This is a genomic window from Rhodococcus sp. UFZ-B548 (genome assembly GCF_903819475.1).
Lineage (GTDB): Bacteria > Actinomycetota > Actinomycetes > Mycobacteriales > Mycobacteriaceae > Rhodococcus_F > Rhodococcus_F erythropolis.
The window spans coordinates 1-57,671 of sequence record NZ_CAIJDS010000033.1 but is presented as its reverse complement, the minus strand read 5'-3'; the positions used below and the strand labels follow the sequence as shown (position 1 = coordinate 57,671).

At 62.6% G+C, this 57,671-nt stretch carries 38 protein-coding genes (1 of these 38 running past the window's edge); 28 read left to right on the top strand and 10 right to left on the bottom strand.

The genetic code is table 11. The annotated features are described in order from the left end of the window. Positions 1-6,836, top strand: the final stretch of a protein-coding gene (locus H7C86_RS24180) for a non-ribosomal peptide synthetase (RefSeq protein ID WP_182262364.1). It extends 9,319 nt beyond the left edge of the window; 6,836 of the gene's 16,155 nt are visible here — the last part of the coding sequence; its start codon lies beyond the left edge, outside the window; its stop codon occupies positions 6,834-6,836. A 389-nt stretch (positions 6,837-7,225) separates the two neighbouring features. On the opposite strand, the gene H7C86_RS24175 is transcribed toward H7C86_RS24180, so the two are convergent. Continuing rightward, on the bottom strand, positions 7,226-7,795 hold the full coding sequence (locus tag H7C86_RS24175; protein WP_021344503.1) for a DUF5655 domain-containing protein: 570 nt from the start codon (positions 7,793-7,795) through the stop codon (positions 7,226-7,228). A 41-nt stretch (positions 7,796-7,836) separates the two neighbouring features. Next, positions 7,837-8,490, bottom strand: coding sequence for a GNAT family N-acetyltransferase (locus tag H7C86_RS24170; RefSeq protein ID WP_021333672.1), 654 nt, complete (start codon positions 8,488-8,490; stop codon positions 7,837-7,839). A 123-nt stretch (positions 8,491-8,613) separates the two neighbouring features. Here H7C86_RS24170 and H7C86_RS24165 point away from each other — a divergent pair, with 123 nt between their 5' ends. The 5 genes from H7C86_RS24165 (at position 8,614) to H7C86_RS24145 (ending at position 15,133) form a co-directional block, all read left to right on the top strand. Further along, positions 8,614-10,011: an MFS transporter gene (locus H7C86_RS24165; protein WP_182262363.1), complete on the top strand. Its 1,398-nt coding sequence runs from the start codon at positions 8,614-8,616 to the stop codon at positions 10,009-10,011. After that, the gene (locus H7C86_RS24160; protein ID WP_182262362.1) at positions 10,008-11,576 is read left to right on the top strand and encodes an aminotransferase class V-fold PLP-dependent enzyme; all 1,569 of its coding nucleotides are present in this window, start codon (positions 10,008-10,010) and stop codon (positions 11,574-11,576) included. Before H7C86_RS24165 ends, H7C86_RS24160 begins: the two co-directional genes overlap by 4 nt. A 145-nt stretch (positions 11,577-11,721) precedes the next feature. Beyond that, on the top strand, positions 11,722-13,053 hold the full coding sequence (locus tag H7C86_RS24155) for a cyclopropane-fatty-acyl-phospholipid synthase family protein (RefSeq protein ID WP_182262361.1): 1,332 nt from the start codon (positions 11,722-11,724) through the stop codon (positions 13,051-13,053). A gap of 20 nt (positions 13,054-13,073) precedes the next feature. Beyond that, positions 13,074-14,393, top strand: a complete 1,320-nt coding sequence (locus tag H7C86_RS24150) for a lipase family protein (protein WP_182262360.1) — start codon at positions 13,074-13,076, stop codon at positions 14,391-14,393. 68 nt (positions 14,394-14,461) lie between these two features. Further along, entirely contained in the window at positions 14,462-15,133 is a 672-nt protein-coding gene (locus H7C86_RS24145; RefSeq protein ID WP_182262359.1) for a DUF1345 domain-containing protein, read from the top strand. A gap of 21 nt (positions 15,134-15,154) precedes the next feature. On the opposite strand, the gene H7C86_RS24140 is transcribed toward H7C86_RS24145, so the two are convergent. Continuing rightward, positions 15,155-15,784: a LysE family transporter gene (locus tag H7C86_RS24140; protein ID WP_020908008.1), complete on the bottom strand. Its 630-nt coding sequence runs from the start codon at positions 15,782-15,784 to the stop codon at positions 15,155-15,157. A 110-nt stretch (positions 15,785-15,894) separates the two neighbouring features. Here H7C86_RS24140 and H7C86_RS24135 point away from each other — a divergent pair, with 110 nt between their 5' ends. Further along, the gene (locus tag H7C86_RS24135) at positions 15,895-16,551 is read left to right on the top strand and encodes a nitroreductase family protein (RefSeq protein WP_003942413.1); all 657 of its coding nucleotides are present in this window, start codon (positions 15,895-15,897) and stop codon (positions 16,549-16,551) included. Beyond that, complete coding sequence (locus H7C86_RS24130) at positions 16,545-17,168, top strand: dihydrofolate reductase family protein (protein ID WP_182262358.1); 624 nt, start codon at positions 16,545-16,547, stop codon at positions 17,166-17,168. Before H7C86_RS24135 ends, H7C86_RS24130 begins: the two co-directional genes overlap by 7 nt. Here H7C86_RS24130 and H7C86_RS24125 read toward each other — a convergent pair. Beyond that, entirely contained in the window at positions 17,165-17,968 is an 804-nt protein-coding gene (locus tag H7C86_RS24125) for a sulfite exporter TauE/SafE family protein (RefSeq protein ID WP_259349288.1), read from the bottom strand. The genes H7C86_RS24130 and H7C86_RS24125 overlap by 4 nt on opposite strands. 92 nt (positions 17,969-18,060) lie before the next feature. On the opposite strand from H7C86_RS24125, the gene H7C86_RS24120 reads away from it, so the two are divergent. Then, positions 18,061-18,864 (top strand): helix-turn-helix domain-containing protein, encoded by an 804-nt coding sequence (locus H7C86_RS24120; protein WP_133727455.1) that lies wholly within the window; start codon positions 18,061-18,063, stop codon positions 18,862-18,864. Here H7C86_RS24120 and H7C86_RS24115 read toward each other — a convergent pair. The 3 genes from H7C86_RS24115 to H7C86_RS24105 form a co-directional block, all read right to left on the bottom strand. Further along, positions 18,842-19,291, bottom strand: a complete 450-nt coding sequence (locus tag H7C86_RS24115) for a hypothetical protein (protein ID WP_003942394.1) — start codon at positions 19,289-19,291, stop codon at positions 18,842-18,844. The genes H7C86_RS24120 and H7C86_RS24115 overlap by 23 nt on opposite strands. A gap of 46 nt (positions 19,292-19,337) precedes the next feature. Next, positions 19,338-20,591 carry a glycoside hydrolase family 1 protein gene (locus H7C86_RS24110; RefSeq protein WP_182262372.1) on the bottom strand — a complete coding sequence of 418 codons (1,254 nt, stop codon included), beginning with the start codon at positions 20,589-20,591 and terminating at the stop codon, positions 19,338-19,340. A 140-nt stretch (positions 20,592-20,731) separates the two neighbouring features. After that, positions 20,732-24,001: an arabinosyltransferase domain-containing protein gene (locus H7C86_RS24105; protein WP_372461232.1), complete on the bottom strand. Its 3,270-nt coding sequence runs from the start codon at positions 23,999-24,001 to the stop codon at positions 20,732-20,734. Between the two features lie 55 nt (positions 24,002-24,056). Here H7C86_RS24105 and H7C86_RS24100 point away from each other — a divergent pair, with 55 nt between their 5' ends. From H7C86_RS24100 to hisF, 11 genes are all read left to right on the top strand, one after another. Next, on the top strand, positions 24,057-24,602 hold the full coding sequence (locus H7C86_RS24100; RefSeq protein WP_019748778.1) for a hypothetical protein: 546 nt from the start codon (positions 24,057-24,059) through the stop codon (positions 24,600-24,602). 152 nt (positions 24,603-24,754) lie between these two features. Further along, entirely contained in the window at positions 24,755-26,077 is a 1,323-nt protein-coding gene (hisD, locus tag H7C86_RS24095) for a histidinol dehydrogenase (protein ID WP_020908000.1), read from the top strand. Continuing rightward, the gene (locus H7C86_RS24090) at positions 26,074-27,216 is read left to right on the top strand and encodes a histidinol-phosphate transaminase (RefSeq protein WP_021333660.1); all 1,143 of its coding nucleotides are present in this window, start codon (positions 26,074-26,076) and stop codon (positions 27,214-27,216) included. Before hisD ends, H7C86_RS24090 begins: the two co-directional genes overlap by 4 nt. Beyond that, the gene (gene hisB / locus H7C86_RS24085) at positions 27,213-27,827 is read left to right on the top strand and encodes an imidazoleglycerol-phosphate dehydratase HisB (protein ID WP_003942383.1); all 615 of its coding nucleotides are present in this window, start codon (positions 27,213-27,215) and stop codon (positions 27,825-27,827) included. The genes H7C86_RS24090 and hisB overlap by 4 nt, the downstream gene beginning before the upstream one ends. Next, complete coding sequence (locus H7C86_RS24080) at positions 27,824-27,973, top strand: hypothetical protein (protein ID WP_007732248.1); 150 nt, start codon at positions 27,824-27,826, stop codon at positions 27,971-27,973. The genes hisB and H7C86_RS24080 overlap by 4 nt, the downstream gene beginning before the upstream one ends. Positions 27,974-28,041: 68 nt before the next feature. Next, positions 28,042-29,163 carry an MFS transporter gene (locus H7C86_RS24075; RefSeq protein WP_024487482.1) on the top strand — a complete coding sequence of 374 codons (1,122 nt, stop codon included), beginning with the start codon at positions 28,042-28,044 and terminating at the stop codon, positions 29,161-29,163. A gap of 9 nt (positions 29,164-29,172) precedes the next feature. Then, positions 29,173-29,808: an imidazole glycerol phosphate synthase subunit HisH gene (gene hisH / locus H7C86_RS24070; RefSeq protein ID WP_003942389.1), complete on the top strand. Its 636-nt coding sequence runs from the start codon at positions 29,173-29,175 to the stop codon at positions 29,806-29,808. After that, positions 29,805-30,056 carry a hypothetical protein gene (locus tag H7C86_RS24065; protein WP_042952048.1) on the top strand — a complete coding sequence of 84 codons (252 nt, stop codon included), beginning with the start codon at positions 29,805-29,807 and terminating at the stop codon, positions 30,054-30,056. The genes hisH and H7C86_RS24065 overlap by 4 nt, the downstream gene beginning before the upstream one ends. A 19-nt stretch (positions 30,057-30,075) precedes the next feature. Further along, positions 30,076-30,810, top strand: a complete 735-nt coding sequence (priA, locus tag H7C86_RS24060) for a bifunctional 1-(5-phosphoribosyl)-5-((5-phosphoribosylamino)methylideneamino)imidazole-4-carboxamide isomerase/phosphoribosylanthranilate isomerase PriA (RefSeq protein WP_003942371.1) — start codon at positions 30,076-30,078, stop codon at positions 30,808-30,810. Between the two features lie 9 nt (positions 30,811-30,819). Beyond that, positions 30,820-31,653 carry an inositol monophosphatase family protein gene (locus H7C86_RS24055; RefSeq protein WP_021333657.1) on the top strand — a complete coding sequence of 278 codons (834 nt, stop codon included), beginning with the start codon at positions 30,820-30,822 and terminating at the stop codon, positions 31,651-31,653. Continuing rightward, positions 31,650-32,423, top strand: coding sequence for an imidazole glycerol phosphate synthase subunit HisF (hisF, locus tag H7C86_RS24050; RefSeq protein WP_003942380.1), 774 nt, complete (start codon positions 31,650-31,652; stop codon positions 32,421-32,423). The genes H7C86_RS24055 and hisF overlap by 4 nt, the downstream gene beginning before the upstream one ends. Here hisF and H7C86_RS24045 read toward each other — a convergent pair. Next, positions 32,420-33,037, bottom strand: a complete 618-nt coding sequence (locus H7C86_RS24045; protein ID WP_029255504.1) for a TetR/AcrR family transcriptional regulator — start codon at positions 33,035-33,037, stop codon at positions 32,420-32,422. The two genes, hisF and H7C86_RS24045, sit on opposite strands and share 4 nt — an antisense overlap. Positions 33,038-33,155: 118 nt before the next feature. Here H7C86_RS24045 and H7C86_RS24040 point away from each other — a divergent pair, with 118 nt between their 5' ends. Further along, positions 33,156-34,637 (top strand): NAD(P)/FAD-dependent oxidoreductase, encoded by a 1,482-nt coding sequence (locus tag H7C86_RS24040; protein WP_182262357.1) that lies wholly within the window; start codon positions 33,156-33,158, stop codon positions 34,635-34,637. 21 nt (positions 34,638-34,658) lie between these two features. On the opposite strand, the gene H7C86_RS24035 is transcribed toward H7C86_RS24040, so the two are convergent. Next, the gene (locus H7C86_RS24035) at positions 34,659-35,180 is read right to left on the bottom strand and encodes a universal stress protein (RefSeq protein ID WP_020969784.1); all 522 of its coding nucleotides are present in this window, start codon (positions 35,178-35,180) and stop codon (positions 34,659-34,661) included. Positions 35,181-35,281: 101 nt separating this feature from the next. Between H7C86_RS24035 and hisI the strand changes: the two genes are divergently transcribed. The 4 genes from hisI to H7C86_RS24015 all read left to right on the top strand — a co-directional run bounded on the left by hisI (position 35,282) and on the right by H7C86_RS24015 (position 37,040). Continuing rightward, positions 35,282-35,629 (top strand): phosphoribosyl-AMP cyclohydrolase, encoded by a 348-nt coding sequence (hisI, locus tag H7C86_RS24030; protein WP_003942390.1) that lies wholly within the window; start codon positions 35,282-35,284, stop codon positions 35,627-35,629. Positions 35,630-35,635: 6 nt separating this feature from the next. After that, positions 35,636-35,929 carry a DUF1905 domain-containing protein gene (locus tag H7C86_RS24025; protein ID WP_019748768.1) on the top strand — a complete coding sequence of 98 codons (294 nt, stop codon included), beginning with the start codon at positions 35,636-35,638 and terminating at the stop codon, positions 35,927-35,929. A 24-nt stretch (positions 35,930-35,953) separates the two neighbouring features. Beyond that, positions 35,954-36,580, top strand: coding sequence for an SRPBCC family protein (locus H7C86_RS24020; protein WP_019748767.1), 627 nt, complete (start codon positions 35,954-35,956; stop codon positions 36,578-36,580). Between the two features lie 73 nt (positions 36,581-36,653). After that, positions 36,654-37,040 (top strand): DUF2784 domain-containing protein, encoded by a 387-nt coding sequence (locus H7C86_RS24015; protein ID WP_020907994.1) that lies wholly within the window; start codon positions 36,654-36,656, stop codon positions 37,038-37,040. A 60-nt stretch (positions 37,041-37,100) separates the two neighbouring features. On the opposite strand, the gene H7C86_RS24010 is transcribed toward H7C86_RS24015, so the two are convergent. Beyond that, entirely contained in the window at positions 37,101-37,526 is a 426-nt protein-coding gene (locus H7C86_RS24010) for a nitroreductase/quinone reductase family protein (RefSeq protein ID WP_182262356.1), read from the bottom strand. A gap of 109 nt (positions 37,527-37,635) precedes the next feature. Here H7C86_RS24010 and H7C86_RS24005 point away from each other — a divergent pair, with 109 nt between their 5' ends. The 3 genes from H7C86_RS24005 to H7C86_RS23995 all read left to right on the top strand — a co-directional run. Next, a complete protein-coding gene (locus tag H7C86_RS24005; RefSeq protein WP_020907992.1) occupies positions 37,636-38,058 on the top strand; it encodes a metalloregulator ArsR/SmtB family transcription factor in 423 nt (140 codons plus the stop codon). Further along, positions 38,055-39,092, top strand: a complete 1,038-nt coding sequence (locus H7C86_RS24000; protein WP_182262355.1) for a cation diffusion facilitator family transporter — start codon at positions 38,055-38,057, stop codon at positions 39,090-39,092. Before H7C86_RS24005 ends, H7C86_RS24000 begins: the two co-directional genes overlap by 4 nt. A 209-nt stretch (positions 39,093-39,301) precedes the next feature. Then, positions 39,302-57,671, top strand: an 18,370-nt coding sequence (locus H7C86_RS23995) for a non-ribosomal peptide synthase/polyketide synthase (RefSeq protein ID WP_182262354.1), incomplete at its 3' end; no start/stop codon positions are given.

Sequence of the window (57,671 nt, the reverse complement as noted above, 5' to 3'; positions counted from 1 at the left end):
TCGAGCAGAGTGGCCCGGCGACCGATGTTGTCAGACTGGAACCGCGCCGCGACCCCACGCCCGCACCTCTGTCACGGAACCAGCGTGCGATGTGGGTACTGAACCAGCGGAACACGTCGAGCGGTGCGTACAACCTGCCGATCTGCATCGAGATCGACGGTGAACTCGACGTGCCCGCGCTGCGTCACGCAGCGACGGATCTTGTGGGCCGTCATGACGTCCTCAGAACCCGGTATCCGGGCACTCCACCGGTTCAGGTCGTGGATCCTCCGACCCCCCTGACAATGGAAACGCGACTGGTCGCCGACATCGAGGTCGAGGTGCTGCTGCGAGAGTTCGGCTCGCGCGGTTTCGATGTAGCGGAAGACCTGCCGGTGCGCTGGATGCTGCTCCAGGTGTCACCGGTCAGGCACGTTCTGGCAGTGAGCTTTCATCACATCGCAGTCGACGGGGTGTCGATGCGAACGGTGGTCGGCGACCTGCTGACCGCTTACGGCAAGCGACGAGCTGGACTGGATCCGCAATGGTCTCCGCTGCCGATCCAGTACGGGGATTTTGCCGCGTGGGAGGCAGCACGTGACGTTTCCCCTGTCGTCGAGGAGTTCTGGCGCCGAACGCTCGACGGCGTGACATCTGTGTCGCCGCTGACGGTGGATCATTCTGATGGCGGGCCGGATTCCGTAGCGCAGCGAGTGAACTTCGTGATTCCAGCCGTCATCACCTCGGCACTGCAGGCGCGAGCCGATCGATCGAAGGTCTCGCTGTTTGCGGTGGTTCATGCGGCGTTGTCCGTGGTGCTTGCCAAGCTGAGTGGAAATCCCGATGTCGTGATCGCGACAGCTGTCGACGGACGGCGTACGCCTGAGCTCGACGGCGTGGTCGGCATGTTCGTGGATACGGTGCCTCTTCGCCTTCGGATCGACGGGGACGTGCCGATCGACCTTCTGTTGGGTGCAGCTTTCGATGCTGATGTGGCAGCATTCGAAAACAGCTCTGTTCTTGCCGAATTGGTTGGTGAGCTGCTCGGCGGACGAACCCCCCAGATTGCGCTGGGTCTGCAGAACTTCGCGATCCCTGCCGTGGAGGTGGCTGGTCTCACTATCGAGGCTCGCGAAATCGAGACCGCGACTACGAAGTTCCCCATGCACGTCTCGCTCGCACCCGCTGTCGACGGATCGTTGACCGGAGCGCTCATCTATGCTGCGAGCGCGTTCGATCCTTCGAGCGCCGACGCGGTTGCTCGACAACTGTCGAGAGTGCTCACCTCGATGGCCGAGGATGTGCCAGTACTCGTTTCGGATCTCGCGGTGGGCGCGGCGCCCAGTTGGGCTGCTGTCGAGGTCGATTCGTCCCGGACGCTGACCCAGATCTTCGCTGCCACAGCGGCGCAATTCCCTGACAACATTGCTCTCGACGACGGACAGCGCACGGTGACGTATGCCGAACTCGACTCTGCCTCGGATGCCCAAGCCTGGGAACTGGTGGCTCGGGGCGCAGGACCGGGTGCCGTGTACGAGATTCCGGCGGTACGGACTATCGCGTACCTGGTCCGAATGTTGGCGATTTCGAAAACGGGCGCGGCATTCGTGCCGATCGACCCCGACCTGCCGCCGGCACGGCTGAAGCAACTGCGCACAGTGCTCTCCGACCGCAGCCCCGTTCCCGGTCGGCAGTATCCGGATTCAGTAGCGTACGTCGTTCACACGTCCGGGTCGACTGGTGAACCGAAAGGCGTTGCAGTCACCCACCGAGGACTGGGCCTTCTTACCGACGACGCAATCCGGAAGTACGGCGTGACTTCGGACTCGGTTGTGCTGCACGGTTACAAACCGACGTTCGATGCGGCGATTCTCGAGATGATGTTGGCGATCGGCGCCGGGGCTACCTTGGCGGTCGCTCCTCGGGAGGCTTTCGGCGGAAGGGCACTCGAAGAATTTGTCGCAGAACGCGGCGTCACTCACATGTTGTCCACTCCGGCCGTACTCGACACCATGGCTCCGGAGCGGTTCGACTCGTTGGAGGTGGTTGCGGTCGGTGGCGATGTGCTCTCACCTTCCACCGCGCGTGCGTGGAGTCGACGCGCGCGAATGCTCAATGCGTACGGACCGACGGAATGCACGGTGGTCACGACCGTCGCCGAGGTGGATCATCGGGTCACCATCGGAGTTCCGCTCGCCGGAATCGGTGCAGAGGTACTGGATACGCGACTGCGTCCGGTGCCGTGGGCCGGGATCGGTGAGTTGTACGTCAGCGGGCCCGGGCTTGCGATGGGCTATGCCGGAGATCCCGCCGGCACCGCCAGCTCGTTCGTCGCAGCACCAGGTGGACGCCGCCGTTATCGGACCGGTGATCTGGTTCACCGCCGCACCGATGACACGCTCGGATTCGTCGGACGCTCCGACCGTCAGATGAGCGTGCGAGGAATCCGCGTCGAGCCTGCCGAAATCGAATCAGCTCTGCGGCGGTGCACGGGCGTCGAGGCTGCGGCGGTTGTCCTCGTCGACGAGATCGCCGTTGCGTGCGCGGTTGGCGATGGTGTGGAGGCGGATCAGCTGACAATCGAGTTGGCCGCGATGTTGCCTGCGTATCTGATGCCCGGCCGCGTGATCGTATTGGAGTCGATCCCGCTCACGACGAATGGAAAACTGGACGCAGATGCGTTGCGGCGCCATGTGTTCGAGAGCCAGGCGCCCGATGCAGCAGTGACGGTTTCGGAGGAACTCGTCACCGCTGTCATGTCGGAACACGTGTCCGGAAGTTTCGGCGCTCTGCACGACCTGTTCGAATCAGGTGGTGATTCGTTGGCCGCGGCAGCGGTGGCAGGTCGACTCGCCTCGATCTTCGCGCGGGACGTGCCTGTTCGCGCCGTCTTCGACAATCCTTCGCCGCGAGCGATGTCTCAGTGGCTGTCGGCGAGCGCGTCCGATGGCAAGCGCCGCGAACTGACTCGACGTGATTCCGGTATGCCGGCGCCGCTGGCGCCCTCGCAACAACGACTTTGGCTGATCAATCAGCTTCAGCCGGAATCGACTGCGTACAACCTGACGTTTGCAGCGGTCCTGGCAGACGACATCGATCGTTCGGTTTTGAGCAGCGCCCTCGGTGACGTCGTCGATCACCATGCCGTGTTGCGAACTGTGTTTGTTCCGGGTGAGTTCGGTCCACAACAGGTTGAAATAGACTCTGTTGCATTTGATCTCACTGCGGTGTGGGTCGACGATATCCGTGCGAGCGCTTCGGCCTTCGCGACTGTGCCGTTCGATCTCGAACGAGATGTTCCGTTCCGTGTGCGTGTGTTCAGCGAAAAAGCTGGAGCCGATTCTGCAGGATTGACTGTCCTGGTACTCGTGGTTCACCACATCGCAATCGACGGTGCGTCGATGGGCCCGATCCTTGCCGATTTCGCGGCAGCGTTCGAGGCGAGGGCGCTCGGAAGGGAATGGGATTGCTCCGCTGAGGGGATCAGCTACGGCGACTACAGTCTCTGGGCGAGAGAGAGCTTGGGCGATCCGGAGGATCTTCTCAGCGTGGCGCATCGGCAACTCGACTACTGGTCGAACGCACTTGGTGGCGTCGAGGATGTGTTGGCTCTACCCGTCGACAACCCCCGGAGTCCGGTGTCTTCACGATCCGACGAGATGGTGACGGAAGTCCTCGATGGTGCCACCTATGACGCGTTGTCGGCGTTGGCTCGTTCGCATGGCGTCACGGTATTCATGGTTGTCCACAGCGTGATTGCCGTGCTGCTCGCTCGCGAGTGCGTCACGGACGACGTCGTGGTGGGAGCAGCTGTGAGTCTGCGGAACGATCCGGCGCTGCTGAGCGTGGCCGGCATGATGGTGGGTACTGTCGCATTGCGCACGAGGATCAACTCCTCCGACCGCTTCGCTGCTGTCCTGGACGAGGTTCGCCGTGTCGATCTGGAAGCTATGGCGAACGCGGACGTCTCGTTCGACGATGTAGTTGCGAAGGTCGATCCGCCGCGCAGGATGAACGAGCATCCCCTGTTCACGGTCATGCTGGCATATCGGCGAGCGCTCGACGTGCCGCAGATCGACGGCATCACCGTCTTCGACATCGACAAGGCAGGGTCGTCGACCGGTTACGACTTGACGTGGGACCTGGTCGACACCGGTGACAGTCTGACGATTCGATTGCTTTATGCCACAGACAGATTCCGCGCGTCGACGGCGGAACTGTTCATGCAGCGGGTGACACGTATCGCCGAAGCAGTGACAGGTGAACCCGAGATCGTGGTCGGGGAGATCGAATTGCTGTCCGGTCTCGAACGCTCGGCGCTGACGGCTGCGAATCCTCGACACGTCGAACCGCTGACGATTGCGGACATTTTCGAACGCACGCTGCGGCAGGCACCCGACGGCATCGCGCTGGAAGAGAACGGCAGGCGCTGGTCTTATCGCGACCTGCACGAGGAGTCGTCGCACTGGACTCGCGAGTTGGTGGTCCGAGGAATCGGACCCGATGACGTGGTGGCCGTTGCGCTCGGTCGCGGGCATCTGTGGATCGTTGCGCTGTGGGCGGTAGCGCGGGCAGGCGCAGCGTGGCTGTCGCTCGATCCGGCTCTGCCGACAGCGCGCCGGCAGACGATGGTCGAGGAGTGTGGTTCGGTTGTCGGTTTGACAGCGCGAGGTGCATCCGAGAGTTTGCCTGACTCCGTCGAGTGGGTGGCGATGGATGAATCCTGCACTGCTGGTGGGGCTGTCGAGGTATCGGCAACGCCGGCTCATCCCGACAACCTCGCCTACGTCATCTACACGTCGGGTTCCACGGGAAGACCCAAGGGTGTCGAGGTTTCACACCGCGGAATCATGAACGTCTACACCGCGCACGTCGAGATCGCCGAGCTCGATCGTGGCCCCCGAGTCCTGCAATTGGCGTCGTCGACCTTCGACGCGTCGGTGATCGAGATTCTTCTGGCGGCGGCAGGGTGTGGAACGTTGATTCTGGCTCCTGACTTCGTCTACGGGGGAGAGGAACTCACGAATCTGCTGGTCGCTGCCGACGTCACACATCTGATCGTGACGCCAACGGTCCTGGCCACAGTCGATCCGGATGCAGTGCAACCGTTGATCGTCGAATCGATGGGGGAGCCGCTCTCTGCCCGCCTTGCGTCGGCGTGGTCACCCCGACATCGCATCGTCAACGGATACGGACCGACCGAATCAACGATCGCGGCATCGATTTCCGCGCGGATCACTGACGGGGACGTCACCGTCGGCACCCCGGTACCTGGCACGACGGCGTTTGTTCTCGATCAGAGGCTCCGACCGGTTCCGGATGGCGTTGCGGGAGAACTATTCCTCGCCGGCGAGAATGTGGCACGGGGGTACGTCGCCTCTCCGGGTCTGACTTCCGAGCGTTTTGTCGCCAATCCTTATGCGGTGGGGACTCGGATGTATCGCACGGGTGACCTCGTGCGTCGTAGGCGTCACGACCGAGCGCTCGAGTACCTGGGGCGCAACGACGCACAGGTGAAGGTGCGGGGTGTCCGCGTGGAACCGGCGGAGGTCGACGTGGCTCTGTCAAGCCATGGAGCAGTGATCTTCTCGGTTACCGTCGTCTCTGACGACGGGCACGGATCCGCTGAACTCCGGTCGTACGTAACGCTGGCGGAAAACGGTTCGGTGACGGAATCGGAGCTTCGCGGGTTTGTCTCCGGCCTGCTGCCGAAGCACCTGCTGCCTTCTTCGGTGACGGTGATGGGAGTGGTCCCGTTGCTCGCTTCGGGGAAGATAGACGTAGCGGCACTTCCTGCTCCTTCGCCGCAGGTAGGGTCGAGTGTGGATCGACCCGTCTCGGATACCGAACGTCAAGTGGCACAGGCATTCGAGGGCGTGACCGGCGCGAAATCGGTGGGCCGCTACGACGACTTCTTCGAGCTCGGCGGGACATCCATGGGTGCAGTTCGAGTGGCTTCGCGCTTGCGTGAGACCCTGAACAGGGATTTCCCGGTTCAATGGATTTTCACCGATCGAACTGTGGCGGAGCTTGCCTCTCGGATGGATCTCGTTCAGGCCGACGTCGTGGAGGGTGATTCGTTCCATTCGGATCCGCTGGACACGATCGTCATGTTGGGCGGCAATCCTGATGACGTAAGGCCGCCGTTGTTCTGTGTGCATCCGGTCAGCGGAATTGCCTGGTGCTACGTCGGACTCGTCGGTCAGCTCGAAGGTCGACGGGTATACGGCATCCAGGCAACGGGTGCCGGTGAGCTACCCGGCACGGTGGCGGAGTTGGCGTCGGGGTATGTCGATGCCGTACGGAATGTGCAGCCGTCGGGTGAATACCATCTACTGGGTTGGTCGGCCGGTGGAACGATCGCGCTCGAGATGGCGAGCCAACTCGAAGAGACGGGCGATCTGGTCGGTTCGGTTGTCATGCTCGACGCGCTGTTGCCGGAGATGATGCCATCGGTACAAGCGGCTCCGAAACCTTCCGAACTGTTTGCGCAGATCGGACTAGCTGAGGTTGAAACTGAAACTGCAGCAATGACTTTCGTAGACGTTGCGGCAGAGATCCGAAGGCAGACCGGTTTGGATTTCCTTTCCGATACGGTTCTCGAATCCGTAGTGGGGCGGGTGGAAAAACTGTCGCGAATCGTTCGGGACCACACGCCGCGGCGCTATTTCGGGTCAGTGGAATTGTTTGTGGCGCAGCGTGATCTGCCTGAACATCGTCACCTGGTCGAAGAATGGTCCGAACTGGTGGGGCCGCTACGGGCATACCTGGTCGACTGCTCTCACTCGGAAATGTCGAGCACGGAGGCTTTGGCGAGTGTTGCGAAAGCCCTCGTCGACGGTGTCGAAAGCGTCTAATTCTCATCGAAGCAACTCAATCATATTGGGGTGCAGCAGATCTGCTAGGCCGGGACTTTGGTCCGGAATTGTCACCCCCGTGGTCCCCTTGCTTCAGTTCTGCAAGCAAAGTCTGTAGTCTTTCCCTTGTGGCAGTAAGCCATTCAGAAACTATCTCCGGAGGATCGTATGTTGGGTTCCCTTTTTTCCATCAGCTCTGAAATCGGTGTCCCGTCCGTTGATGCGCTCTTCGAGGCTGCTCGGACCATCATCGGCGCGATCTTCGGCCTGAGCTGACACGTCGCAGCGACCTTCCCCCGCGGTGAAGAAAGTCCCTGTTCTCCGATAAGGAGAACAGGGACTTTCGTGCAGCGTGCCGGTGAGTGGTTGCGTGGCGGCGAGTTAGTGTCCTACCGGCCGTTCTGTTGATACGCGATGGCTATCAGCGATCCGACTTCGTCGTTCACGTCCTCGGTGCTGGTGAGCCCGATCTTGTGAGTCGACTGCCCGGGAGCTTTGGCCGGCACCAGAAGTTCGGAACCGGGGGCCTCGACAAAACGTAGTCCGAGGTCGACTCGGGCTTTGGTGGCCGCTGCGATGGCAGCAAATTGGCGAGCGCGAACAAAGGGCGTGTATGTTCCGCGGCCTTCGACTCGAACATCGGTTCCGAGCTCTTCGATCAGACGTCGGGCTGCATCGAAGATGGGTCGCAGTGCTGCCTTCGGGCCGCTGTACTGCTGGTCGATGTATTGCTCGACGGTCGGCTCCACCCATCCGGACTGTTTGGCAGTCTCGAATGCAATTGCCCACTGCGAGTTCTGCGGTACACCGTGCTCTGCTTTCAGCCACTTGCGGACTTCGTTCTGATCGAGCGGGTCGACCCCCGACGTCCGTACAGCCTCAACCCATTCTTCGAGAGTGCGTCCGGTACGGTCGCGCATGGACGAGGTGACTGCGGCCATCATGTCGGAGGGTTCCATGCGTCTGTTCTACCGGCTGTCACGGTGCACGGGTAGCTCGCTCAGTCGATACCCAGCATCGCCCTGAGCGCGTCTGCGCCGGTCACTTCGACGGGGTACGGCGGTGCGACAAAATCTTCGCGCCTGAGGGTGAAGAGTCGACGCACGGTCATTCGGCCGTCGGCAGCCAACTCCTCTACTGTGCCGTCGGCGCGGTAGCCGACTTTGGTCGACACCGTGATCGAGGCGGGGTTGTCCGTGAACGCCGACGACACGACGCTTCGTGCGCCCAAAGAGTCGAATGCGAATGCGCAGATTGCCTGTCGGGCAAGAGTGCCGATGCCCCGGCCTTGGAACCCGCGCCCGATCCAGGAGCCGGTTTCACCGGTACGACTTTTGGGAAAATCCGTCGCGGCGAACGCCTGGCAGCCGACAATTTCTCCGTCGACGACAATGGCTGTTTCGAATTTCCAGTCGGCCGTGGTCATCGCTCCGCGGACCGACCAGTGGTATTGGATGAATCTTCGCGACACTTCGTCGGGAGTGCCCACCGTCCAGGGGACGAGAAACGGCATCTGTTCGGCAGGGTGAATGCCGGCTCGGACCAGCGCAGCGAGTTCGGGGAAATGGTCGTCGCGCACAGGGACCAAGGTGACGGGCCCACACGTGATCGTGACTCCGTACGGAGGCCAGATCTCTGTCAGTGGACCAACCATCGTCTTCAGGCTTTCGTTCGTGTACGAATCGGTTCACAGTCTGGCATGCCCGGCCCGTCCGAGTGAGCGACTTCTGGTCATCGAGATTCTTTTGCCCTCGCGGTACGGAGTCGTGACATTAGTGTGTGGACGGTGACTACAGACAAACCGGTACGTCTTCGTGAAGGTAGATCGCCTGACAGGCTTTCGCGCGGCGTGGTGGCCGGATACGCAGCGGGAAGTGTCGGCACGGGTGGATTCGGTGTGCTTCCAGGTCTGGTACTGGCGTACTACCTGACCGATACGCTCGGCGTGGCCGCGGCGCTCGCGTCGCTTGTGGTCATTGTCCCGAAAATCGCCGACGTTCTGATCGATCCGCTGATCGGGTCGATCAGCGATCGAAGCTCTCATCGAACTGGTACGCGAGTGCCACTCATGCTCGCAGGCGCTTTGGGACTGCCGTTGCTCTTCATTCTCACGTTCTCAGCCCCCGTGTCTGCGGGCCCCGGAGTCGGGGCGTTGTGGGTGCTCGTCTTCTTCCTGCTCGCGGCGAGTGCGTACAGCCTCTTTCAGGTTCCATATATCGCGTTGCCGACCGAGTTGACCGGCGATTACCACGAACGCACTCGTTTGGTATCGGTTCGAATTGCGGTGTTGGCCCTGACAATTCTGGTCATCGGCGCTGGTGGACCGGAACTTCGCGACGCTGCCGGGGGCGGAGCACGCGGTTATCTGGTCATGGCCATCGGGGTGTCGGCGCTGATGTGTGGGGCAATGATCTGGGCAGTTCGCGGAGCGGCGCGCCACACGGTGACTCACGCGGACGCGCCGGTCGGCTCGTTGCTCTCGCAGTACCGGGACGGGTTCGACGCGATACGACGTACCCGCGCGTTCCGATTGCTGGTCATCGTCTTCGTGCTCCAAGCACTTGCCACCGCTGTGATGTTGGCGGGTGCGCAATATCTGGCGACCTATGTGATGGGCAGCGAAGGCGCGCTCACCGGTCTGTTCGTTGCACTCGTCGGACCAGCTCTCGTCGTCATGCCGCTGTGGTACCGGTTCTCGCATCGGTACGGAAAGCTTCGCGGCTACGTCGTGTCCTCGGTTCTGTTTGTCGTCGCGACGGCGTTGTTGACCCTTGCGGCTGTCAACGCCGGTTCGTGGATCTACGGTGCCGTCGCCCTTGCCGGCGTCGGATATGCCGGCATGCAGGTGTTCCCGTTGGCGATGCTTCCTGACGTCATCGAGGACGACGCGCGAATCGGTGGACGCCAACGTGGTGGTTCGCTCAGTGGTATCTGGACAGCCTCGGAAACCGCAGGCCTTGCTCTGGGGCCCGCGGTGTTCTTGGGTGTACTCGCGGTGACCGGCTTCGTTTCGAAAACTGCGGGCGAGACTGTCGTGCAACCGGAATCAGCGCTGACCGGGATAGCCCTTGGCTTCTCGGTCGTCCCGGCGATCCTGGTTGCGATCAGCCTGGTCGTATTGCGGAATTACCGCACCGAACAAGAATCCACTCACGAGAACGTATGTGAACGATGAGTTCCACTCAGGCCGAGGAACTTCAGGGCAAGATCGTCGAGAGCACGAACCTCGAGAAGAGGGCGGCCGACATCTTGACTCGGCTGCGTTCGCTTCGTGAGCAGGACGCCCCGACGCACGGAGGCCGGGTTCTGTCGTACGTGTACGACAGCGGTCTCGCAGCCCTCGACGAGTTGGCAGCGGACGCAGCTCGATTGGTTCAGCCGGTCAACGGTCTCGACCCGACGGTGTTCCCGTCCACGGCGGTGATGGAGCGTGAGTTGGTTGCGTTCGCTCGCGAGTTCCTCCATGGAGCTTCAGACCCAGCCGCAGATACCGATACAGACACAGACGCCGGAGGCGTAGTCGTCGGAAATGTCACCAGCGGCGGAACGGAGAGTTGTGTGTTGGCCGTCAAGGCAGCTCGCGACTTCCGCAGGCTCCCGCCGGGTGAGGGTTCGCTGGTTCTTCCGACCACCGCGCACGCCGCTTTCCACAAGGCAGCGCACCTACTCGGACTGGAACTCATCCTGGTACCCGTAGATCCCACGTCGGGGCGCGTGGGCGCACACGATATTGCGACGGCAGTTCGGAAGGACACGGTTCTGATCGTCGTCTCGGCGCCCAATTACCCGTTCGCGGCGCTCGACCCGATCGCCGACGTCGCGGAAGTTGCTCGTGCACATTCGATTCCATTACATGTCGACGCCTGCATCGGTGGGCTTGCGTTGCCGTGGTGGGGTGATCTGCCGCCCTGGGATTTCCAGGTGCCCGGTGTCACCAGCATGTCGGTCGACTTCCACAAGTACGGATACTCACCCAAGGGCGTCTCGGTCTTGCTGCACCGCGGGCGTGACCTGCATCGCAAGCAGTATTTCGGGCTCACGGACTGGCCGGGGTATCCGGTGGTCAATCCCACGCTTCTCGGTTCCAAATCCGTTGCTGCTCTGGCCGGAGCGTGGGCGATTTCGCAAGTTCTCGGGCAATCGGGGTACGCCGAACTGGTGTCCCGGGCGCAGCGGGCCACCCGTGCGCTGATCGAGACGGTCCAGAGCATCGACGGGCTTCGCGTCGTGGGCTCGCCGGTGGGGCCGCTGTTCGCGGTCGCCACCGATGGTTCGGTGCCCCTCGAACGTCGAGTCGATCCGCATCGCTGGGTAAGCGCTGTCGGTGCCCGCGGCTTCGTCCTTCAAGGGCAGCCGGCGTCGACGCAACCTGACGGAACTGTATTGCCTCGAACAACCCACCTCACCGTCACCCCGGTGACGGAGTCTGTGCTCGGCGAGTTGACCAATGCGCTCGTCCTCGGTGCCGACGACGTTCGCGGCTTGGCGGCAGCCGAGGCGCCGCCGGCCCTGGCAGAATTGGCCGGAGCATTCGAACGTGGCGATGTCACCGTCGCCGATGTTCTTGCGTTGCCAAGTGACGCTGTCGCGGCAGCTTTGAGGTCGGCGGGGCTGGATCCTCGGGGTTCTGCTGATTCTCCCTTGGACATGGCGGCCGTCCTCGCGGCAGTGGAATCGCTGCCACGTGAGGTCACGAAGAGACTGCTGGTGGAATTCCTCGCCGGACTGGTGGAGCCCTGAACGCAGCGATGAATACCGAAACCTCGATGAATACCGAAACTGCGGTGAACACTGCCCAAAACTCGGACAAATGGCGCGAAAGATTCGCGAATCGGGCGTAAGTTTTCTGTCATCGGCGAACCATCTTTGTCGGAGGGGTTGATCTGTGACTGGTGCCGCGACCAAAATTTTGACGGTTTTCGAGGAAGTGATCGGGGTTCCGCTTCCGGTTCGCGTGCGATGTTGGGACGGTTCGGAGGCAGGTCCGCCGGACGCCGCTGCGCGGGTACATTTCCGGAATCGGCGTGCCCTACGTCGAGTCCTGTACTCTCCCAACGAATTGGGGCTGGCGAGGGCATACGTGTCCGGCGATCTGGACGTAGACGGCGATATCTTTGCGCTCCTCGATGTCCCGGATCTGGTCACGCGGCTCGGTGAGAATCGTTTGTCGGCGTTGCCGTTGCGCTCGCTGGTGCGCGCCGCCGGTACTTTCGCCGGCTTGGGGGCGGTGGGTCCACCGCCATCGCCTCCGTCGATCGAGATGCGTCGTAAGCGAGGCAAGCGGCACAGTAAATCACGCGATTCGGCCACGGTCTCCCATCACTACGACGTCGGGAACCGCTTCTACGAAATGTTTCTCGGGCCGAGCATGGTCTATTCGTGCGGGTACTGGCCGGAAGGGGTCGAATCCCTCGAAGCTGCTCAGTACGCGAAGCTGGATCTGATTTGCCGCAAGCTCGATCTGAAGCCGGGAATGCGACTGCTCGACGTCGGTTGTGGCTGGGGATCGATGGCACTGCACGCTGCCCAGAACTACGGCGTCGACGTCGTCGGAGTGTCACTGAGCAACGAGCAGGTCGAGTACGCCAAGGGACGAGTTGCCGACGCGGGTTTGGCCGATCGTATCGAGATTCGGGTGCAGGACTATCGCGACGTCGACGACGGCCCGTACGACGCGATTTCGAGCATCGGCATGTCCGAGCATGTGGGCCTGGCCAATTTGCCGGTGTACACGGCAAAACTCTACGACCTGCTCGCGCCGCAGGGTCGTCTGCTCAATCACGCTATCGCGGCGGTGAAGTCTTTGTCGGACAACGTCGATGACGGACGCAGTTTCATCGACAGGTACATCTTCCCGGACGGTGAGATCCTTCCGCTGAGCAAAACCATTGATGCGCTCGAACTTTCAGGTTTCGAGACGCGTGACAGCGAGGCGTTGCGCGAGCATTACGCCTTGACACTGCGCGCGTGGGTACAGAATCTTCGCGAGAACTGGGACGCATCGGTCCTACAGGTCGGTGCTCCCCGCGTGCGTACCTGGTTGCTGTATCTCGCTGCCAGTGCCCTGGGTTTCGAGGAGCCGCACAGGCTTACGATTCATCAGGTCCTGGCCGTGAAACCAGGGGATCGGGGGGCCAGTGGCATGGCCCGCTCGCGTAGCAGTTGGTATCGATCGATTGAAGTCCCCCAGATCGAAACCGGTCCGCGCGTCGACTGAGGCCTATACGTTGGATTTCCATGAGCACCCGGAAGGTTGTCCTCGCGGCACTGAAGGTTTCGGCCGTTGCGGTATCGGCGCTGTTGTCGACCTCGCTACTGTTCACACCGATATCGAACGCCCAACCTGTGAACGACTTCTACGACGCGATTCCGGGCGACGTCGGCGATCCGGGCTCGGTGATTCGGACGGAACCGCTGCCGCTGGCCGGTGCCGTCGGCGGAGTGCCTGGTGTGGGGACCCGGATCCTGTATTCGAGTACCGACACCCACGGATCCAATGTTGCTGTGTCGGGCTCGTACCTGGAGCCGGTTGCCCCGTGGTCAGGCGCGGGCCCGCGCCCGACGGTCGTGATCGGTCCGGGCACGCAGGGCCAAGGTGATCAGTGCGCGCCGTCGAGGATGTTCCCCACTGCCGGTCAACTCCGCCTGGCGGAACCCGGGAATCCGTCGAACTACGGTGCCGGTGTGGACAGTGTCGGTGTCAACTACGAGTCCGCATTTGCTTTCGCATTCCTAGCCCAGGGCGTTCGCGTGTTTGTCACCGACTACATCGGACTCGGAACACCCGGTATCCATACCTACGTCAATCGCGCCGAGGAAGCCCACGCGATGTTGGACGGTGCACGCGCTGCCCGAGCCTTGGCGAAGGCAGGAGAGGACGATCCGATAGCGCTGTGGGGCCATTCGCAGGGCGGCGGCGCCACTGCCGCTGCAACCGAACTGGCACCCGAATACGCGCCTGAGTTGAATCTGGTCGGGAGTTACGCGAGCGCGCCCCCGGCAGACCTGGCAAGCGTTCTGCGTCATATCGACGGTACCGGCCTGATGGCCGCGATCGGCTACACGATCAACGGCGTCCTCGACCGATATCCCGCCGCCCGAGAGCCGATCGAATCTCGACTCAACGACTACGGCCGGTCCGTGCTCGCCGACGTCGCCGGGCAATGCCTCATCGATTCCCGAACCAAGTACGGGAAGCAGTCGACGGCGTCGTGGACCACGGACGGCCGGCCACTTGCCGACGTGGTGGAATCGGTACCGGAGATCCAGCAGGTGATCGAGGAACAACGCATCGGGCGGCGAACCCCGGCCTCGCCGATTCTGGTCAACGGAGCGCTCAACGACGATTTCATCCCGTACGAGCAAACCCGGCGCCTGGTTCAGGACTGGTGCGCGCGCGGGGCCGAGGCGACGTTGTTCACCGACACCCTGCCTGCAGTGAATCCGGGGAGCGGTAACAATCACCTCGCGCCGGCCGTAGCGGACTTCGGTGTCGGATTGCAGTACGTGCTGGACAGATTCAACGGCAAGCCTTTGGTCGACACCTGCAACGCCTGACACGCCTGCTTCTCGATTACCTTGCGGCGTAACCACCGTCTCATTGCGAACGGTGGTTGACTGAGCCCGTGAACGATCGATCGCACGACCTTCCGATCAACCCGGTTCCGCGGAGTGAGCTGGGTGCCGGGCCAGCGCTGAGAGTGTCGACAGGTCTGGTGCTCGGTGTCGCTGCAGGCGTCGTCACGGCGTTGGTCGGCTACCCCCGGTTCGCTTTCCTGATCGGCTGGGATGTCGCGGCGATGGTGTTCACGGTGTGGACGTGGATTCTGGTCTGGCCCTTCGATGCGACGCTCACCGCGAGCCACGCAACGCGGGAAGAACCGGCTCGCAACGTCGCACACCTGCTGATTCTCGGCGCTGCCGTCGCGAGCCTCGTCGGTATCGCGTTCCTGCTCTTGGCGGCACCCGACGGACATCACTACCAAGTCGTGGCGGCATCGGTTGCAGTCGGTAGTGTCGTGATCTCGTGGCTGGCGGTCCACACGCTCTTCACCCTCGGCTATGCGCGGCTGTACTACTCGGGCCCCGACGGCGGAATCGATTTCAATCAGGAAGAACCGCCGCGGTACAGCGATTTCGCCTACGTGGCCTACACAGTCGGGATGAGCTTCGCGATTTCCGACACCAACTTGAAGTCGTCGGACATGCGCGCGATGGCGCTCGGCCACGCATTGCTCTCGTACCTGTTCGGTTCGGTGATCGTGGCGTCCGTCGTAAACTTGATTGCAGGCCTGTGACCGATCAAGCCGTGTGACCGATCAAGCTGCTGCACGCCCGATGCTCGAGAGGAAGCCGGCGGCTCCGAAGAACAGGCCGGCGAACACTCGATTGGTGGTTCGCTGCTGTTTGGGGGATCGCATCAAGGTGAGCACCCGTGCGGCCAGCCCGGTGTATCCGGTCATCACGATCACGTCGACTGCGCACATCGTGGCGGCGATGATCAGATACTGCGGAAGCAGCGGTGCCGACGGGTCCAGGAATTGTGGGAGCACTGCGAGCATGAAAACGACAGCCTTCGGGTTGCTCGCGTTCACGAGAAAACCGCGAAGCATCATCATCGGGCCGGAACTGCTCGCGGTTGCCTCGTCGGTCTCCACCTCGGTGGGCGCCGATCGCCACTGCCTGATTCCCAGGTAGACGAGGTATGCCACACCGAACCACTTGATCAAGGAAAAGGCCACGGTCGAACTGGCGAGAATTGCACCGACCCCGGCCGCGACAATTCCGATCTGCAGCAGCAATCCCAACTGCAGCCCGAAGATGTTCCAGTATCCGCGCCGCAAGCCGTAGGCAAGCCCTGACGACATCGACGCAATGGCGCCGGCCCCCGGTGACAGGCTGATCACCCAACTTGCTCCGAAGAACGCCAACCAGACGTGCCAACTCATGTCGAAAGTCCTTTGATCGGGAAATACTCCCGACAACCAGCACGCACGGGATCAGAAAAGTGTAGACGGACTGTCCTGCTCACTGCTCGCGACAGTGCAATGATCGGGAGATGACGTCGTATCCCGTACTCGACCTGACACCCGACGAATTACTGACCACAACGCGGACGGTTCGAAAGCGTCTGGATCTGACCCGTCCCGTGCCGTTGGACCTGGTGAAGGAATGCCTCCAGATCGCCCTGCAGGCGCCCTCCGGTTCGAATCGCCAGGGGTGGCAGTGGATGGTGGTGACCGATCCGGCACTGCGTGCAGCAGTCGGGCAGATCTACAAGGAAGTCACCGACGAGTACCTTGCTTCTCACGGTTCGGCGGCAAAACTCTTCGCCGATGATCCCGATCGCGCGCCGATCCAACAGCGAGTAGGCACCAGCGTCGCGTGGCTCGGTGAGCACATGGGCGAGGTGCCGGTTCTTCTCATTCCGTGCATCAAGGCGGGTAAGACGTTGCCGGAGGGGAACCAGGCCGGTCTGTGGGGTTCTCTACTCCCGGCCGCGTGGAGTTACGCTCTGGCCGCACGGGCACGTGGACTCGGTACGGCGTGGACGACATTGCACCTGCAGCGTGAAGCGGAAGTTGCCGAGCTGCTGGGTATTCCGGCCGGATTCCATCAGGCGGCGCTTATCCCGACGGCGTACTTCACCGGCGAGACGTTCAAACCCGCCGCCCGTGAACCGGTCGACAACGTGCTGCACGTGGACCGATGGTGAGCCTGATCTACTCGGCGATCTGCTCGATCGACGGGTATGTGGCTGATGAGCAGGGGAACTTCGACTGGGCGGTTCCCGACGCGCAGGTCCATTCGTTCGTCAACGAGCTCGAGAGGGGAGTCGGCACGTACCTGCTCGGGCGCCGGATGTACGAGACGATGATTCCCTGGGAGACAATGATTCCCTGGGAGACAACGGCACACGAGGACCTTCAAGGTACTTCCGCATCGGTAGGTTCTTCGGTGCCGTACGAGTTTGCCGGAATCGAGGCGGCGACAGTCGAGTTCGCTCAGATCTGGGGTGGCATCGATAAAATCGTGTACTCCACGACGCTGAACGAGGTATCGACGGCGCGCACAACGATTTCCCGGGACTTCGACGCCGACGCCGTTCGTGCGCTCGAGAGCGAAGCGGTACAAGATATCTCGATCGGCGGGCCGACGATCGCTGCAAGTGCATTCGCGGCGGGGCTGGTCGACGAATGCCGACTGTTCGTCTGCCCGGTCAGCGTAGGAGGCGGATTGCCTGCCCTTCCGCGCGGGCGACTGGACCTGCAGCTGCTCGAAGAGAAAACCTTCGACGGCGGCGTCATCTATCTGCGGTACGCCGTCCGCTAAGCCGCGATCATCACCGCCGTGACTACTGCGAGTAGAGCGATGTAGGCGGCGGCATGGATCCGGTCCGGGATGGCGCCGACAATTCGCCGGCTCAGTGCAATCGCAGGTAGAGAGCCGGCCAGTAACGCGCAAACGGCGAGAAGGTCGATTGCGCCGAGTCTGCCCGCTGACAGATCCGAGGCGGTGCTGTGCCCTGATGAGGCCGCGTACACTGCAGTCGCGACGACGGCGACAGGCAAGCTCAACGGGTTGGCGCTCGCGGCGGCGTCGGCCATCGGAACTCCGCCGCGACGCATCATCGGAACCGTCATGACGCTCCCGCCGACTCCGAGGAAACTTGCGACGGCGCCGATGCCTATCCCGACAGCGCGGACGCCGTGACGGTCAAGATGTTCTCGAGGTTCAGGTGGTGTCAGAAACCCTTGTCGCAGAAGGCTGTCGAGGATTGTGACCACGAGGTAGAGGACAAAAAGAATCCTGACGGCGCCGTCGTCGACGTGACCTGCCGCAACCGCTCCGAGGCCTGCTCCGACTGCGACGGGGCCGATCAGTGGTCTGATGTACTCCGCCCGAAGCCGTCCTGACTTCCTGAATGCGATTGTGGCACCGAGTGAATTGACTACCATCACTGCCGCCGAGGATGCGACGGCGACATGCATCGGATCGATGGCGTCCGCCCGAAGTGTGGATGCAGCGTAAACGACTGGGACGGTGACAAACCCGCCACCGAATCCGAACAGAACGGTGGTGACTCCGGTCAAGGCGCCGAAAGCGAGAAGGATGAGGGCGTAATGAAGCACTTGATGAACGGTAGCGATTTCTCCGCTGGCGCACATTCGAAGGTTCGCCACGTTCCATTGTCAATCAGACACGGACTCGGTAGGTTCCTCCGGTGCGCAACATCTCGATCAACGACGTCGATCACTCACCTCGCGGTGTTCTCGCAATCGGAAGCGACTACCCACCCGGTCACGTGTTGGCCGCCCACGAACATCGACGAGCCCAGTTTCTCTTCGCTGTGAACGGTGCGATGAACGTCGAAACCAATGACGGTGAGTGGACGGTTCTGCCGTCCAATGCGGTCATGATTCCCGCCGGTGTCGCTCATGCCGTGACAATGGACGGCGTCAGCACGCGAAGCCTCTACATCGAACCGTCCGCAGCGCCGTGGTTCCCGGTCAGGTGCCGAGTCGTCGCAGTATCGTCGCTCCTGCGTGAGCTGCTCGTCGCTGCAGTCGACATGGATGTCGAGTTGAACGTGGAGGACGACTTCCCGGCACACGGACGCGGCGCCGCGGTATTTCAGCTGATCCTGCACGAACTTCGCGATCTTGCGCCCCTGCCTGTGGAACTTCCGCTGCCTCGGCACCCGGGATTGCGGGCGTTGTGCACGCGGTATCTCGCCGGCCCGTCGATCCACGACTCGCCCACGCGGTGGGCCGAGCAACTCCACATCAGTGAACGAACACTGCACCGCTTGCTGATCTCGGAAACGGGGATGAGCGCGTCGTCGTGGATGCAGCGTGCCTGCATTCTTCACGCGCTCCCGAAACTCTCTGCCGGTGCCAGTGTGACAGCCGTTGCGTCTGAACTCGGATACTCGACGCCGGCTGCCTTCGCAGCGATGTGCACCCGAGTTTCGGGTGCACCGCCCAGTAGCTATCGGGCGCGCGTCACGACACAGACACCGGGATGATGTCGGCGACGACGTCGTGGATGAGACCGTCACGGACTTCGAAGGTTTCACGAATCTCCACGGTCATGAGGCGAGTGCCACCGATTCCCGCGTCGAGCAGATAGGTGGTCGAGACGATGTCCCCGGCTTCCGACATCTCTAGGTCTCGTACGCCCTGGATAACGCGGTATTGGATACCGTTTTCGAGGTCGGCGGACATCTGTGGTCCGGAGAAACCCGTCTTGAGTCCGGCTTCGACGCGCGTCGCATCCGGGGCGAAATGGACATCGGAAACGTCATGGGAGACCAGGGCGTCGATGTAGGCACGCGCCTGCGCCTCGCGGGGTGAATCGGCCGGGTTGGGGGCTGCTGTCGCAGCGCCTCCGGCAACCAGGATCAGGGCAGCCGTGGCAGCGGCAGTTCCGGCGATATTTCGCAGTGTTCGCATGGGACATCCTAACGACGAGGAGTGGAGGAATTTCGGAAAACGGCCGTCATCGAGTAGCCGTACAGCTGCGGGGAGGATCGACGAGCGAGCAGAAAGCCGGGGCCATGACGGGCACGTAGTCGGCCCCGACGCCGTTCTCGTGAATGATCCGGCGGTAGGTGTCGACGCCGTCGGTCGGGATTCGCGCCGCAGTGGGATCGCCGAGAACATCGACCGTGTAGAGGCCGAATCGAGGTCGGTACGAACCCCATTCGTAGTTGTCGGTGATGGACCAGTAGTTGTAGCCGATCACGTCGGCACCGTCTTCTCGGGCGCGTTCCATCCAATAGATGTGATCGCGTAAGTGATTCGCGCGTGTGTAACCGTCGGCGCGCGGCGCTCCATTGTCGGTAGGCATGCCGTTCTCGACGATGTAGAGGGGGAGTTCCGGATACTTGTCCGAGTACCGCATCAATGCGTCGTAGAGGCCTTCGGGTTGTGGTGTGACGTTGTAGAACTCGTCGAGTGCGGCGTACGCGGCAGTCGGATTGTTCAGGGCCACACCGTAGTAGTAGTCGATGCCGAGAAAGTCGAGCGTGTCGCGCACTCGATCCGTGAATACCGAATCGATCGCCTCGGACACGCCGGGAATGAAGGAGAAATTACTGCTTACACGGGCACCGGGATCGAGAACATGGATGCGGTCGTAGATCGCCCGGTGGACTCGGACCAATGAGTCGAACATCGACGGCGCCTGGGTGAGTGCGATTCCGCCGTAGGTCAATTCGCGCTGAACGTACACAGTCGGCTCGTTGATCGTGATCCACAGCGCCCCGATTCCGGAGTACCGCTCGACTACCTTCTCTGCGTTGACGAGCCAATCGGCTTCCGTCTTCGGATTTGTCCAGCCGCCTTGATCGACAACCCATCCCGGATACACCCAGTGGTCGAGCGTGATCATCGGAGTCATGCCCCGCGCGCGGATGTGAGCTACCACGTCGTCGTAGTAGGCGAATTCGGTCTCGTTCCAGCTCCCGGCGGCGGGCTGAACTCGCGCCCACTCGACGCCGAATCGGAAAACCTTCGATCCCAGATCGGCCGCCCGGTCGATGTCCTCGGCGTAGCGATGCCGGAAGTTGACCGAATCACCGATTTTGTCGTGGGTTCGTCCGGAATCGGAGTATCGAGACCAGTTGCTGTCCGGTGACGAACCTTCTGATTGGAATCCGGAGGTGGCAACGCCCCAGAGGAAGTCATCCGGTACCTCCGCCGAGGCGCGAGTGGGAAAGGCGAGCGCCCCGAGCAGGCACGTCAGTGCCATGAGTGCAGGCGTAATAGACCGCGACAGGGCTCCCATGCCTGGGAGACTAAGTCATACAAGTGTCCAGTCGCAGGCGTTTCGTCCGATCCGCCCGCGACTGGACCGTGTCACTCAGTGACCCAGCCGCTCAGAAATTCCGCTCAGAAAACCATGGTCATCGATCCCGGATTCCACGTCCCGGAGCGCTGAACGGTCGCTTCGTCGACCTGGGCAGGCACTGCACTCGGATCGATCGGTGTGTACTTCTCGATCGAACCCCAGTCGCGAGCCCAGTCGTTGTCGAGGTACGACGGAATGGTCTGAGCGGTCAGGAGCAGATCGATCCACCCCAACGGTCCACCGCCGTAGTGGTCCTGCCATGCGCTGGTCACGAGCGCGCCGGAATGGTCGGGAAGGATCCGATACTCGGGGACCTCGGCGATACCGACCCGATGATCGAAGGGGCGTTGGCACGGGAATGCCAGTCCGACAGCCCAATCCAGCATGACGGGCGCCTGCGAACCGACGACGTCGTTGAGCTTCTGGGTCTTCGGAACCCGCGGCGGCGTAACGGCCACCCATTGGTCGGCCTTGCTGTCGTAGTCGCTGACCACAAGTCGAATGCTGTTGGCTTCGACGGGAATCTGGTCCAGCGGCACACGCAGGTTCCGCCATGACGGTGCCGGACCGATGTCGAGGGGCGCGATCTTTCCGAGTGTTTCCACAGCGTCTGTTTCGGCATCGTCGACGCCACGCGCTGTTCCGTATTCGACCTCGACGTTCTGGCCGTAGGTGACGATTCCGTCCTTGTCGACCGACCGAACACGACCTGCGGCTGCAATCGAGATGATGTCTCCGCGTGTGGCGTTCTCGCCCACGTCGGGGAGTTGGTACCAGTCGCTGGTCAGAGTGCCGGGGGAGGGCTGACCGTAACTACCCATGACGGGTGTTGTCGCCGGGTCGAGACCGAACGGCAACGCGACCGAACTGCCGTTGACCCCGGTCTGTCCGGCGCCTCCGCCGGTTCCGGCCGAGTTACCGGCGGTGTCCTCGGAGGTGTCGACGGTGTTCGCGCCGCCGGTAGCCGTGGCTTCCTTGTCTGCTCGAAGGTCGGAGGCGACGCCATTCGGATCGAATCCTGTAGCCCCACCGGCGGAGAGTGCTGTGGCGACGCTGCCCGAGAGGGGCGTCAGCATCGAGGCGTTCGGATCGGTCTCGAGCAGAACGTCGTTGGCGAGTCCGCAGTGTTGGCCGAGAACGGCGTCGACGTTTGCACGGCCCACCGAATAGGCCGGGTACTGGGTGACCGCGCCCTTGGCCATGGACAGCACCTCGAAGAGGACCATGGCACCTGCGGCAATCGTCAGTGGCGAGATGGCAAGCAGTCGAGCGTGCTTCGCGGACGGTTCCTTCCCAGCGGTGTACGGCTCACGGAAGAAGTACCACGCGGCGACGCCGAGCATCAGCACCGTCAGCCCGAGGAGGACGGTGCTCGCGCCGAGTCCGCTGATCGACACCGGCTTGTCAAACCACGGAACGCTGTAGCTGGACACGTAGTAATAGCTGTTGCTGCCGGTGAATGCGACGGCCAGGAGAAACAGTACGGCTGCCGCGAAGAGGGCCCGATTGCGCGGCGAGCGCAGGAGTTTTGTACCCACGGCGACCGCCGTCATCATCGCCAGAACGGCGGTGAGTCCGGCAAAGATTCCGAAGTGGTGCGTCCACTTGGTCGGCGAGAACATCAGCAGTGGCAGTGCGCCGATCGTCAGCCCCACGACGCGGCGTGACGGACCGGCGGCCAAACCGGGAATCCGGCCGCCCTTGCGCAGCATCATCGCGGTGCAGACGCCAAGGCACAGAACCATGACGAACACACCGAATCTGCGAGTCAGAGAACCGTCGACGGAGATGTTGAAGAGGTATTGATAACGGAGGTACTCGTCGAACCAGGGCTGGTTCGGTGAGATCGAGTGGACGCGTTGCATCTCGACGACGGCGGCGAGGCTCTGATCGCCGAACGCGGCGATGAGGATCGACAGTCCGGCAGCCAGCAATGGTCCGACAGCCGCGACGTAACCGGTGGTGCGGGCACGTTCGATGATGATGCGCATGATCGGGCGGATTCCGGCGATCAGTGCGGCGAAGCAGATGAGGCCGGAAGGCCCGGCGGTCAAGGTGAATCCGGCGATCAGAATCGCGACTGCGACCGGCAGAAGTCGTCTCGTCGCGACTGCGCGTTCGATCGAGCACCACGTCAGCAGGACGCCGAGAGCAACGATCGGTTCGGGCCGCAGTCCGTTGTTGAACGGAAGCCAGAACGCGAGGAAGACAAGCGCGCCGGTCCACAGGGCGAGCCGGTTTCCGCGAATTGCGGCTCCCAGTCGAGGCGCGACCTCGCGGCTGATGACGAGCCAGGTGATGATGCCTGCCAACAGAGCAGGCAGACGAACCCAGGGGCTTGCAGTGCTGACGTGCGCCAGGAGTCCGAGGATGTTGTAGTACGGCGTTCCGAACGGGGTCTCGGGGACCGCGAACCACCGGAAATAGTTGGACATGTAGCCCGATTGCTCGGAGGCCCTGGCCATCGTGAACTGGTAGCCGTCATCGGTGGTGGTAGCGCCGATGAAGTGCCAGAGCACCAGAGTTCCGACGACGACGCCGTCGAGGACGGTGAACTTCCACCATCGGGCGGGCAGAAATTTGCGTGTGCCCCGGCCGTCGCGGTTGTCGAGGCGGTGCAGCGCGAAGAGGGACACGACAGCCGTGAGTGCCCCGAGAATCATGGCGAGAGTCTTGATCACCGACGGGCTCGACGTGAAGCGAGAGTCCGCCTCGATCGAGACGTTCAAACCGGCTGATGCCGAATCGAGGTCGCTGAAGACGCCGACTACCTGTGGTCGGCTGTCGCCCTCGATGACGCGCGGTTCGGAACCGGTGGCGCTGAAGGTGGTTCGGGTCGGCTCGGCGGCGAGCGTGAGTGCGCATCCAGTTTGCAGATCAGCAACGGGTGTCGAGAGCAGCACTTGATCGCGCAGGACAACGTCGACCCGAGCGGGAGCGTCGGCGGATTCGGGGGAGACAGTGGCAACAAATCCGTAGCGGCGCGCATCGGCGGCACCCGGGGGAGCCGTCGAGACGAGTGTTCCGCCGGTGGCGGCCAACTCGCTGATCGACGCGCACGGGATCGATGCCTCCATGCGCAGCGGTGTGTACGAGACCAATGGCGCCTCGACGCTTTTCGTCGACCCGGCCTGCGGCCAGTTGACGACGGCTGTGTCCTGCTCGATCGGCAGGAACGGCACTGATCCGCACAAAACTATGCCGAGGATCGATGCGACAATCGCAACGATCCGTGCTCGGTTCGGTCCGCTGGATCGCTGAGGGGTCGGCAAGGCCGGAGGTGCGGTCGTGGCCACGTCACTGTCTGTCACGACTTTGGACCCTAGCTGTGCGTGACGTGTTTGTTATAAAAGCGCGAGTAATGGGATGGTCGTGTTCCCGGTGCCGTTCCGCGGTGCGGGGGTTGTCGGCGATCGAGGCGGGGGTGCTGTGCACGAAGTTCACGAGTCCATTTCGTTGAGCCCACTTCTGCGGCGTTCGACGGCCGCATTGTGCGTCGTCCTCGGAATTGTCCTGGTGATTGTCTGCGGGTTCGCGGCGATCGTGGAACACGACCCGGCGGGCTACGTCGGCGCCGTGTTGTCCGCGGTCCTGTCCTTCGGGTTGGCCGCGTACATGTGGAAGGTGCGCGTGATCATCACCACAGACGTCGAACGAGTGTCGATCGCGCTGTCTCCGGGGCTGCGTCAGGTATTTCGGTGGGACGAAGTTGTGTCTGCAACTGCAGTACATATCGGGATGGGCTCCGGAATCGGTTATCGAATGACCGGCCCAGGTATGCGGGTAATTCTCGCGTCACCCGGCGCCGGGGTCCGCTTTCGTCTGCACGACGGACGCGAAATCTCGGTGGCGACCGACCGAAGGGACGAGCTGATCGAACTCGCCCGGCGGCGGGCGCCGGACCTGCAGTGAGCGTCGCAGGTGGACCGGTGAAAAATGGGGTGCGCCTATCCTGGATAATTGACATCAGTTCTGTGTTTCAGGCGCGTTGTTCAGGCCTGTAATGCCGGACCGGTTTGCTGCCGCTTGCACAGGCACCCCGTTTGCGTACGAGAGGAACTCTCATGCTTGCCCGCACCGACCTGCGTGGTCGTACCCCATCCACGGCCGAACTTCGCGCCGCGCTTCCCCGAGGTGGAGTGGATGTGGACGCGGTGCTGCATCAGGTTCGCCCGATGGTCGAAGCTGTTCGTGATCGCGGGGCAGAAGCCGCCCTCGAGTTCGGCGAGAAGTTCGACGGCGTTCGTCCGGCTTCGGTTCGTGTACCCGCAGCCGAGCTCGAGCGCGCACTTCGTGAACTCGACCCCGCAGTCAAGGAAGCCCTCGAGGTTGCGATCGAGCGCACCCGCAAGGTGCACGCCGATCAGCGTCGCAAGGACACCGTCACCGAGGTCGTTCCGGGCGGCACGGTCACCGAGCGTTGGGTGCCGGTCGAGCGCGTCGGGCTGTACGTACCCGGCGGCAATGCCGTGTACCCGTCGAGCGTTGTCATGAACGTCGTGCCGGCTCAGACGGCCGGCGTCGGGTCGCTTGTTGTCGCCTCGCCGCCCCAAGCCGACTTCGGCGGATTGCCGCACCCGACCATTCTTGCCGCCGCAGCCATGCTCGGCGTCGACGAGGTGTGGGCCGTCGGCGGCGGGCAGGGCGTCGCCCTCCTTACCTACGGCGGAACCGACACCGATGGAACCGAGCTTGTCCCGGTCGACCTCATCACCGGTCCCGGCAACATCTACGTCACTGCGGCCAAGCGTCTGTGCCGCGGACTGGTCGGCATCGACGCAGAAGCCGGTCCCACCGAGATCGCGATCCTCGCCGACCACACCGCTGACCCGGTCCACGTTGCCGCCGACCTCATCAGCCAGGCCGAGCACGACGTGATGGCCGCCAGCGTTCTTGTCACGACCAGCGTCGAATTGGCCGACGCCGTCGACAAGGCTCTGGCTGCGCAGCTCGAGATCACCAAGCACCGCGAACGCGTCACCACGGCACTGACCGGCAGCCAGTCGGGCACGGTGCTGGTTTCTGATGTTTCCGCTGGTCTGCGCGTCGTCAACGCTTATGCGGCCGAGCACCTCGAGATTCAGACCGAGGACGCAACCGGTGTCGCAGCTCAGGTCACCAGCGCTGGTGCCGTGTTCGTCGGCCCATGGGCGCCGGTCAGCCTCGGCGACTACTGCGCCGGCTCCAACCACGTTCTGCCGACGGCCGGGTGTGCACGTCACTCCTCCGGTCTGAGCGTGCAGACCTTCTTGCGTGGGATCCACGTGATCGACTACTCCGAGTCGGCTCTGAAAGACGTTGCCGGACATGTCATCACGCTCGCCAATGCGGAGGACCTGCCTGCTCACGGCGAGGCTGTGCGTCTACGATTCGAGGCTCTGCGATGAGTAGTGCTCCTGGAGAATCGATTACGGTCGACGCCCTTCCGATTCGCGAGAACCTGCGTGGAAAGTCGGCATACGGCGCACCGCAATTGGCGGTGCCGGTTCAGCTCAACACGAACGAGAACCCGCATCCGCCGACGCAGGCGCTCATCGACGATGTCGCCGAATCCGTGCGCGAAGCCGCGAAGGAACTGCACCGCTATCCCGACCGTGACGCTGTGGCGTTGCGGACGGATCTGGCTGCGTACCTGTCGAAGCAGACCGGGGTGCCGGTCACCGTCGACAATCTCTGGGCGGCAAACGGATCGAACGAAATTCTGCAGCAGTTGTTGCAGGCGTTCGCAGGTCCGGGGCGCAGCGCGATGGGTTTTGTGCCCTCGTACTCGATGCACCCGATCATCGCCGACGGTACCGATACCGAGTGGGTCGAGGTCTTCCGTCGGGACGATTTCGCACTCGACGTGGATGCTGCCGTCACAGTGATCGAGGAGCGTCGACCGGACGTCGTGTTCGTGACCAGCCCCAACAACCCGACCGGACACAGCGTCGGTATTGCGGAACTGCGACGCATTCTCGACGTGGCGCCGGGCATCGTGATCGTCGACGAGGCGTACGCAGAGTTCTCCGCTGCCCCCAGCGCGATGACGCTGATCGACGAGTTCCCGGCCAAGCTGGTTGTCACCCGCACCATGAGCAAGGCTTTCGCGTTTGCCGGTGGCCGACTCGGCTACCTCGCCGCAGCTCCCGCATTCATCGACGCACTGTTGTTGGTGCGCTTGCCGTATCACCTCTCGGTGGTCACGCAAGCTGCGGCACGTGCCGCACTGCGTCACGCCGACGAGACCCTCGGCAGTGTCCATGCCTTGTCTGCCGAGCGTGATCGGGTGTCGAAGGCGCTGGCGGACACCGGTTTCCGAGTGATTCCCAGTGACGCGAACTTCATCTTGTTCGGTCAGTTCACCGACAGTGCGCAGGCGTGGAAGGAATACCTCGACCGCGGGGTTCTCATCCGCGACATCGGCATCCCCGGATACCTGCGGGCCACAGTGGGACTCGAAGCCGAGAACGACGCGTTCATCAAGGCCAGTGACGAAATCGCAGGCACCCAGCTGGTCGACACGAATTCAGGAGAGACGGCATGAGCGATCGCATCGCGCGGATCGAACGAACAACTCGGGAATCAAGCATCGTCGTCGAACTGAATCTGGACGGGACCGGCATCGTCGACGTCTCCACCGGCGTTCCGTTCTTCGACCACATGCTCAACGCCTTGGGTACCCACGCCAGCTTCGATCTCGATGTCAAGGCGAAGGGTGACGTCGAGATCGACGCTCACCACACCGTCGAGGACACCGCGATCGTTTTCGGCCAGGCGCTCGGCCAGGCACTCGGCGACAAGAAGGGCATCCGCCGTTTCGGCGACGCTTTCATACCGATGGACGAAACGCTGGCGCACGCGTCGGTCGACGTCTCCGGTCGCCCTTACTGCGTGCACACCGGTGAGCCCGACTACATGGTGCATTCCGTCATCGGCGGGTACCCGGGCGTTCCGTATCACGCGGTGATCAACCGCCACGTGTTCGAGTCGATCGCATTGAATGCACGTATCGCACTGCACGTTCGGGTTCTGTACGGCCGCGATCAGCATCACATCACCGAAGCCGAGTACAAGGCCGTTGCGCGCGCTCTGCGTGAGGCGGTCGAGCCGGATCCGCGCGTGAGTGGCGTGCCGTCGACGAAGGGCACACTGTGAGCGTCCTCTTCACCTACTTGCTGTTCATCGGCGCGGGTATTGCCGTGGGCGGCGCCTACTCGATGTTCAAGGTCAACAAGCTTGCGTCGGGAATCCTTCTGGCGTTGGCGGTTCTGGCGGCGGTAGCGGGCGCACTGCGTCTGTGACGCGAAAAGTGACTGTGTCTGAGTCGCGAGATCCTGCTCCATCGCCGGGGTTGCTTCGCACTCCGGGCATGATCGGTGTCCTGATCATGGCGGCGGCAGCTTTCGGTGGCTGGTCGTTGCTGTTGCCGGTGGTGCCGTTGCTGGTTGCGCATTCCGGCGGATCGGATGCGCTCGCCGGATCGGTGACCGGTGTCTTCATGGCGGCCACGGTCGTGACGCAACTGCTCGTGCCTCGGTTGTTGCGGACGCAGGGCTACCGGCGCGTGCTGGCGGTCGGATGTCTGCTCCTCGGTCCACCGTCGTTGGTGCTGTTGATCTCGGCCGACGCCGGCCCCGTCCTGGCGGTTTCCGCGGTGCGAGGAATCGGTTTCGGCATGCTGACTGTTGCCGGCAGTGCGCTCGTGGCGGAGTTGGCGCCCAAACGAATTCTGGGCCGTGCCACCGGCGCTCAGGGAATCGCGATCGCAGCGTCACAAATGGCGGGGCTTCCGCTGGGGCTTGCGATCATGGAACGGTGGTCGGCAACACCGGTGTTCGTTCTCGGTGCGCTGATCCCGGCACTCGCGCTGGTGGCCATTGCCGGGTTGCCGAAGATCTTCGCCCAGCCCACCGGCGAATCCGCCCGGTTGAGTGTGTTCGTCGTCTTGGTCCCGGTGCTCGCTCTGGCGTGTGTGTCCGCGTCGTTCGGCGGGCTGTCGTCTCTACTGCCGATCGCAATTTCGGAGCGCGCGGCCGTTGCAGGTGTGGTGTTGGCGACCGCCAGTGGATCGATGTTGATCGGCCGGTACTCGGCGGGCCTGATCGCCGATCGTCTCGGCAGTGGTCGGACACTCGCGCCGGCATTGGCGTCGTCGACCATCGGATTGGTGCTGTTCGCGATCAACGTCGACGGCGGGTCGACGCCGGTCTTGTTCTGCGCGGCGGTCCTTTTCGGGCTCGGGTTCGGGGCGGTGCAGAACGAATCCTTGGTCATGGCGTTTCAGGCTGCCGGCCCGAGGCAACTCGGATCCGCCAGCGCGATCTGGAACATCGGCTACGACGCCGGCACCGGAATCGGTGCATTGGCGTTGGGATTCGTGGCCACGACTGCCGGCTATGCGTGGGTCTTCGCGGTCTCTGCGGTCGTTGTCGCTCTGCTCCCGGCACTGGCCGCGGGCGGCAAAGTGATCGGCAGCAGGGTTGCCCGATAGAGTTGGGGCATGAGCGCTTCCACGATTGCTGTACTCGATTACGGCTCCGGCAACCTGCATTCGGCTACTCGCGCACTGGCGCGCACCGGGGCGCAGGTGGAGGTGACCAACGATATGAAGGTTGCATTAGCGGCGGACGGTCTGGTGGTGCCCGGCGTCGGTGCGTTCGCGGCCTGCATGGAAGGTCTGCGCGCAGTCCAGGGTGACCGAATCATCGGTAGACGCTTGGCCGGTGGCCGACCGGTGCTGGGTATCTGCGTCGGCATGCAGATTCTGTTCGACCGCGGAGTTGAATTCGGTGTCGAGGCGGAGGGCTGCGGCGAATGGCCTGGCACCGTCGAGAGGCTGCAAGCAGAGGTTTTGCCGCACATGGGCTGGAACACCGTGGAGGCTCCGGAGTCGAGCACGCTGTTCAAGGGTATCGACGCCGACACCCGCTTCTACTTCGTTCACTCGTACGGTGTGCAGAGTTGGGAACTCGCGCCGTCCGAGCACATCGCACCTCCGAAGCTGACGTGGGCAGATCACGGCGGAAAGTTCCTCGCTGCCGTCGAGAACGGTGCGTTGTCGGCAACGCAGTTCCACCCCGAGAAATCCGGCGACGCAGGCGCCGAGTTGCTGAGCAACTGGGTGCAGAGTTTGTGACCGGGAGATCCGGCCCGAACCGTGGCGACGACTTTTCCCTCGCTCGTCTGGCGTTGTTCTCGCTCGGCGCCGCTGTGGCTGCGTTGGCGGTCGCCACCGTCGTCATCGTCGTGCTCAAACCCTCGCCGGGTGTCGGTCTCGCGATCGGTCTCGTGGGGGTCGTTGCTGCGATCGCGGCAATGGGCGTCGTATCCAAGCGGATGACCCGAAAAGCGTTCGGTGACCCGGAAGACGGTTCGAGGTCCTGACCTACTAGGGTTACCGCACGTGAGCCTGGTCCTTTTGCCTGCTGTAGATGTTGTCAACGGTGAAGCTGTTCGCCTCGTGCAAGGAGAGGCGGGAAGTGAGACCGGTTACGGGTCGCCCCGCGACGCTGCTCTTGCGTGGCAGAACGACGGTGCCGAATGGGTGCATCTTGTCGACCTCGACGCCGCTTTCGGGCGTGGGTCCAACAGCGAACTGCTGGCAGGCGTCATCGGCGACCTGACGGTCAAGGTGGAACTCTCCGGAGGAATCCGCGACGACGCTTCCCTGGAAGCTGCACTGGCCACCGGCTGTGCCCGCGTCAATCTCGGAACCGCCGCTATCGAAGATCCCGAGTGGTGTGCCCGTGCATTGGCCAAGTACGGCGACAAGATCGCCGTCGGACTCGACGTTCGTCTGGTCGACGGCCAGTACCGCACCCGTGGGCGCGGCTGGGTCACCGACGGCGGCGATCTGTGGGAGACCCTGGCCCGTCTCGATCGCGACGGCTGCACCCGTTACGTCGTCACCGACGTCTCCAAAGACGGCACACTCACCGGTCCCAACCTCGAACTTCTCAGTCAGGTCTGCGCTGTCACCGACGCTCACGTCGTCGCCTCCGGTGGTGTGTCGACCATCGAGGATCTGCTCGCCATTTCCAGCCTGGTTGATCAGGGTGTCGAGGGCGCGATTGTCGGCAAGGCGCTGTATGCCGGTCGCTTCACTCTCCCCGAAGCGCTGGCAGCAGTTTCCGGATAGATTTTCCAGATGACTCCGACGCGTGACCTCGACGAACTTCTCGCGATTGCGGGTCGGCTTCTCGACGGCGTCCACGATCAGTTCGTCGCCGGTGTCGGCGCCCCGAGTGCGGTCCGCAAGGGCTGGGGTGATTTTGCCACCGAGGTCGATCTTGCGCTCGAGAAGCGGTTGACCGCGGAGTTGTTCGAGCAGACCGGCATCGAGGTGCACGGCGAGGAATTCGGCGGCCCAGACGTCGGTTCGGGGCTCGTCTGGGTTCTCGACCCCGTCGACGGTACTTTCAACTACTCGGCCGGATTGCCCACTGCCGGAACACTGTTGGCGCTTCTCGACGATGGTGTCCCGGTACTCGGATTGACCTGGCTTCCGTTGATCGGTCACACGTACGCCACTCGTGCCGGCGGTCCGTTGTTGGTCAACGGAATCGCCGTACCGCCGCTGGAGCCAACCGATCTGGCGTCGTCGATCGTCGGATTGGGTGCCCTCAACGTCAACAGTCGCGGCCGGATCCCCGGCAGTTTCCGTCTCGACCTCCTCGCCGAGATCAGCAAGGTGTCCTCGCGGATCCGGATACACGGCTCCACCGGAGTCGATCTCGCTTTCACGGCGGCCGGCATCCTGGGCGGAGCGATCGTCTACGGCCGCAACGCGTGGGACAACGCGGCCGGGGTCGCTCTCGTTCGCGGTGCGGGCGGGGTGGTCACCGATCTGGCCGGCAACCCGTGGACCGTAGAATCGGAGTCGGTGCTCGCTGCCGCCCCGGGCATCCACGGTGAGATTCTCGATATCCTCAACGCGCTCGGTGATCCGCGCGCTTCGTCCTCAGGAGGACCACAGTCATGACCCTCGCAGTTCGTGTGATTCCGTGCCTCGACGTCGACGCCGGACGAGTGGTCAAGGGTGTCAACTTCGAGAATCTTCGCGACGCCGGAGATCCCGTGGAACTCGCGGCAGCGTACGACGCTCAGGGCGCCGACGAACTGACCTTCCTGGACGTCACCGCCTCGACGTCGGATCGTGGCACGATGCTCGACGTCGTAAGTCGTACTGCCGAGCAGGTTTTCATTCCTCTGACCGTCGGCGGTGGAGTGCGCACGGTCGCGGACGTCGATCGTCTGCTGCGTGCCGGTGCAGACAAGGTCAGCGTCAACACCGCGGCGATTGCGCGCCCGGAACTGCTCAAGGAACTGAGTGAGCGTTTCGGCTCGCAGTGCATCGTCCTCTCGGTCGACGCCCGCACCGTTCCCCAGGGGCAGCCGGACACACCGTCGGGGTGGGAGGTCACCACGCACGGGGGCAAGCGCGGCACGGGCATCGACGCTGTCGAGTGGGCCGAGCGTGGTGCCGAGTTGGGAGTGGGGGAGATCCTGCTCAACTCCATGGACGCCGACGGCACCAAAGCGGGCTTCGACCTTCTGATGATCCGCGCTGTCCGGGCAGCAGTCCACGTACCGGTGATCGCCAGTGGCGGTGCCGGCCTGGTCGAGCACTTTGCCCCGGCAGTCGAAGCGGGCGCAGACGCAGTTCTCGCAGCGAGTGTCTTCCACTTCGGCGATCTGAGCATCCCGGAGGTCAAGGATGCGATGCGTGCCGAGGGAATCGTCGTTCGCTAGGCGTTCTCGGCGCGGATTCCGTCGAACATGAGGCGGCTGATGGCTTGGTTCAGCGTGGTGCAGTCGACGGACGAATCGGCTCGCAATCCTTGAATCGCACTTGCCAGCATCATGCCGTTGACAGCCTGCGCAGTGTTGTCGACGTCGAGGTCGGCGCGTAGATAGCCGCATTCGACTCCGTGATGCAGGTACGCCGCGGTCAACGATGCCGACTGGTCGAGTAGATCGAGCATCCGGCCAGTGAGATCGGCGTCGACGCCTGTCGTCTCGAAGAGCAGAACCCGCGGAATGCGCGGGTCGTCGAAGAAGATGCGGGGGAGCGCTTCGGCGATGCGACCGACCTGGGCGCGGTACTCGTCCAACGTATTTGCTGCGTCAGGGGCATTTTCGACGGCGAGTGCGCTGATGATCTTTGCGATCAGATCGTCGATGACGTGGTCGATGATGTCGCGCTTGTTCTCGAAGTATCGGTAGAACGTGCCGTGACCGATTCCGAGAGTTGTTGCGATATCGGCAATTCCGGTCGCGTGGTAGCCGCGTTCCGCGAAGCACTCGAATGATGCGTCGATGATCTCGCGGCGCAATTCCGCTTTTTTTCGTTCCGCTCGGGTCATGGCCTTCGTCACGTCTGGAATGATACCGTTCTCAATAACGGAATGACGTGTCAGTTTCTGATGTGCAGTTCACGGGTGCGTGGTTCATGGGTGTGCAGTTCATGAGAGGGATTCTCCGATGGCAGTGCAGTACGACGCAGTAGTGGTGGGGGCGGGCTTCGGCGGAATGGGTGCGGCCATTCAACTCAAGCGGATGGGCCTGGACAACCTGGCGATCCTCGAGCGTGAGGACGATCTGGGTGGAACCTGGCACGTCAACCGCTATCCCGGTTTGGCTGTCGACATCGCGTCGGTCACCTACTCGTATTCGTTCGAGCCCAATCCGAACTGGTCCAGGCTCTTCGCACCGGGTGCCGAACTCAAGAAGTACGCCGATCATGTCGCGGACAAGTACGACCTGCGGAAGCACATGACGTTCGGTGCCGTGGTCAACGGAGCCCGCTGGGACGAAGATTCCTCGCACTGGGTCGTATCCGTGGAGGGGGCACCGGACATCACTGCCAAGTACCTCCTGACTGCGACGGGTTTCCTCTCGCAGCCCCATCGACCGGACATCTCCGGTATCGATGAATTTGCGGGCAAGATCATCCACACCACCGCCTGGGACGATTCCTACGACTTGTCGGGCACCAAGACTGCAATCATCGGAACCGGCGCCACCGCCGTGCAGTTGATCCCCGAGGTGGCGCGGGAGGCCGCAGAGTTGACCGTCTACCAACGCACCCCGATCTGGGTCGTTCCCAAGATCGACGTCCCCATTCCGAGCGCAGTGCAGAAGCTGTTCTCGCGCATTCCGCTCACCCAGCGAATCGCCCGCGCTGTCAGTTCGTCGATACTCGAAATGATCATGGTCAGTGCGGTCCTGCATTACAAGCAGGTCAAACTGTTGAACAAGGGCGCTGCAGCCGCATCACGAGCGTTTCTGCGGTCGCAGGTCCGTGACGCGCATCTCCGCGAGCAACTCACACCGGACTACGACTTCGGGTGCAAGCGACCCACATTCTCGAACAGCTATTTCCGTACCTTCACCAAAGACAACGTGCACCTCGAAACCATGTCGATCGACCACATTGCTGCCGACGGAATCGTCACGGCCGACGGCCGCAAGACCGAGATCGACACGCTGGTGCTGGCAACGGGATTCAACCTCTGGGATGTGAACTTTCCGGCCATCGAGGTTATCGGCCGTGAGGGCCGAAACCTCGGTAAGTGGTGGCGCGACAACCGTTTCCAGGCCTATGAGGGGGTCGCGGTTCCCTACTTCCCCAATTTCCTCACGCTCGCCAGTCCGTACTCGTACAGCGGGTTGTCCTACTTCACGACTATCGAATCCCAGATGCAGCACATGGATCGACTGTTCGGCGAGGTGAAGCGACGTGGCGCGGAGACGTTCGAGGTCACCGAAACCGCCAACGCCGAGTTCCTGGACCGGATGACGGAGAACCTCGCGGACTCCGTCTTTTACGGCGGCAGTTGCCAGACTGCGCGGAGCTACTACTTCAATCAGCACGGGGAGGCTGCGATCCTGCGGCCCACGTCTACACGCAATGCGTTTGTCGAAGCGAAACGCTTTCCGCTCGAGGATTATTCGATCAGCTAGGCGGGCATGCCCCGTGTTCGGCTATCTCGCCGATCTGACTCCGCTCGGAACCGATATCACGGGATAGCGGTTCTGCCGGTTCAGTCGGGAAGAGACCGAGCTGTGTATCAGTTGGCTCACCGCGGAGGCAGCGCCTTTTCGCGGTGAGCCGATCACGATGGTGAAGGCGTCGTACTTGTCCGCGGTCGCGAGGATGACACCGGCCGGGTCGCCGTAGGTACAGTCGTATGTCCAGGTGTCCGTGTGCGAGGCAAGTGTCGAGGTTGTCTGTTCGCGTTGCGACACCATCTCGTCGTGCAGACGCGTTTCGAACTGTGGTGAGTCGGTTTCGACAGGCAAGTCCTCGGACGTGATGCAGTGAACGACGTGGAGTGCTGAATCCTCCTTGGCGGCAAGCGTCAATCCGTAGCTGACGACATTCTTGCTGCTCAGGCCTGCGCCGATCCCGACAACGATGTGGCGGGTCGGGACGCGATCGGTGCTCGCGTTCACGAGGTGGCAGGTGTACTCCGGGTGTGGGCCGTCATGACGTTGATGGTTCATGTCGGATCCTCTTCCAGAGCGAGAAGCGAAGAAACTTCCATTCTACGGCGACCAAGCAGGGGAATTCCACGGAAGTCACAGGTGGAAGGTATAAACGTCATATGAGTCTTGATCCCGCAATCGCGGCGAAGCTGAAGCGAAACGACGCCGGACTGTTCAGCGCGGTTGCTCAGGAGAAATCGACCGGTGATGTGCTGATGGTCGCGTGGATGGACGACGAAGCGCTCGCGCGAACACTGGAAACCCGTAAGGGGACGTACTATTCGCGCTCGCGCCAGCAGTACTGGGTCAAGGGTGAGACGTCGGGGCACACCCAGTACGTCCACGAAGTGCGACTTGACTGTGACGGCGATTCGGTCTTGCTGATCGTCGATCAGGAGGGCGCCGCGTGCCACACCGGCACTCACACCTGTTTCGACACCGACGTCCTACTCGCTGCGGAACAGTGACACGAGATGGCCGCTGACAAGACTCCACAACCGCTCGATTACGCCTTCACCGCTCCCATCGAGAAAGACGGGGCGTTCGCGACATTTCTGACGGTGCCTGGTTCGGCGGAACTTCTGGGAACCAGGCGCGCTGTGAAGGTGGTCGGGACTCTCGATGGTGAACATCCCTTCGAGGCGACGCTGATGCCGTCCGGTGACGGTCCACACTGGCTTCCGCTGCGCGTGGCGCTCTGCAAGGCGATCGGCAAGAGTGCCGCTGGAGAAGAAGTATCGGTACATCTACAGCAGCGACTGAGCTGAAGTTTTCCCGAACCAAGGAGCGTCGTGGTCGACAGAGCGGTTGATTCGTTGCAGGTGGTAGCGCGAGAGTTGAGCCCGTTCGGCGGTGACGAGTCGAAAACACGCACGTTGCGCATGTCGCGGACCCTCGCGGCGCCCATCGGCACGGTCTGGGCGGCGATCACCGAGTTCGACCGCATTCCCCAATGGTTCATGCCGGTCGGGGGAGAAGCCAGGATCGGCGGCCACTATCAGCTCGAGGGCAACGCCGGCGGCGAAATTTTGGCGTGCGATGCTCCTCGAACACTTCGCATCACCTGGGAATACGGCGGCGATGTGAGCTACGTGACTGTAAATCTCGCCGAAAAAGGCAGTGGTGCAACGCTGTTCGACTTCGAACACGCCGCGGACGTAGCGCCGGATCGGTGGGCCGAGTACGGTCCAGGTGCCGTCGGTGTCGGGTGGGACATGGGACTGCTCGGGCTGGCTCGACACGTGGAACTGGGGATCGCGACGCCACTCGAGACACCCGAGTGGTCGGCGAGCGACGAGGCCAAGGCATTCATCGCGGGAAGCAGTGAACTGTGGGCCGAAGCTGCGATCGCATCGGGCGACGACCCGGATGCGGCTGCAGCCGCCGCTGCTCGCACGACCGCTGCATACACCGGGTAGATCACCTCTACGAGGACTAACATCGGATTAGTCTGGTTGTTGCGGGACTTCCGCGCCACGAGCGGAGACGACGATGGTGTATCGGCTCATCGAAGTAGTGACGGTGTTCGTCCACTTCGCGTTTGTCCTCTATGTGGTGCTGGGTGGGTTCGTGGCGTGGAAGTGGCGTCGTACCATCGGTTTTCACCTTCTTGCAGTCGTCTGGGGAGCCGGTTCGATAGCGGTCGGATATGACTGCCCGCTGACCAATCTCGAGAACTGGGCCCGCCGAATGGCCGGTATCGCGGAGTTGCCGTCCACCGGATTCATCTCGCACTACATCACCGGCGTGTTCTATCCGGCGAGTATCGAAGGCCTGGTACAGGCGCTCGCGGCGACAGTGGTTGTCGGATCCTGGGTCGGATACGTGCTGCTCGGACGGCATTCGAAGGCTGAGGTCAAAGCGTCTTCAGTGTCGTGATTCCGTACAAACGATCCCTGCCGTTTCCGGATGGAAACGGCGGGGAGGCGCGATCAGGATTTACGCGCGAGTCAGTGCCACCACCGGAATTGTGCGGATCCCAGCTGTCTTCTCCGCGTATTCGGCAAATCCCGGGTATCGACTGGCCTGCTCGTCGTAGATGCGGTCACGCTTCTCGCCGGTTACTTCGCTGACGGAGACCGGGTATGTTTCGGTGCCGATCTCGACCGCTGCCTGGTCGGTGGCAACGAGGTTGTAGTACCAGTCGGGATTGGTCGGGGCACCGGCCTTGGATGCAAAAACGTAGATGGTCTTCGGATCCTGCTCGTCTGCCAGATACATCATGGGACTCACGAAATCGCGTCCGGATTTGCGTCCTGTGTGGTGGACCAACAGCATGGGCGCACCTTCGAAGGGGCCACCTACCTTGCCCTCGTTCTCCCGAAATTCCGCAATGATTCCTGCGTTCCAATCGTCGGTACTCATCGTTGTCTCCCGGTCTGCGAGTGGCGAAGGGCTCTGCCGCCAAGCTTTGCACAACTGGTGAATCGACGAGAGGTCATCTTCGGCGTCCAGCATGATCTACTATCTACGTATGAACGCAGATAGCGGTGTTTGTCGCCGCAAGCTTCCCGATGATCAAGTCGACCTCGTAGTCGAGGTGTTCCGCATGCTGGCCGACGCAACCCGTGTGCAGGTTTTGTGGGCATTGGTAGACCGCGAGTGCTCGGTGAACGAACTGGCGGAACGCGTCGGCAAGCCGGCGCCCTCGGTGTCGCAGCACCTGGCGAAATTGCGCATGGCAAGGTTGGTACGAACGCGCCGCGATGGTACGACGGTGTTCTATCGTCTGGAGAACGACCATGTGCGCCAACTGGTTACGGATGCGGTCTTCAATGCCGAGCATGCCGGACCAGGATTGCCGGGGCATCACCGTAGTGAAGGTGAGCTTCGGGAGATACACCCGGAGCGCTCGGCGAAGGTCGATCGTAGCGATCAAGAAGAAGGTGCGTCATGACGCACGAACCAAAGACGTCCCACGGTCACGGCCACGGCCACGGACACGGCCACGGGCCGAAGGGATTTCGATCGGCAGTCCGCGAAGTGTTCTCCCCGCACAGTCACGACGCTGCCGACAGTGTTGACGACGCATTGGAATCGAGCACAATCGGCATCCGGGCGGTCAAGATCAGTCTTGTCGCGCTCGGAGTCACCGCAGTTGCTCAGGTTGCGATCGTGGCGATCTCGGGTTCGGTGGCGCTGCTGGCGGACACCATTCACAACTTCTCCGACGCGCTCACGGCAGTCCCACTCTGGATTGCCTTTGCGCTCGGTCGGCGCGCTGCAACCAGGCGCTATACCTATGGTTTCGGGCGTGCGGAGGATTTGGCCGGACTGTTCGTGCTCGCCATGATCGCACTGTCGGCAGTGATCGCCGGTGTCGAGGCGGTGAGGCGATTGATCAACCCGGTCGAGATCGAGCACCTCGGTTGGGTAGCGGCGGCAGGTTTGATCGGTTTCATCGGAAACGAATTGGTGGCGTTGTATCGGATCAGGGTCGGCAGGCAAATCGGTTCAGCGGCCCTGGTGGCCGATGGATTGCATGCTCGGACAGACGGATTCACCTCGCTCGCAGTCCTTCTGGGGGCTGGGGGAGTTGCGCTGGGTTTCCCGTTGGCAGATCCGATCATCGGCCTTGTCATCACCGTGGCCATCGTGGCGGTGCTGAGGACTGCAGCGCGAGACGTCTTCCGGCGGTTGATGGACGGCGTCGAACCGGAGTTGGTGGACGGCGCCGAGCATGCATTGATGCACGAACCCGGAGTCCTCGGTGTTCGTGATCTGAAGATGCGGTGGATCGGACACCGACTGCATGCCGATGCAGAACTCGACATCGATCCCCGGGCAACGCTTGCCGAAGCTCACGCGATTGCACACAGCGCCGAGCATTCGCTCACTCACGCGGTACCCAAACTCGCTACCGCCTTGGTGCATGCGTACCCGGCGCATGACGCACCGAATATTGAGACCGCACTCGAATCCCAGGTCTGATCTGCAGAAACAGACCTGGCGGAATCCTTTATGTGATCGCATGGGAACTTGTTTTGCCATTTGACGAGATGGGAAGGTTATGCAACCCTATCTTTGATCAATCGGCGGACTGTGTCGAGTGGTAGTCGGCACGGTCGTCTCGCGCCGCAGGTCCACGGCAATCGATGCAGGCCGTCGGTACTTTTTTCGGCAGATGAGAGAACGACGCTGTGCATGCTGATCGACGTTTCGAGCCCTTTCCGCTGACCAGCGCGCAACGCGGAATCTGGTTTGCCCAGCTACTGCGCACTGATGTGCCGATCACGATCGCGCAGTATGTCGTAGTCGACGGGACTCTCGACGCGGCGGTGCTCGAAAGTGCCTGCGTCACAGCAGCGCATGAGTTCGGCTCCGGGATGCTGAAACTGCTCGAGATCGACGGCGAACCGTTTCAGCAGATCGATTCCGAGCTCAGTCAGAGCGTCGAAGTCGTCGATCTGAGCGGTGAGCGCGAGCCGGAGGCAGCCGCACTCGAGTGGATGCGGCAGGAGTACACCCGACCTTTTGATCTGCTCGCCGATCGATTGGTGAAGTCAGCCGTCCTGAGCGTCGGCGCGAACCGCCAGTTCTGGTACTGCCGGATCCATCATCTAGTCCTCGACGGCTACGGCGCCATGAACTTCATGACACGCATCGCCGAGCTCTACTCAGCGGAGGTCGCCGGCCTTTCAGTCCCCGAATCGTCGGCAACCGATCTTCTGGCCGTGCACGACGCCGAGGCCGAGTATCGGCACTCGCCGCGATTCCGCCGAGATCAGGACTACTGGGCAGCCAAGACAGCAGAGCTTCCGGCCGTGGCAAGTCTGGCCGGGAAGCGGATGGACGCCACACCGGGTGCGGTCGTGGTCGGCCGAACACTCGACAGTGCGAACGCGACGGCGAAGGCGGACGAGTTCTCTTCGGCGGCGGCGGTGGCTGCCTTCGCGCTCTACTTCGCCCGGGTGACCGGCACCGAAGACGTAGTGCTGAGTTTGCCGGTGACCGCGCGAACGAACAGGGTTCTGCGCGGTTCGGGTGGCATGATCTCCAACGTCGTTCCGCTGCGCCTCGCGGTGACCGCTTCGACCACGGTTGCCGAATTGAGCGCGGCTGCCTCGCTCGAACTGACCGGCGCGCTCAGACATCAGCGGTACCGCACCGAGGACATGAGGCGCGATCGAGGCGTCGGTGCCGAGCGTGGGTTCTTCGGTCCCGCGATCAACATCATGAACTTTCACCCCGAAGTGGTCCTGGGGTCGGTGACTGGTCGATTCCACATCTTGTCGACAGGGCCGGTGGAAGACCTGTCGGTCAACATCTATCCGAGTGCCTCGGGAGAGGCGCCGCGAATCGATTTCGAAGCCAATCCCCATCTGTACACCGCAGATGTCCTGAGCGACCATGTCCGCCGATACGTCGAACTGCTGTCCCGGTACACGCAAGCGCTGCCGGACACTCGTGTTCACGATCTCGAGATCCTGAGCGAAGCCGAGCGGAAGTCGCTCGTTCCGGCACGCGGCCCTGACGCACTGGCACCGATGACCTTGCCCACGATTCTCGCCCACGGCGTCGCGGCGTCGTCTGAGGGGATCGCACTGAGCTGCGGTACCCAGCAGCTCAGCTACCGCGAACTCGATCGTCGCTCCAACGTACTCGCTCGAATGCTGATCCGGCGCGGAGTGGGTCCTGGCACCAGTGTCGTGATCGCGCTGCCTCGATCCATCGATGCCGTCATCGCGTGGTGGTCGGTTGCCAAAACCGGCGCTGCATCAGTTCCGGTCGATCCGACGTACCCGGTCGAACGAATCGGTCACATGGTCGGGGACAGTAATGCTGTTGTGGGAATTACTGATTCGACTGTCCATCAGATGCTGCCCGTCGATCTGGACTGCATCTCGATCGACGCCTTCAGCTTTGTCGGCGACGAGTCCGTCGTCGACGACTCTGACCGCACGGCGCCGTTGCGAAGCGATCACATCGCCTATCTGATCTACACGTCCGGTTCCACCGGTACACCGAAAGGTGTTGCCGTCACGCACAATGCGTTGGTCGATTTCACCGCGTGGGGTCGCCCCGAACTCGGCGTCGGTGCGCATTCGCGAGTTCTGCGATTCTCGTCCGCGAGTTTCGACGCCTCCGTCTTCGAAATGGTTCAGGCGTTCAGTGCCGGGGCGACGATGGTCATCGCTCCGGCAGATGTCTACGGCGGCGGCGAGCTCACAGAACTGCTGCGCAGCGAGCGCGTCACCCACATCATCAGTGCGCCGGCAATTCTGGGCACGGTGGACGCCACCGATCTTCCGGATCTCGAAGCTGTGGTTGTCGGAGGTGACGTGTGCCCGCCGGACCTGGTTCGACGCTTCGGCCCGATCTGCCGGTTCTACAACAGTTACGGCCCCACCGAGTCGACCATCGTCATCACCACGACACCCCCGCTGGCGTCGGACGAGGCCATCACGATCGGTTCTCCGATTCAGGGCGCGCATCTGATGGTTCTCGACCGCTGGTTGCGACCTGTGCCGGCCGGGGTGGCCGGTGAACTGTATCTCGGTGGCCCCGGATTGGCGCAGGGCTACCACTCACGTTCAGCTCTCACCGCTGCGAGTTTTGTCGCCGATCCTCTCGGCGGCGGAACTCGGTTGTACCGCACCGGAGACGTGGTCCGCTGGACTCGGACTCTCGAACTCGAGTACGTCGGCCGCTCCGATTTCCAGGTGCAGGTCAATGGACTTCGCATCGAACTCGGTGAGATCGACGCTGTGCTCGCACGCCATGAATCCGTCGATTTCGTGGTGACGCTTGCCGGCGGCACCGTGTACTCGTATGTGAAGATCAAGCCGGGACACGATCTCGACGAAGAAGCGTTGATCGCACACGCATCTCGATTCCTGCCCGCTCACATGGTGCCGTCCCAGCTGATACCGCTGGCCGAAGTGCCACTGACCCCGGCAGGCAAGCTCGATCGCCAGGCGCTACCCGAACCGGAATTTCGTTCGGCGGCTCAGAACTACCGGGCGCCGAGCGGTCCGGTCGAGCGCATCATCGCCGACGCCGCTGCGTCGGTACTCGGCGTCGAGCGAGTCGGCGTCGACGATTCCTTCTTCGCGCTGGGTGGAGACAGCATCGTCGCGATCTCGCTCGTCTCTCGAGCAAAAGCCGCCGGAGTTGTCTTCACTCCTCGCGACGTGTTCGAACGCAAGACGGTGGCGCGATTGGCCGAAATCGCACTCCCGGCAGATGAATCGGTCGTACTCGAAGAACTGCCGGGTAAGGGAGTGGGGTTTGTCCCGCTGACCCCGATCGCAGCCAAGATACTGGGCACGGCCGGTAGCATCGACACCTTCTATCAAGCCGTGTCGGTCAGTGTTCCTGTCGGACTTGATCTCTCGCGCCTCGCGGCAACTCTTCAAGTAGTTGTCGATCAACACGACGCTCTTCGCGCGCGTTTGTTGCCCGACCACTCCGGATTCGACATTGCCCCTGGCTGTGCTGTCGATACATGGGTTCGTCGGACCGTCACCGAAGCGCTACCCGGAACCCCCGAGTTCGAGGAAGCTCTCACCCAGGCGACCGCGGACGCCGCGTCGAGGCTCGATCCGTACCGCGGCGATACTGCTCAGATCGTCTGGCTCGACTCGACGCACGATTCGGGCCGATTGGTGGTCGTCATCCACCATCTGGTTGTCGACGGCGTCTCGTGGCGGATTCTCCTTCCGGACTTCGCTGTAGCCTGGCAACAGATCGTTCACGGTGGCACGCCGGTACTGATGCCCGTCGGAACGTCACTGCGGCGTTGGTCGCACGGACTCACCGCGCTGTCACCGTCGGCGGAACTCGAGTACTGGCGTGAGGTCGTCGACTCCGATGGTGCGCCGATCGGTTCGCGTCCTCTCGATGCGGAACGGGACCGAGGGTCGTCACTGCGTCGGGTCCGGGTCGACATCGACCGTGACACAACAGATCACCTGTTGCGCGCGGTACCGTCGCACTATCGGACCGGTGTCAACGACGGCTTGCTCAGTGCCCTTGCCCTGGCATTGCGCACCTGGAGCGGATCACAGCGGATGCTCGTCTCGCTCGAAAGTCACGGACGAGACGAAGACGTGCTGCCCGGCGCTGACCTGTCCAGGACCGTCGGCTGGTTCACGGCGGTGTACCCGGTTCGGATCGATCTCACCGGACTCGGAGTGGACACGCCGGCGGTCGTGAAATCCGTCAAGGAACAGCTGAGAACCACGCCGGGGTCCGGTATCGGTTACGGGCTGCTCCGACGTGCAGGGATGCTGACCGGCCCGGAACCGCAGATCGGTTTCAACTACTTGGGCAAGATGTCCACCGCGGAGTTCGGTGACGAATTGCGGGCCGCGGGCTGGATTCCCGACGCCGGAATCGATCTCAACAACGGCAGCGGAAGCGATCTCGCGGTCAGTTATGCGATCGACATCAATGCCGCCGTCGTGGACGGTCCGGAAGGCGAGTTTCTTTCGGCGTCATTTGCTTTCCCCGAAGGTATCTTCGAACCCGCTGCAGTCGCGGAGCTCGCGACGGCGTGGCGCGTCGAACTGGAGAAGATTGCCGCCTCCGTCGGTGATCATGCCGGCCTCACACCGTCAGACGTTCCTCTGGTCTCGGCTTCGCAGGACGAAATAGAACTGTGGGAGAAGCAGTTCGGCCACCTGGAGGACATCTGGTCGCTCTCACCGCTGCAAGCCGGATTCCAGTTTCACGCCGGCCTCACCGCCGATGCCGTCGACGTCTACACCGGCCAGATCGTTCTGTCCCTCGCCGGGATCGTCGACAGCGATCGACTACAGCGGTCGCTTTCGAGATTGTTCGAGCGCCACACCGCACTTCGGACTGCTTTCGTGTACGACTCGAACGGCGTTGCAGCACAGCTCGTTCTCGATTCCGTGACAACTCCATGGCGGGAGGTGCTCGGGGATGATCCGCACGTCGTCGCGGAACTCGAGCGCACGGCACCGTTCGATCTGAGCGCACCCCCACTGCTTCGTGCAGTCCTGGTACGCCAGGGTGCGGATTCGGCGCACCTGATCGTGACTAATCACCACATTCTCTTCGACGGTTGGTCCATGCCGTTGTTGGTGCGCGATCTTCTGTCGCTCTACGCCGCCGACGCGTCGCTGCCGGTTCCCGCTCGGTCGTATCGCACCTACCTGCACTGGCTCGCCGAACAAGACAACGGCGCGGCATTGGACAGGTGGATCGGCGCACTGTCGGGAGTAGACGAACCGACGCTGATCGCACCACACCGCGCAGAGTCCTCCGTGCATGCAGTTCCCGTGGATGTCGAAGTCCCGCTGGAAGCCTCGTCGACCGAGGCGATCTTCGAGTTGGCCAGGCGCAGCGGCGTCACGGTCAACACTGTCGTCCAGACTGCGTGGGGTCTACTGCTCAGTGGCATGCTCGGACGCGACGACGTCGTGTTCGGAGCCACCGTCTCGGGTCGACCCGCGTCGCTGACCGGGGTCGAAGACATTCTCGGGTTGTTCATCAACACAGTTCCTGTTCGCGTTCGTGTCAACCCGGACAGTTCGGTGTCCGAACTCCTCGAACACGTTCAGTCCGAGCAGGTTCGGCTGCTCGACAGCCACCACGTCGGCCTGGCCGAGGTGCAGTCGGCCGTGGGCGCCGGCGCGATGTTCGACACGTTGACGGTGTTCGAGTCATATCCCGTCGACCGTTCGGCGCTCGAATCCGCGACGGATATCGCCGGGATGCGAGTTACGGGAATCGAGGTCGCCGACGCGACTCACTACCCGCTCGCCCTGATCACGGTCCTCGAACCGAGCCTTCACCTCACCATCGAGTACGCACCCGATTCGATGGACCACGACGCAACAGAGCGTGTCGGCCGACGCCTTGCATCGATACTGGGCGCGATGACTGGCGAGAAAATCCGCATCCGGGACATCGACTATCTCGACGCGGCCGAACGACGGCTCGTACTCGACGAGTGGAACGACACTGCCAACGTCATCGCTGACAAGACGCTGCTCGACCTACTCGGCGCCGACTCGGAAATCGCCGACTCGGAAATCGCCGACTCGGAAATCGTCGACTCGGGTATCGCCGACTTGGCCGATGCTGCACTGACCTTCGCGGGCACGACGATCAGTCGCGGAGAATTCCGGTCCCAGGTCAACTCTCTCGCTCGTCACCTCGTAGAACGCGGCGTCGGGCCGGAGTCACTGGTCGCGATCGCTCTGCACCGGAGCGCGCAGTACGTGGTGGCAGTGCACGCCGTCATCGCAGCCGGCGGTGCGTATCTTCCGATCGATCCGCAGCATCCGGACGAGCGGATCCGGTACCTGCTCGACATCGGAGCACCGTCGGTCGTCCTGTCGGTCGCGGCCGACGCCACATCGCTGCCCGATGGGGTCAACCCCGTACTTCTCGACGAGATCGATCTGTCGGGGTACTCCACCGAGCGGCTCGCGGACGTCGAGCGTCTCGGTCGTGTATCGCCGGATCACGTTGCTTATGTGATCTTCACATCCGGGTCCACCGGAAAGCCCAAGGGCGTTGCAGTGTCGCATCGAGCGATAGTCAATCGCCTGCTGTGGATGCAACATGAATATCCGCTCGGCCGTCACGACGTCGTGCTGCACAAGACACCCGCCACCTTCGACGTCTCGGTGTGGGAGTTGTTCTGGCCATTCGTCGCCGGCTCGCGACTGGTAGTTGCAGAACCCGATGGACATCGCGATTCTCGGTACCTCTCCGAGCTGATCGCTCGCGAAGGTGTCACCACCTTGCACTTCGTCCCGTCGATGCTCGACGTCTTCCTCGTCGACGGAGATCTCGCACAACTTCGATCCGTTCGTCAGGTGTTCGCCAGCGGCGAGGCACTTCCGCGTGCGACGGTCGTTCGCTTCCACGAACGATTCGGTGCACGTCTGCACAATCTTTACGGTCCCACCGAAGCTGCCGTCGATGTCACTTTCCACCAGACGGATGCCGCCGCAACAGGTCCGGTGCCGATCGGCGCTCCGGTCTGGAACACGCAGGCCTATGTGCTGGACCACCGCCTCGCGCCGAGCCCGATCGGAGTGGCGGGAGAACTCTATCTCGCGGGAGTCCAACTCGCCCGCGGCTACGTGCAACGCTCTGACTTGACAGCAGATCGTTTCGTAGCCAACCCCTTCGGTCCCGGCCGGATGTATCGGACCGGCGACCTCGTCATGTGGAACTCCACCGGTGAGATCGAGTATCTGGGTCGTACCGACTTCCAGGTGAAGCTTCGCGGGCAGCGCTTGGAACTCGGAGAAATCGACGGGGTCCTGTTGGAACTGTCGGGAGTTCTCTCGGCCGCCACCGTCGTACGTCAGGATCGTCTGATCGCCTACGTGACAGCTGATTCGGCAATCGACAGTGCCCTTCTCAGCGCGCACGCGCAGGCGAAGCTGCCTACCTACATGGTTCCCTCCGCATTCGTGTTCTTGACGTCGATGCCGCTGGGCCCCAACGGAAAACTCGACCGGCGTGCGCTGCCGGAACCGGATTCGGCGGCAGCTGAGTACGTCGCTCCCGTCACCGAACTCGAAAAGGCCGTTGCCGCGATCTTTGCCGAACTCCTCGGTGTGAGCGAAATCGGCCTCACCGCCGACTACTTCGCGCTCGGTGGCAACTCTCTGACGGCTACGCGGGTGGTGGCACGGATCAACTCGGCACTGGGATCGACTCTGGGTGTCCGAGACCTGTTCGACGCTCCGACAGTTGGTGCGCTGGCCGGACTCGTCGCCGGCAGCGCGCCGTCCAGGTTCACCGAACTCGGACCCCGCCCTCGACCGGACCAGATTCCGCTCTCACCGGCCCAGCAGCGTATGTGGTTCCTCAACAGATTCGATCCGGAATCCGGGGCGTACAACATTGCGGCAGCACTCGCTTTGTCCGGCAACCTGAACATTCAGGTTTTGCGCCAGGCGATCAGCGATGTCATCGACCGGCACGAGGTGCTGCGCACACTCTATCCTGATTCGGATCAAGGTCCTTACCAGTGCATTCTCGACGACGCGCCAGTTGCTCTCGAACCCGCGGATGTCAGTGACCCCGTCGCGGCTATCGGCGAATTGGTCGGTGCCGGGTTCGACGTGACCACCGAGGTTCCGGTGCGGGCTTCGCTTCTCCGGACGTCTGGTCGGGAGCATATTCTTGTACTCGTCGTCCACCACATCAGTGGCGACGGTTGGTCGATGCAACCACTGGCCGCGGATGTGATGACGGCCTACGCGTCACGGCTCGCGGGAACCGCGCCACAGTGGTCGCCGTTGAGCGTTCACTACGCGGACTACACGCTCTGGAAGATCGATTCTCTCGGCAACGAGGACGATCCGGAATCGGAGGCATCGCGCCAGATCGAATACTGGCGCGCTGCATTGGCGCACGTCCCGACCCGTCTCGATTTCCCGACGGATCGGCCGCATCCCACAGTCGCGTCCTATCGAGGTGCGACGGTGTCGTCGACCCTCTCGGCGCAGACGCACCGCGCCGTCGAATCCCTGGCTCGCAGCACTCGGTCCACACCGTTCATGGTGCTGCACACGGCGTTGTCGGTACTGCTGTCTCGGATGGCGGGGGAGTCCGACATCGCGATCGGCACCCCGGTCAGCGGACGCGGCGATCAGGCCCTCGACAACCTCGTCGGCATGTTCGTCGGAACCGTGGTTCTCCGGACTCAGGTGGATCCGACGGCTTCGTTCCGCGGATTGCTCGAATCGACCCGTAACGCCGACCTCTCGGCATTTGCCCACTCAGATATTCCGTTCGAGCGTCTCGTCGAGGTGCTCGACCCGCCTCGCTCGACGGCGCACCACCCCTTCTTCCAGGTGGTACTCGCGACCGGCGATATTCCGACCCCATCCGTGAAGCTTCCCGGCCTCGAAGTTTCTCAGGTCCCGTTGGATGCTCCGATCTCGAAATTCGATCTCCAACTGGATGTCTCGTCGCCGCGCCCGGACGGGTCGGTGACCACGACGTGGACCTATGCCCTCGACATCTTCGACGAATCGACTGTGCGCGAGCTCGCGGATCGGTTCGTCGCCATTCTCGACGCTGTTGTCGCCCAACCCGAATCAGTGGTCGGCGACCTCGATCTGCGGACGATGCCAGAGATCGAACGTCAGGGAACTGCCCAGTCGGTCGCCTTGACGGAGCTGACACTGCCGGAGATCCTCACGGCCGGGGTCATCAAATCCAACGGTGGTCCGGCCATACTGTGCGGCGACCTCGAACTCTCTTACGACGATGTAGACCGGCGTACCAATCGGTGGGCGCGGGCACTCGTAGCTCGAGGGATCGGCCCTGAATCGGTAGTGGCGATCGCCATTCCGCGGTCGGCATCTTCTGTACTCGCCACTTGGGCCGTTGCCAAGACCGGAGCGGCGTTCGTACCCGTCGACCCGAGCTACCCGGCCGAGCGAATCGAGCACATGCTCACTGATTCGGGAGCAGTCCTGACGCTGACGGAAGAAGTAGTGGCGTCGCTTGATCGCGACGACGTCAGTGACACGCGAATCCTCGATTCCGAGCGCACGTCACCGATTCGCACGGACCACACCGCGTACGTCATCTACACGTCGGGATCGACCGGCACTCCGAAGGGCGTCGTCGTCTCCCATGCGGGTCTCGCGGCGCTGGTCGACGAGCAGGTTCGCCGATACGAACTCGACAACCTCAGTCGCACGATGCATTTCGCTTCACCCAGCTTCGACGCATCGGTGCTCGAACTGGCCATGGCTGTCGGTGCCGGTGCCGCGATGCATGTTGTTCCCACGGGCATCTATGGCGGAAGCGAACTCGCGGCCCTCATGCGGGCGTCGAAGATCAGTCACGCATTTGTGACCCCGGCGGCCCTGGCTACGATCGAACCGGCAGAGGTTCCGGATCTCGGTACCGTGATCGTCGGCGGTGAAGCGTGCGACGCTGCGTTGGTCGCGCTATGGGCGTCGACGCGAAAGATGTTCAACGCATACGGTCCCACCGAGGCCACCGTCATGGCTACCCTCGCGGGGCCCATGTCTGCGACTGATCGGATCACCATCGGTAGTTCAGTTCGCGGCACCGTCGCACATGTTCTCGACTCTCGCCTCCGTCCGGTTCCAGACGGAGTGACGGGTGAGCTGTATCTGACCGGCCGTGGACTTGCCCGCGGTTACCACCATCGCGGCGACCTGACAGCGTCTCGATTTGTTGCCGACCCCTCACGTTCGGGGCAGCGGATGTACCGCACCGGAGACCTCGTGCGACGTCGTGGAACGGAAATCGAGTATCTCGGCCGCAGTGACTCGCAGGTCAAGATTCGCGGTTTCCGCATCGAACTCGGTGAGATCGACGCGGTGCTCGGTGCGCACTCTGGCGTACGAACTGCGGTGACGACAGCAGACGACACCGTCGGACTGCACTCGTACGTGGTCGGTGGTCATCTGGATCCGGAAGAAGTGCGCACCTTCGTCTCCAGTCGACTGCCGGCACACATGGTTCCTTCCTCGGTGATCGTTCTCGAGGAAATTCCGTTGACGCCGGCCGGAAAGGTCGATTTCCGCGCGCTGCCTGCCCCGACGATGCGCCGGAATGCGTATGTCGCACCCGTCACGAAGACGGAGGAGTTGATCGGCCGGATCTTCGGTGACGTCCTGGCAGTCGACCAGGTCAGCATCACGGACGACTTCTTCGACATCGGTGGAAACTCTCTGAGTGCTACCCGAGTGATGGGACGGGTCGGCACCGAACTCTCAGTCACCCTCCCGGTTCGGGTTCTCTTCGATGCCAGGACAGTCGCGGCCCTCGCTGTGGCAGTCGATGCAACGCAGAGCGGAACGCGGCCCGCTCTGGCCGCCGGGCCTCGGCCCGAGCGAATCCCGCTCTCGCCGGCGCAATCGCGAATGTGGATTCTCAATCGATACGATCCTGCCTCGCCCGCGTACAACATCCCGCTCGTCCTTCGCCTGCGCGGCCGGCTGGATTCAGTGGCTCTCCGAGAATCTCTGTCGGACATCGTTCTTCGCCACGAATCCTTGCGGACGATATTCCCTGACGATGCCGAAGGGCCTTTCCAGCGGATTCTCGACGACGTCGACGTTCCTTTTCGTCACACGGTGGTTTCTCCCGAACAGGTTGCCGATCAGATTGTCGGCGCTGTGGACGAGGGGTTCGACGTCACCAGAGCAATCCCGTTGCGGGTAAACCTGTTCGAGCTCTCGGCTGACGAACACATCCTGGTCGCCGTGATTCACCACATAGCCGCGGACGGTGCGTCAGTGGCGCCGCTCGCACGGGATCTCGTTCTGGCCTACTCGGCGCGCCGTTCGGGTACGGAGCCGTCACCGGCCCCGTTGGTTGTTCAGTATCCGGATTACAGCGTGTGGCAACACCAGGTCCTCGGTTCGGAAAGTGATCAGACCAGTCTTGCTTCGGCGCAGGCCGAGTATTGGCGTGGCCAGTTGGCCGGCGCGCCGGAGCTTCTCGAACTTCCGGCCGATTTCCCGCGGCCGGCGATTGCGTCGCTGCGCGGAGCGAACACCGAACTGGTGTTGGCGCCCGCGATGGTCACTGCACTCGGGCAGTTGGGCCGCACACAGGGCGCCACGACCTTCATGGTGCTCCAGGCGGCCCTCGCGGTGCTCCTGTCCAACCTCGGTGCGACCGACGACGTGGTGATCGGGACACCGATTTCCGGACGCGGCCAACAAGCGCTGGACGACGTGGTCGGAATGTTCGTCGGCACGGTGGCACTACGCAGCCGTCTCACCCCGGCGATGTCGTTCCTCGATCTGTTGGCGCAGGTGCGAGCCACTGACCTCACTGCGTTCGAGAATGCCGACCTACCATTCGAGCGGCTGATCGACATACTGCAACCCGCTCGCTCCCAGGCCCACGCGCCGATCTTCCAGGTGGCTCTGTCTCAGGAGCAAGAGGGAACCGCTGCGTTCACGCTGCCTGGTCTCGAGATCGAAGCCGTGGACAACGCAGTCGCGGCGGCAAAGTTCGACCTCCAGATCACGATGGTCCAGCACGCAGATTCGTTGAATCTCACCTGGACATACGCCACAGACCTCTTCACCGGCCCGTCCGTGGACGGATTTGCGCAGCGGTTCCACCGGATTCTCGCGCAGATTGTCGAGACTCCGGAAGTGGCAATCGCGGATATCGCCGTTCTGGACGAGAACGAATACACCAGACTTACTTCGGCATTCGGTCCGTCAGCGCCAACGGTTCGCACCCTGGCAGATCTGTTGACCCTGCACTCGGAATCCGCGAATGTGGCAATCGTTTCCGAGTCGTACGGTGAGATGACGTACAGCGAGCTGGATGTGCGATCCTCACAGCTGGCTCGGCTCCTCATCGAACGTGGGATAGGCCCCGAAACAGCTGTTGCGGTGTCTCTTCCACGTTCGACGCAGTCCATCCTCGCACTGTGGGCTGTTGCCAAGTCCGGAGCAACGTACGTTCCGGTGGATCCGACGTATCCCGACGAGCGCATCGCACACATGCTGGCAGACTCTGCAGCGCTGGTCGTGATCACCGACTCCGAGACGGCGCCAACACTTCCGAACGGAATCGATACGATCGAGATCGACTATCTCGACCTCGATCGCTACCTCGCAGCGCAGGTCGACGATGCCGATCGGATCCGCCCATTGCACGCGGATCATGTTGCCTACCTGATCTACACGTCAGGCTCGACCGGTCTCCCCAAGGGCGTCGCTGTCACTCACCGGGGACTGTCCGTGTTCTCCGCTCGGACCCGCACTGATCTGGCGGTATCGCGCGACTCTCGGGTACTGCGACTGTCCTCGGCCAGCTTCGACGCGTCCATGTTCGAGATGATCCTTGCGTTCACCGCCGGTGCCACGATGGTGATCACACCTCCGTCGGTCATTGCCGGCGAGGAACTCACCGACGTGATCCGGCGTCATCGCGTCACCCATGTGGTGACGGCTCCTGCTGCGATGACCACCGTCGACGCAGGCATTTTGTCGGATCTCGAAGTCGTCGTGCTCGGCGGCGACGTCTTTCCGCCGCAGCTACTCGACCGTTTTCCCAGCCAGACAAGACTCTTCAACAGTTACGGGCCGACCGAGAGCACCATCGTCATCACCAAGACCGGGGCTCTCCACGACACTGCAGCTCTGGTCGGTGACGGCGAGCAACACCGTCACACGTCACTCTCGCCCGTCACGATCGGTATTCCGCTCGAAGGCGCACACGTTCTGGTCCTCGATTCCGCCCTCAATCCCGTCCCCGTCGGTGTCAGGGGCGAGCTGTATCTGTCGGGACCCGGCCTGGCACGTGGGTACAACCGGCGCGCGGCATTGACCGCAGAACGCTTCGTGGCGAACCCGTTCGGTGCATCGGGCGCGCGGATGTACCGGACCGGCGACGTCGTCGCCTGGACCGAGCAGGGCGAACTGGCGTACATCGGACGATCCGACGCCCAAGTTCAGCTTCGCGGGCTCCGCATCGAACTGGGGGAGATCGAATCAGCGCTCGCCTCCGTTCGCGGAGTGAGCGCTGCTGCCGCCACTGTTCACCGACATGACTCTCTCGGCGATCAACTCGTCGGTTACGTCACCACCACAGATGCGGTGTCGGCGGAGTCCGTCCTCGAAGCCGTATCCGCGGTGCTGCCACGTGCCTCGGTGCCCAGTGCCGTGATCCTGCTGGATCTGCTACCCCTGACTCCGGCCGGAAAGCTTGATCGCGCAGCACTTCCCGTTCCGGAGTTCATCGCCTCGGCGATGTTCCGGGTGCCGACCACACTCGCAGAGATTCGTGTCGCGAGCGCTTTTGTCGACGTTCTCGGTACCGGTACCGTCGGCGCAGAAGACAGTTTCTTCGAGCTGGGTGGAAACTCGCTCAGCGCGACTCGGGCGATTGCCCGAGTCAACGCCACGTTCGGGATCAAACTCGGGGTTCGGGCGCTGTTCGAGGCGCCGACCGTCGCAGAACTTGCACTGGTGGCAGACTCGGCAGAACGTGATGATCAGCCCCGATTGGAAGCACGACCGCGACCTGAACGTATTCCGCTCTCACCGGCGCAGAATCGGATGTGGTTCCTCAATCGATTCGACACCGCGGCTGCCACGGACAACCTGCCCCTGGCGCTTCGTCTGAGCGGAACCCTGGACGCGCCGGCGTTGGCTCTCGCGCTTCGTGACGTGGTCCAACGCCACGAGTCGTTGCGTACCTACTATCCGGATTCCCCGAACGGTCCTCGCCAGGAAATCCTGCCCGAGTCTTCGGTGGATCTCGATCTGGTTCCGCATGACGTCACCGAAGCCGAAGCGTCGCAGCGGCTCTTTGCTCTTGCCGGCACCGGATTCGACGTGACAACTGACGTACCACTGCGGACCGCTCTGTATCGAATCTCCGAGACCGAACATGTGCTCGCCGTCGTCATGCATCACATCGCATCGGACGGATCATCGCTCGGACCCCTGGCCGCCGACGTCATGGGTGCCTACGTTTCGCGGTCTCGCGGCGAAGCTCCACAGTGGACACCGTTGCCCGTGCAGTATGCGGATTACGCGCTCTGGCAACATGATCTGCTCGGCGCGGATGAGAATCCCTCCGTCGATGCTCAGAGACAAATTCAGTTCTGGACCTCTGCACTCGCCGGAATTCCGGACCTGTTGAGTCTGCCGACGGACAGGCAACGTCCGCCCCGTCAGAGCTACCGCGGCAAGGAGATTCACTTCACGATCGGCTCGGACACCGCCGATCGACTGCGTGATCTTGCTGTCGGATCAGGCGCGAGCCTGTTCATGGTGGTCCACGCGGCATTCGCCGCACTGCTTGCCCGGTTGGGCAACAGTGCTGACATCACCATCGGCTCGCCCATCGCGGGACGAGGGCACGAGTCGCTCGATGCACTCGTGGGGATGTTCGTGAACACCTTGGCATTGCGAACCCAGGTGAACACGGCAGCACCGTTCACGGACCTGCTGAACCACACCCTCGATCAGGATCTCGCCGCCTTCGCGCACGCGGACCTACCGTTCGAGCGGCTCGTCGAGATCATCGATCCGGTCAGATCGACAGCCCGCCATCCGTTGTTCCAGGTGGCACTATCCTTCCAGAACCTCACGCCGACAATGTTCGAGCTACCCGGACTGCAGATCGCGGCAGTTGGCGCCCCAGTCGAGACGGCGAAGTTCGACCTGCACTTGACCGTCACCCCTGGGGACTCGGGGTCGATGTCGGCGTCGTTCACCTATGCAACGGATCTGTTCGACCAATCCACAGTGGCGACATTCGCCAACCGTCTGCTTCGCGTTCTCGATTCGATCGGTCGAAACCCGGACCTCCCGGTAGGCGACGTCGCTCTGCTCGGCGACGAAGAGATCGCGGCCACCGTCAACACGTGGAACAACACCGACACTGTCGTTCCAGAGACGACCCTCGCGGATCTGTTCGACGCCCAGGTGCGCAGAACACCGCGCGCCGAAGCGCTGGTTCTCGGTGACCGTCGCCTGACCTACACCGAGTTCGACGCCGAAAGCAACCGCCTGGCACGGTATTTGATCGGAATCGGGATCGGCCCGGAAGTGACTGTCGCGCTCAATCTGCGGCGCTCCGTCGAACTGGTCGTTGCCATGTACGCGGTGGTGAAGGCAGGCGGGGCCTACGTTCCGCTCGACCCGGATCAGCCGGCAGAACGCACGGCTCACATCCTCGAATCTGCAGCGCCCGCAGTTGTTCTGAGCACTTCCCGCGATTCGCTCGACGGGCAGTTCCACGTCGTGGACATCGAAACTCTCGATCTGGACGGAAACGACGCAGCACCGATTCGGGACACCGAACGCCTCGCCTGCCTGCGACCGGACAACATCGCATACGCGATCTATACCTCGGGATCCACCGGAAAGCCCAAGGGCGTGGCGATTTCCCATCGAGCGATCACGAACCAACTCTTGTGGAAGCAGGATCAATTCCCGCTCGGCGCGCACGACCGCGTACTCGTCAAAACTGCATCTACCTTCGACCTGTCCGTTTGGGAATACTGGTGGGCGTTGCAAACCGGCGCCTGCATGATTCTCGCCGAGTCAGGGGCACAGCAGGACGGCGAGTACCTCACGCTGCTGATCGAGCGTGAGCACGTCACGACACTGCATGCCGTCCCCTCGATGTTGTCGCTGCTCAGTGTGTCCGAGCGCCGACTGCCGAATTCGCTCACCAGGATTCTGTGCATCGGCGAGACTCTCCCGATACAGACAGCCGAGCACATGCGAGAGCAGAGTTCGGCGCAGGTCTACAACCTGTACGGACCCACGGAAGCAGCGGTCAGCGTCACAGCGCACCGAACGAGCGATGCAGACGTTGCCGTAGTGCCGATCGGAACCCCCGCCTGGAACACGCGCCTGCATGTACTCGACGAGCGGCTTCACCCGGTTCCGGTCGGTGTCGCAGGTGAGCTCTATCTCGCTGGAGTTCAGCTGGCGCGCGGGTACATCGGGGATGCGGGGCAGAACTCGAGCCGTTTCGTCGCCGACCCGAATGGAACGGGAGAGCGTCTCTATCGAACCGGCGATCTGGTTCGGTGGAATGCCGCGGGCAGCCTCGAATACCTCGAGCGTGCAGATTTCCAGGTCAAGGTCCGAGGTTTCCGCATCGAACTCGGCGAGATCGAAACAGCGTTGCGCGCCGAACGACCGATCCGCGATGCGGTGGTCACGGTCACGACGTCGGCCACCGGTGAGCAAAACCTGGTCGGCTACGTCACCGCGGCAGCTGGCTCGGACATCGAGAGCTCAGCGATTCTGGCACGACTGCGCGCCACCCTGCCCGGCTACATGGTTCCGACAACGCTGATGACGCTCGACTCCCTGCCGCTGGGGAGTACAGGCAAGGTAGATCGACATGCGCTACCGGAGCCAGTCTTCGAGGCACGTGGTTTCCGTGCACCGACGACACCGGCCGAACTGTCGGTGGCGACCGCTTTTGCCGAGGTTCTCGGCAGCGGAAGCACGGGGGAGGTGGGCATCGACGACGACTTCTTCGAACGCGGCGGCAATTCGCTCAGTGCAACTCGGGTGCTCGGGCGGATCAACGCCGCGGCGGGCACGGACTTGCCCGTGCGTGTGGTCTTCGAGTCGCCCACTGTCGCAGAGTTGGCTGCAGTGGTGGAAACTGCCGAGCTTTCGCGGCGGCCCGCGCTGGGTTCGCAGCCGAGGCCGGCGAGGATTCCGCTCTCCGCTGCGCAGACTCGTATGTGGTTCCTCAATCGCTTCGATCCCGATTCGTCGGCATACAACATCCCGGTGGTTCTGCGATTCACAGGTCCATTGGATGTCGAGGCGTTGCGCGCCAGTGTCGCCGACGTGATCGCTCGCCACGAGGTCCTGAGAACCGTGTACCCGGAGTACGACGGAACGGGTTACCAGGAGGTCGTCGAGGAACCTCGTGCTCTCGACATTCTCGACATTGTCACGGTGCAGGAGGATTCGCTCCACAGCGTGCTGGCCGATGTTCTCGGCGTGACGTTCGACGTCACGTCCGAGATCCCCATGCGAGCTCATCTGTTCCAGCTCGACGAGTTTGAGTACGTCCTGGCGATGACGGTGCATCACATTGCGGGTGACGGTTTCTCGATGGGTCCGTTGACGCGTGACGTGATGGTGGCGTACGAGGCGCGGTCCCGAGGTATGGAGCCGTTGTGGGCGCCGCTCGAGGTGCAGTACGCGGATTACGCGTTGTGGCAGCTCGAGACGTTGGGTTCGGAAGAATCGTCGACCTCACTCGTCACACGACAGTTGGACTTCTGGCGGAACGCTCTCGAGGGAGCGCCCGCCGTCCTCGAACTCCCGTTGGATCGGCCCCGCCCGGCTGAGGCCTCCGGACGAGGATCGCTTCTGAGCGTGCATCTCGAACCTGCTCTGCAACAGGCAATTTCCGAACTGGCACGACGGCATCGCGCTACGCCGTTCATGGTGTTGCATGCTGCTCTGGCCGTCGTACTGTCACGGTTCAGCGGCAGTTACGACTTTGCCGTCGGGACGCCGACCGCCGGGCGCGGCGAACGCGTGCTCGACGATCTCGTCGGTATGTTCGTGGGGACCGTCGTGTTGCGCACCAGAGTCGATCCAGGTGAGGAGTTCACCGACCTGCTGTCCCGAGTCCGCGACGTCGATCTTCAGGCTTTTGCGCACGGCGACGTTCCGTTCGAGCGTCTGGTCGAGGTACTCGATCCCGTTCGTTCGCAGTCCTATTCACCGCTCTTCCAGGTCAGCCTCGCACTACAGAACCATCTCGATTCACGGTTGACTCTCAACGGGTTGCACATCGAGAGCATCGAACCTGCGGTGGTGAGCACTCAGTTCGACCTCGATTTTGTTGCGGCCGAACAATTCGACAACGACGGCCTACCGGCAGGGCTTGTCGTTCAGTTGACCTACGCCACTGATCTGTTCGAGGAATCCACCGCCTCACGCCTGATGTACGCCTTCGAATCGGTCTTGACTACTGCTGTCGCAGAACCGGATCGGCGAGTCGAGATGTTCGAGGTGGAGTCTGTGGTGGAGCGTGGGTTGGTGTTGGGGGGTG

Bases quoted from the DNA above. Each gene is read 5' to 3' on its own strand.
- H7C86_RS24175 (WP_021344503.1), bottom strand. From the start codon at position 7,795: ATGGAACCCTCCGACATGATGGCCGCAGTCACCTCGTCCATGCGCGAC.
- H7C86_RS24170 (WP_021333672.1), bottom strand. From the start codon at position 8,490: ATGGTTGGTCCACTGACAGAGATCTGGCCTCCGTACGGAGTCACGATC.
- H7C86_RS24160 (WP_182262362.1), top strand. From the start codon at position 10,008: ATGAGTTCCACTCAGGCCGAGGAACTTCAGGGCAAGATCGTCGAGAGC.
- H7C86_RS24150 (WP_182262360.1), top strand. From the start codon at position 13,074: ATGAGCACCCGGAAGGTTGTCCTCGCGGCACTGAAGGTTTCGGCCGTT.
- H7C86_RS24140 (WP_020908008.1), bottom strand. From the start codon at position 15,784: ATGAGTTGGCACGTCTGGTTGGCGTTCTTCGGAGCAAGTTGGGTGATC.
- H7C86_RS24135 (WP_003942413.1), top strand. From the start codon at position 15,895: ATGACGTCGTATCCCGTACTCGACCTGACACCCGACGAATTACTGACC.
- H7C86_RS24130 (WP_182262358.1), top strand. From the start codon at position 16,545: ATGGTGAGCCTGATCTACTCGGCGATCTGCTCGATCGACGGGTATGTG.
- H7C86_RS24115 (WP_003942394.1), bottom strand. From the start codon at position 19,291: ATGCGAACACTGCGAAATATCGCCGGAACTGCCGCTGCCACGGCTGCC.
- H7C86_RS24110 (WP_182262372.1), bottom strand. From the start codon at position 20,591: ATGGCACTGACGTGCCTGCTCGGGGCGCTCGCCTTTCCCACTCGCGCC.
- H7C86_RS24100 (WP_019748778.1), top strand. From the start codon at position 24,057: ATGGTCGTGTTCCCGGTGCCGTTCCGCGGTGCGGGGGTTGTCGGCGAT.
- hisD (WP_020908000.1), top strand. From the start codon at position 24,755: ATGCTTGCCCGCACCGACCTGCGTGGTCGTACCCCATCCACGGCCGAA.
- H7C86_RS24090 (WP_021333660.1), top strand. From the start codon at position 26,074: ATGAGTAGTGCTCCTGGAGAATCGATTACGGTCGACGCCCTTCCGATT.
- hisB (WP_003942383.1), top strand. From the start codon at position 27,213: ATGAGCGATCGCATCGCGCGGATCGAACGAACAACTCGGGAATCAAGC.
- H7C86_RS24075 (WP_024487482.1), top strand. From the start codon at position 28,042: ATGATCGGTGTCCTGATCATGGCGGCGGCAGCTTTCGGTGGCTGGTCG.
- hisH (WP_003942389.1), top strand. From the start codon at position 29,173: ATGAGCGCTTCCACGATTGCTGTACTCGATTACGGCTCCGGCAACCTG.
- H7C86_RS24055 (WP_021333657.1), top strand. From the start codon at position 30,820: ATGACTCCGACGCGTGACCTCGACGAACTTCTCGCGATTGCGGGTCGG.
- hisF (WP_003942380.1), top strand. From the start codon at position 31,650: ATGACCCTCGCAGTTCGTGTGATTCCGTGCCTCGACGTCGACGCCGGA.
- H7C86_RS24045 (WP_029255504.1), bottom strand. From the start codon at position 33,037: ATGACCCGAGCGGAACGAAAAAAAGCGGAATTGCGCCGCGAGATCATC.
- H7C86_RS24040 (WP_182262357.1), top strand. From the start codon at position 33,156: ATGGCAGTGCAGTACGACGCAGTAGTGGTGGGGGCGGGCTTCGGCGGA.
- H7C86_RS24035 (WP_020969784.1), bottom strand. From the start codon at position 35,180: ATGAACCATCAACGTCATGACGGCCCACACCCGGAGTACACCTGCCAC.
- hisI (WP_003942390.1), top strand. From the start codon at position 35,282: ATGAGTCTTGATCCCGCAATCGCGGCGAAGCTGAAGCGAAACGACGCC.
- H7C86_RS24025 (WP_019748768.1), top strand. From the start codon at position 35,636: ATGGCCGCTGACAAGACTCCACAACCGCTCGATTACGCCTTCACCGCT.
- H7C86_RS24015 (WP_020907994.1), top strand. From the start codon at position 36,654: ATGGTGTATCGGCTCATCGAAGTAGTGACGGTGTTCGTCCACTTCGCG.
- H7C86_RS24010 (WP_182262356.1), bottom strand. From the start codon at position 37,526: ATGAGTACCGACGATTGGAACGCAGGAATCATTGCGGAATTTCGGGAG.
- H7C86_RS24005 (WP_020907992.1), top strand. From the start codon at position 37,636: ATGAACGCAGATAGCGGTGTTTGTCGCCGCAAGCTTCCCGATGATCAA.
- H7C86_RS24000 (WP_182262355.1), top strand. From the start codon at position 38,055: ATGACGCACGAACCAAAGACGTCCCACGGTCACGGCCACGGCCACGGA.